Origin of the sequence: Nitrospirillum bahiense (genome assembly GCF_007828025.1) — a bacterium.
In the GTDB taxonomy this organism is placed as follows: Bacteria; Pseudomonadota; Alphaproteobacteria; order Azospirillales; family Azospirillaceae; genus Nitrospirillum; species Nitrospirillum amazonense.
In genome coordinates this window covers 33,633-88,697 of sequence record NZ_VITO01000013.1, presented here as the reverse complement: position 1 = coordinate 88,697, position 55,065 = coordinate 33,633, and the positions used below count along the sequence as shown (strand labels likewise).

Sequence of the window (55,065 nt, the reverse complement as noted above, 5' to 3'; positions counted from 1 at the left end):
GTGCCCTTCGTCCGCCAACGCCCCACGGCAGCCCGGGGCGTGGTCGGCCAGCCGCAACGAGACTACCCCCATAGCCTAGTTTCAGGTTCCCGGGAGGCGTGTGCCCCCGCATCTTGCCCGCATCTTCTTTTTCTTTTCCTGAGAGGCGTTTAGCCTAATTTCGCGACGCTGAAGCCTGTCAAGGTTGCCAAATCAACCCCAACCACAGGTTCGGATTATATGAATTAATCCGTTCATCATTTGGGTAATGAGCTACGATCTTAGGAAAGGATTTGAAAACGCGGCGTCGCGTAAAAGAATACATATCCTTTTGCTACCGGTTCATTGCTTGACATCTTTTACGCCATGAGCTTTAGGTAATGTGTCCTGTATCACAGAGCAGGACCCAACTGCCAAAACTCTCGGCCCGCCACTTCTTGAAGTGTGCGGGCCGTATTTTATCCAAAATACACTTCACCACCCCCGGTCGTTTCTGAACGGCACCGCAACCACGCCAGGTAAAGCGCGCGGTGACTTGGGCCGTTGCGCTCCCGGTCCGGCGACGGACGGCATGCGATCCGGCGCGCGCTTATGCCGCAGCCGTGTTATGAAGGGTCGATCCATGACCGGAACGGCTGCCTTCCCCCATGCTGCTCGCTGAACTGACCGCCCTGATCCAGGTGTTGCTGATCGACCTCGTCCTGGCGGGGGACAACGCCCTGGTGGTGGGCATGGCGGCCAGCGGCGTGCCGGTGGAGAAGCGCCGCAAGGTCATCTTCTGGGGCATCGGCGTGGCCGTGCTGATGCGCATCGGCTTCGCCCTGCTGGCCACCCGCCTGCTGGACATCATCGGGCTGACCCTGGCCGGCGGCATCCTGCTGCTGTGGGTGTGCTGGAAACTGTGGCGCGAGCTGCGCCAGCACGGCAAGGAGCAGGCGGAGGGGCATGAGGCCCATATGCCGTCCCTGGCAGGCAAAAGCGTGGGCACGGCCATCCGCCAGATCGCCCTGGCCGACGTCTCCATGTCGCTGGACAACGTGCTGGCCGTGGCAGGCGCCGCCGAGGACCACACCTGGGTCATGGTGCTGGGCCTGGTGCTGTCCGTTGCCCTGATGGGTGCGGCCGCCACCCTGATCGCCCGCCTGCTGTCCCGCTATTTCTGGATCTCCTACATCGGCCTGGCCATCATCGCCTATGTCGCGTGCCATATGATCTGGGACGGCGGCACGGAGGTGGCCCCCTTCGCCCAGCCCCTGATTGACCTGATCCGCCGCATTTGATGCCCGGCAGCAGGGGCCGCCCGGCGGCGGTAGCGGGCTTCCAGGTTGTTCCGTCAACATGGCCGGGGAATCTCGGCAGGGGAGGCATGCGATGTCGCCCCCGCCGCAACCGTCCGGGCATTTGATCGCAGGCGCAAAAAGCGGTAAACCTCGCGCGCGCGCCTTTCCGCGCAAACCTTCGATTACGCACGTCCCCAGCCCGGTATTCTTATTTCATAAGGGTTTCATAAGGGGGCGTCGCGAAGGGTGTCGGAATGGCCGTCCGCATCGTTGGCCATGACACCCGCTGAAGGGTGCCGGCGGCGCGGTACCATCCCCTTCCCCTAGGAGGCCACTCCTGTGTCCACGATCACCGGTCACGACACGCTGAAAACCCGCCGCAGCCTGAGCGTCGGCAGCAAGAGCTATGACTACTTCAGCCTCAAGGCGGCTGAGGAAGCCGGCCTGGGCGACCTGTCCCGCCTGCCCTACAGCCTGAAGGTGCTGCTGGAGAACCTGCTGCGCTTCGAGGACGGCCGCACCGTCAGCGTCGACGACGTGAAGGCCGCCGCCCAGTGGCTGGTCGACCGCCACAGCGACCGTGAGATCGCCTACCGCCCCGCCCGCGTGCTGATGCAGGACTTCACCGGCGTTCCCGCCGTGTGCGACCTGGCCGCGATGCGCGAGGCCATGGTTGGCCTGGGTGGCAAGCCGGAGCGCATCAACCCGCTGACCGCCGTCGACCTGGTCATCGACCACTCGGTGATGGTGGACTATTTCGGTGGCCCCGACGCCTTCCAGAAGAACGTCGATGTCGAATTCCAGCGCAACGGCGAACGCTACGCCTTCCTGCGCTGGGGCCAGAAGGCCTTCAACAACTTCCGCGTCGTGCCGCCCGGCACCGGCATCTGCCACCAGGTGAACGTTGAGTACCTGGCCCAGACCGTGTGGACCGACGGCGACCAGACCGGCGCCACCGTCGCCTACCCCGACACCCTGGTCGGCACCGACAGCCACACCACCATGGTGAACGGCCTGGGCGTGCTGGGCTGGGGCGTGGGCGGCATCGAGGCCGAGGCGGCCATGCTGGGCCAGCCCATCTCCATGCTGATCCCGGAGGTCATCGGCTTCCGCCTGACGGGCAAGCTGAAGGAAGGCGCCACGGCGACCGACCTGGTGCTGACCGTCACCCAGATGCTGCGCAAGAAGGGCGTGGTGGGCAAGTTCGTGGAGTTCTTCGGCCCCGGCCTGGACGCCCTGACCCTGGCCGACCGCGCGACGATCGCCAACATGGCCCCGGAATACGGCGCCACCTGCGGCATCTTCCCGATCGACGCCGAGACCATCCGCTTCCTGAACTTCACCGGCCGTGACGCCGACCGCGTCGCCCTGGTGGAGGCCTACGCCAAGGCCCAGGGCATGTGGCGCGACGCCAACAGCCCCGAGCCGGTGTTCACCGACACCCTGGAACTGGACCTGAACAGCGTCGAGTCCTCGCTGGCCGGCCCGAAGCGCCCACAGGACCGCGTGCTGCTGTCCAACGCCAAGACCGAGTTCGAGGGCGTGTTCGCCAAGGACTATGCCGGCAAGCCCGCCAGCAATCCGGCCAAGGTCGCCGGTGAGGACTTCACGGTCGACCACGGTGACGTGGTGATCGCGGCCATCACCAGCTGCACCAACACCTCCAACCCCAACGTGCTGGTCGCCGCCGGCCTGCTGGCCAAAAAGGCGGTCGAGGCCGGCCTGGCCACGAAGCCGTGGGTGAAGACCTCGCTGGCCCCCGGCAGCCAGGTCGTGACCGATTACCTGAACGCCGCCGGCCTGACCCCATTCCTGGACAAGCTGGGCTTCAACCTGGTCGGCTACGGCTGCACCACCTGCATCGGCAACTCCGGCCCGCTGCCCGACGCCATCGGCGCCGCGGTGGACGCCAACGATCTGCTGGCTTGCTCCGTCCTGTCGGGCAACCGCAACTTCGAAGGCCGGGTGAACCCGCAGGTGAAGGCCAACTACCTGGCCTCCCCGCCGCTGGTCGTGGCCTACGCTTTGGCCGGCACCCTGCGCAAGGACCTGACCACCGAGCCGCTGGGCAAGGGCAAGGACGGCAAGGACGTCTTCCTGAAGGACATCTGGCCGAGCAGCGCCGAAATCGAGGACGCCATCTCCAAGTCCCTGACGCCGGAGATGTATCGCTCGCGCTACGCCAACGTGTTCCTGGGCCCGCAGCAGTGGCAGTCCATCGAGACCGCCACCGGCCTGACCTACAAGTGGGAAGACGACAGCACCTATGTGAAGCTGCCGCCGATCTTCGAGGGCATGACCACCACCCCCGGTGCGGTGCATGACGTGAAGAAGGCCCGTCCGCTGGCCATCCTGGGCGACAGCATCACCACCGACCACATCTCCCCCGCCGGTTCGATCAAGAAGACCAGCCCCGCTGGCACCTACCTGATCGGCCACGGCGTGGAGCCGGTGGACTTCAACGGCTACGGCGCCCGCCGCGGCAACCACGAAGTCATGATGCGCGGCACCTTCGCCAACATCCGCATCAAGAACGAAATGGTGCCCGGCGTCGAAGGCGGCGTGACCAAGTACATCCCCACCGGCGACGTCATGTCGATCTACGACGCCGCCATGAAGTACCAGGCCGACGGCACGCCGTTGGTGGTCTTCGCCGGCCAGGAATACGGCACCGGCTCGTCCCGCGATTGGGCGGCCAAGGGCACCCGCCTGCTGGGCGTCCGCGCCGTGGTGGCCGAGAGCTTTGAGCGCATCCACCGGTCCAACCTGGTGGGCATGGGCGTTCTGCCCCTGCAGTTCAAGGACGGTGCCAGCCGCAAGACCCTGGGCCTGGACGGCACCGAGGTCATCGACATCACCGGCGTCGAGGCCGGCCTGAAGCCCCGCATGGACCTGACCCTGACCATCACCCGCGCGGATGGCAAGGTCGACACCGTGCCGGTGCTGTGCCGCATCGACACCCTGGACGAGGTCGATTACTTCAAGCACGGCGGCATCCTGCAGTACGTGCTGCGCAACATGCTGAACCAGCCGCAGGCCGCCGAGTAAGGCCCGCTGCGTAAGGCGTGATATCGGCCCCGGCGGTTCTTCGGAACGCCGGGGCCAAAAGGAAAAGGGGCGCCACCCGGCTGGGTAGCGCCCCTTTTTCTACGGCTGCGATCAGTGCGGCCGGCCTTTGAAAAACCTGTCCGCCGCGGCTTCCTCCGGCGTCTTGCCAGGTAGGGGAAACAAAGGCAGGAACCGGCTGATTGCCATCCCCAAAGCGGCGATACCAAGGACAAGCCAATAGATGAGGCGCATCGCGGGCCAGTCGCCGAACAGCGATTTCCATGCGATAGCAGCTCCCACCAGCAGGAGCGCCTCGATGCCTAGGAACGCAGCGATAGCTGCATAGGCCCGCCGCTTCTTATGTCGTCGACGTTGGTGAGCGAAAGACAGCCAGCCATCTTCGCCCATCCCGTCCCTCAATCAAACTGCAGGTCGCTGACGGCCCCCCCCACTTCGGATACGGGCAGCAGGCCGGCCGCCGTCAGGTCGCCCGCCGCCACCAGCAGGGTGCGACCGGCCGCGCCGGGGATGCCGGCGGCCTGGGCCAGGGTGGCCAGGGCGTCGCGCGTCGGCGCCTGGCTGATGACGCCGTTGCCGTAGATGAGGATGGAGACGGCCAGGGTGCCGGGCCGGCTTTTTTCCACCAGCGCGGCCGCGTTCATCAAACCGCGCAGGGTGGAGACGCGGGGGAAGCCGCTGTCGCTGAGGGTGTCGCCCTCGTCCCCCAACACCCAGTGGCGGCCCACCAGATCCTCAACCCCCACCAGGATGGCCAGCGGCATGCCCCGGTGCCGGCCCGTGGCTACCGCCACCAGGCCACCGTCCTGCGGCGTCCGCGGCAGTTGCACGGTGCCCCCCAGGATGTGCTTTACGCTATCCAGGACCGAGGCCACAGCCTGGGCCAGCGCCTCCGCCCCTGTGGGCCGCATCAGGCTGGGCCAGGCGCCGAACACCAGGGAGGCGAGGCCGGCGGTACCGCTGTCGGCCCGGTCCGCCGGGGCGGACGTGGGCGCACGGCGCAGCTTTTCCTCCACGGCGTCGAGTCGACCGGCCAAGGCCTGGACGGTGCCGGCGTCGCCGGCCGCCCTGGCGGTGTCCGAGGCCTTGGCCTCGCCAACGGTGGGCGGCGGCAGGGCGGGGAGGCCACCCCTCACCTGGTCGCGCAGGTCGCGCACGTCCAACTGGGTGGTGCGCACGGCGTTGACCACGCGCAGCAGCGATTCATGCAGGTGGTCGACCAGGCCGCTGAGCTGTTCCGGCAGAGGGCCGGGGGGGAGGTCGGGCAGGCGCACGCCGTTCACTGCTTTGGCGTGGCTGAGCCAATTTTCTAGGACGCCCACGCGCTGGGTCACATCATCCAGGGTGTGCTTCAGCTCGCCCATGCCCCGGGATAGGCGCTCCGCCTCTTCCGCCGGACGGCCGGCATGATGGCTGACCACCCCCGTCAGGTGCGCCACACGTTCACGCAGTTCCTGGATGGACTGCCCCAGGGCGTTGATGCACATCGTTTCCGGCAGCGAAACGACGGCGGAATGCATGGCCGTCAGATCGTTACGCAAATCGCGCAACCGGCTGCCGACGTGCAGCGCCAAGTCACGGACGATGGATTCCGCATAGTCGAAGGGGTCGACGCCCTCTTCGACCTCACCTTCCCGTGCGCCCCCTTCCTGCACAGCCGGCGTCACGACCTCGGCGTCCACGATGGGCGCATCGCCGGCCGGCGCATCAGCGGCGGGCGCACCGGGGGCCGGGCTATGGGTACCCGGACCGGCGTCGCCATCGGGGCCTGGGGCGTCACGGTGCTCGTCGGTCATGGCATCGCTCACGAGGGTCGGGGAAAAGGGATTGGCGTCTAGAGATCGCCGGCAATGGCTTCTAGCAGACGGGCACGGCGCTTGTCCGCCTGTTCGCGTGGTAGACGCGGCACGGCCGCGGCCGGGCGCCGCGACACCGGGGGCTGGGGCGGCGGCACCGGTGCATCGGAGGAGGCCTGGGGCGGAGTCTGCACCACCACCGGCGTCACCAGCGACGGCGCCTCGACCGTCTCCGCCACGGGGGACGGGGGCGGGGGCGCGGGCGGGACGGGTACCACCGGCGCCGGCTGGGCCGGCTTCGACGTGAACGAATGCAGCGTCACCCGGGCCGCTGTGGCCGGGGCGGATGCCATGCGGATCGCCCCTGGCACGGTGACAACAGGGGCTGCGACCCCGGGCGGCACCGGCTGGCTGGGCGTGGACAGGGGCCGGGCCGGCAGCGGCCCGGCGACGGCCGATGGGCGCACGGGCGTGGGCGGCGCGGCGCGGAGCGACATGGCACCCGGCACGCGGGGGGTGGGCGTGGGCACGGTCCGCATCTCGGCCTGGCCGGCCGAAGCGTCGCGACCCTTGGATGCCAGGCTGGTGAACAGCGGCCCGGCGCGTGAAGGCTGCGGCCCGGGCGCGTGTTGGGCCGCGACCGCAGCGGCCGGGGCCGGCTTGACGGGGACCGACAGGGGGGCGGTGCCCACGGTGGCACTGGGCGGCGCCGGCGGGGCGATGGGCGCCGGCGCTGGAGACATCTCCGCCTCCGTCCGGACGGCGGGGGCCGGTGCGGGCGCCGGGGAGACGGCCGGGGTTTCATTCGGCCCCCTGACGCCATCGCTGACATCGGTCAGCAGGCGGCGCAGCACGGTGGCGGCGGCGGAGCGCGGTTCCCCCACCCGGTCGAGCGCCTTGGCGGTGAGGGCTGGATCGATGCTGATCTGCAGGAAGCCGAATTGCTCGGTCGACAGCGACTGGAGCTTGCGGGTCAGGCCTTCGGCCTGCTCCTCGCCCGCGACATAGCGGCGGATGGTCTCAATGGCGGAGGTGACGACAGCGGCGTCACGCACGGCGCGGGAAGAGAAGACGGGGCTGCGGCCCCCATCGGATCGGCCCCCATCGGGTCGAGCAATGTCCATGCGCGCAGGCTCCGCCCCGGCGCCCGCTTGGCCGGGCGCCCCGGATCCATGCGATGCGTCCCGCCCGGACGTTTCCCCCTGGGGCCCGTTGCCGTCAGGCCCGTTGGTGGGAAGGAGAGCATCCGGCGAGGCGGACGCATCATCCCCCTTGCCGGCGATCCAGCCCATCACCTTCCGAAACATGCCACCCTGCCCCCTGCAAGAGACCGGATTATGACCCCGCGGGTCCCGGCACGGCAAACGGTTTGCACCGGCCGTAAGTTCTCAACGGACTAATGGTTACCACGGCCTGTCAGGCCGATTCAATTTTCCGTCCCCTGCGAATTCTTCGGGCTCTTGAGCCCTGTAATGCAAGAAAAAAGGCGTCTTCTGCCGAGCTTCATCCCATTTCTCCGCACCGGCGTGACAAGTGGGGGACAGCAATCGTGGATTGATCCATCCAATACCCGGGTTCCACTTATGCCCCGGGGCGCGGGCAGAATGGTACCGGACCGAATTGTAAAATTTTAGGAATTTTGTCTGTCCGATAATTGCGCGGCCCATTCGCAAATATGATTGGCCGATTCTCACCGCCGTCGTACAGTCCGCGCGGGGACAGGGTCCTGGTCGGCACCGGATCAGGAGCAAGTCGATACCCGCCCCCAGTTGGCAGTGGAATCGCCGGCGCCAAAGCCGGCGGATCGATCCGGATCGGACTACGGGGTAACCGGACGTGCGGCGCTTGAAACGGGGATTGCGGCGATGGGACCGCCCGCTGGTGGGGCGTCCGCCCTCTGGCGGCCACCGTGCCGACCCCTTGGAAGCCCTGGGCCGCCGCGCCGAATCCGTGCCGCGTGGGCAGCTGATCGAGCTGGGCCAGCTGATCCTGATGGCCCTGAATCATCGCGAGGACGCGTGGCTGGTGCCGGTGCTGACGGTGGTGGTGGCTGGCGGTGCCGCCACCTGGGCGCCCTGGCCCGCCGTCGCCGCCTGGGCCCTGCTGTCGGTCGCGACGGTAGGCGTGTCACAGCTGACCCTTCATCGTTTCCTGGCCCAGGCCGACCACGTGACCGATTCCCGCCCCTGGCTGCGGCTGCTGGCCACCGCCCGCCTGCTGCCCTCGGTGGTGTGGAGCTTGCTGCCCCTATTCGCCTGGCCGGGCGACCACATGGCCGGCCGCTTTTTCCTGATCCTGGTGCTGGGGGCGGCCATGGCCCTGCGCACCAGCGGCACCGCCCCGCATCCCCTGGTGCTGCGGCTGCAACTGGTGCCGCCCGCGCTGGCGCTGCTGGTCCTGACGGGCACCGCCCTGGCAGGCCCCCGCGCTGGCACCCAGGCGGACGCGCCGGGCCTGGCCCTGGTCCTGAGCAGCCTGCTCTATCCCGTGTTCCTCTACCGCATGGGGCGGCAGACCTGCCTGCGTATGCGGCACATGCTGGAACTGCAGCTGGACCTGACGGCGGCCAAGCGGGCCGCCGACCAGGCCAACGGCGCCAAGTCCGGCTTCCTGGCGACGCTGAGCCATGAAATCCGCACCCCGATGACCGGTATCCTGGGCCTGACCCAGCTGCTGCTGGAAACGGGCCTGTCGATGCGCCAGCGCGACTATGTCCGCACCGTGCATGAATCCGGCGAATCCCTGCTGGCCATCCTGAACGACGTGCTGGACCTGTCGAAGGTCGAGGCCGGCAAGCTGGAGATCGAGCGGACGGCCTTCGACACCGGTCCGCTGCTGGACGGCGTGCGCAACCTGATGGCCGGCCGCGCCGCGGAAAAGGGGCTGGACCTGCAAATCCGCAAGGGCCCCGGCTTCCCCGAACGCCTGATGGGCGACCCCTTGCGCCTGCGTCAGGTGCTGCTGAACCTGGTGGGCAACGCCATCAAGTTCACGGAGCGCGGTTGGGTGCGCATCAGCGCGTCGGCCGACCGCCTGGCCGACGGCCGGCTTCAGTTCGGCATCATCGTGTCCGACACCGGCGTCGGCGTGCCGGAGGCGGCGCAGGGCCGACTGTTCGAGACCTTCGGCCAGGCCAGCGCCGAGGTCACCCGCCGCTACGGCGGCAGCGGCCTGGGCCTGGCCATCGCCAAACAGCTGGTTCAAGCCATGGGCGGGGAGATCGGCTTCCACAGCCGGCCGGGGGATGGCAGCCATTTCTGGTTCACCATCCCCACGGCGGAACCGGAAGCGGGCACCGCCACCGGCGCGATGGCCCCCCAGGCCAACGCCATCGCCCTGCCGCCGCTGGCGGTGCTGGTGGTGGAGGATGTGACCGCCAACCAGGTGGTGCTGGACGCCCTGCTGCGGGCGCGGGGACACAAGGTCACCGTGGCCGCCGACGGCGCCGCCGCCGTCCGGCTGGTGGCCCGCGGCCGCTTCGACTTGGTGCTGATGGACATGCAGCTGCCCGGCATCGACGGGCTGGAGGCCGCGCGCCGCATCCGCGCCCTGCCCGACGCCACGCGCGCCCAGGTGCCGGTGGTGGCCACCACCGCCAACACCGACGCCGCCGACGGCGGCCGCTGCCTGGCGGCGGGCATGGACGGCTTCGTCACCAAGCCCCTGCGGCCGGAGGCGCTGGTCGAAGCCATGCACCAGGCGTGGGTGGCGCGTGGCGCGCGGGTCTGGCCGGAGGAGCCGGCGACGGAAGGCGCGGCCCAGCTGGACATGCGCCAGATGGACACCGTCGCCCAGGCCATCGGGCCTCATGACATGCCGGAATTCATCGCCATCACCGCCCGCACCCTGGTGGAGACGGCGGAACGCTTCCTGGAAAAGGTGTCGGGTGGCGACCTGCCAGGCGCGGGCCAGGCCGCCCACACCCTTTATGGCGTGGCCGCCAACGTGGGCCTGACGGGGCTGTCGGCCGACGCCCGCCGGGCGCAGCAGGCCCTGCGCGACGACCACCCCGAAATCCAGCGCGCCCTGGCCATCCGCCTGCGGGACAACGCGGAAGAGGCGGCGGAGATGCTGGACCGCTGGCTAGTCGAATGGCTGGGCGGCCAGCCGACCGCCACGCACAGCGCCGTCGCCTGACGAAAGCGGCCTTTGACCGCCGCGATCAAAGGCCGCGCCTGTCAGTGTGGGGTCACCGGGGTCGCGGTGGGCGCCCGCGGCGTCAGGGGAATGCCGCCGTCGTTGTGCGGCGTGGCCGCCGGATTCGCCGCCGGACTGCCGGCTGGGCCCGGCCCGTCCGACCCCTCATCGGGCGGCGGGGGCGGGCCGTCGGGGAAGGGTGGATGATCGAAGCGGCCGTCCGGCCATCCCGGCCCGCCCGGCCCCCGTCCATCGGGACCGTGTCCGTCAGGCCCACGCCCATCCGGCCCGCGCCCGTCCGGACGGGGGCCATGCATACCGCCCAGGATGAAGGGGGCCTTCATCTCCGACAGCTTCTTGCGGCCTTCGGGCGACATCCGGGACAGGGCATCGACCAGGGCCGACTGACGCGACGCCTCGAAGGCACGGCGGCTGTCCGCCACCTTGCGCAAGGCCGCGGCGAAGGCCTGGGTGTCGAAGGGCTCAGCCGCCAGCAAGGGCTGGATTTCGGCCCAGCTTTCCCGGGCCTGCTTCTCCAATGCCTGGAAGTCGGCGCGGTCGGGCGCCATGGCCTTCTGCAGCAGCTCGGCGTCCGCCGGCGGCAGGATGTCGGACAGCGGACGCGGCCGGTAGTTCAGGCCCGGCGCCGGCCCACGCTCCGGCCCCACCTCGTGGTGCCGTAGAAGATGGGGGACGAAGGTGCCGGCCAGGAACAGGTTCACACCGACCGACGCGATGAGCAGGGGCCCACGCCACCGGCTGGAAAACACACTCATTGGGCGTGGGTCTCCACGGTGTAGGAGGTGAACAGCAGGCTGGGCATGTCCGTGACGTCGGCCTGCGCCGTCTCCACCGTGGCGCCGGCCTGGGCCGTCGTGGTCTCCGTGGCGGGCAGCGTGGCGGACGGCATGGTCATGACGCCCACCAGGATACCCGCCGCCGTGGCGCCCGCCAACCACCCGGCCTGCGGCGCCCGCACGCTGAGCCACGACAAGGCCGTACGCACCAGGTCGAAAGGTGAGGGCAGGAAGGTGTCCAGCTTGCGCGGCGCGGCCTTGGCCGCCGCCGGCGCGGTCACCGCGTCCAGCCGCGCCAGGGCGCCGGCCACCACGCTGTCCACCCGGGCGCCGGAAATCTCCGGCTCCGCCACCATGGACAACAGGGCGTCCAGCCGCGCCTCGTTCACCACCAGCTCATGCGCGGCACCGTCCATGGCCAGCGCGCGCACCGCCGCGGCCCGGCGATCCGCCGGCCAGCGGGCAGGGTTGCCGCCGTACACGGCCGTCAATGCCGCGATATCTTCCACGTCGACCGTGGACCATTCCCTGTCAGCCATGACCAACCCCCTAGACCTCACCCGTATCCTGAACCACACCGGACAGGCGCGCCCGCAACGCGCGCCGGGCCCGGGCCAACAGCGACTCAACCGCCGAAACAGAGAGGGACAGGATTTGCGCGGCGTCGGCGGCGCTGCGCTCCTCGTAATAGCAGAGCGTGACGGCCAACCGCTGCCGTTCCGGCAGCTCCGCCAAGGCCTGCGACACCAATTTGGCCGTCTGTTGCCGCGCCATCACATTCACCGCGGATGGCGTCGGGTCGGGCGGCTCCGGTATTCCGTCCAAGCCGGCGAAGGCGGGACGCCGGCGCCGGTCCACACACAAGTTCACCACCACCCGATGCAACCAGGTGGAGAAGCGGGCGCGACCGTCGGGGATCCAGTTCTTGGCCCCCGTCCACACCCGCAGCATCGCCTCCTGCACCACCTCGTCGGCATCGGCCGCGTTGCCCAGGACGCGCTGGGCCAGTTTCATGGCCTTGGGCGCGTGGCGGGCGGCCAGCAGGGCGAAGGCCTGCCGGTCCCCCTGGGCGATGCGGGCCAGCAGGGCGTCGTCACCCGGCTCCGGCCCCAGCCCCCTCAAGGTGCCGGCCGGGTTGCCCCCGTATGGGGCGGTGGCGGAAGCCGAAGCCGTGCCCTCGCGCGGCTGCGGCTGGACAGATTCGTCCATCAGTTCCCCTGAAGAGTGAGCCGGGACGTCTATGTCGCGAAGAGCATACATGACCCCTTATACGGACCATGGGCAATGCCCTGTCGGCGAGGGTGCCGAATAAAATCTAGGCGGGCCGCAGACTGGATCCAAGGTTGGCGGCCGTAAAAGGTATGTCACGGGGGCGGTCCTGCCCCAAACCGCCGCCCCCGCGACGCCCGGCCCCGCCAGCCCCGATTGGGCGGGACCATGTGGATGCGCGCCCCCGCACGCATCCCGGCGCCGCCCCCGACCTGCCGCGATTGCAGCCCCGCCCGCGGAACAGAGGTCGGGGGCGGATTTGCCCGTGACCCCGCCCGGATCGCTCAGCTACCATCGCGCGCAATAATCACAAGGGCCGGCACCGACCGGCCCGGCAATCAAAGGGCCGGCGAAGACCAGCCCGTAAACGCGGTGGAGAGAGAACGTATGGCTGATACCGAGAAGCGCGTCACCGACGCCGAGGCCCTGCAACTGCACGCCAGCGGCCGCCCGGGCAAGCTGGAAGTCACGCCGACCAAGCCCTTGACGACCCAGCGCGACCTAGCGCTGGCCTATTCGCCGGGTGTGGCGGTGCCGTGCCTGCGCATCCATGAGGACCCGGCCACGGCCTACGATTACACCGCCAAGGGCAACCTGGTGGCCGTCATCTCCAACGGCACCGCCGTGCTGGGCCTGGGTGACCTGGGGGCGCTGGCCTCCAAGCCGGTCATGGAAGGCAAGGCCGTCCTGTTCAAGCGCTTCGCCGACGTCGATGGCATCGACCTGGAGGTCGACACCCGCGACGTGGATGAGTTCATCAATGCCGTGCGCTACCTGGGGCCCAGCTTCGGCGGCATCAACCTGGAAGACATCAAGGCGCCCGACTGCTTCATCATCGAGCAGCGCCTGCGCGAACTGATGGACATTCCCGTCTTCCACGACGACCAGCACGGCACCGCCATCATCGCCGCCGCCGGCCTGATCAACGCCCTGCACCTGACCGGCCGCGGCATGACCGACGCCCGCCTGGTGGTGAACGGCGCCGGTGCGGCCGCCATCGCCTGCGTGGAACTGATCAAGTCCATGGGCGTGCCGCATGAGAACGTGACCCTGTGCGACACCAAGGGCGTCGTCTACCAGGGCCGCACCAACGGCATGAACCAGTGGAAGTCGGCCCACGCCATCACCACCGACGCCCGCACCCTGGCCGAGGCGGTCAAGGGCGCCGACGTGTTCCTGGGCCTGTCGGTCAAGGGGGCGCTGACGGCCGAGATGGTGGCCACCATGGCGCCCAAGCCCATCATCTTCGCCATGGCCAACCCCGATCCGGAAATCACGCCGGAAGAGGTGAAGTCGGTGCGTGACGACGCCATCGTCGCCACCGGGCGGTCCGACTATCCCAACCAGGTGAACAACGTCCTGGGCTTCCCCTACATCTTCCGCGGCGCGCTGGACGTGCGGGCCAGCACCATCAACGACGCCATGAAGATCGCCGCCGTCAACGCGCTGGCCGAGCTGGCGCGCGAGGACGTGCCGGATGAGGTCGATGCCGCCTATTCCGGGCGGCGCCTGCGCTATGGCCCGGAATACATCATCCCCGTGCCCTTCGACCCGCGCCTGATCGTGAAGGTGCCGGCGGCCGTGGCCCAGGCGGCCATGGACACCGGCGTCGCCAAGCGCCCCATCACGGACATGGAGGCCTATGGCCGGGCCCTGCGCCTGCGCCTGGACCCCACCGCCGACAGCCTGCAGCAGATCTTCGACAAGGTGAAGGCCAACCCCCGCCGCGTCGTCTTCGCCGAGGGTGAGGAGGAGCGGACGATCCGCGCCGCCTTGGCCTTCCGCTCGGCCGGCTATGGCACGCCCATCCTGATCGGCCGTGAGAAGGTGGTGGCGGACCAGATGGCCGCCCTGGGCCTGCCCCAGGGCAGCGCGCCGCTGGAGGTGCGCAACGCCCGCCTGTACCAGTCCACGGAAAACCAGCGCTACACCGACTTCCTGTACGCGCGCCTGCAGCGCAAGGGCATGCTGCACCGGGACTGCCAGCGCCTGGTGAACCAGCACCGCAACGTCTTCGCCGCCTGCATGGTGGCGCTGGGCGACGCCGACGCCGTGGTCACCGGCCTGACCCGCGACTTCTTCACCTCGTACGAGGAGATCGGCCACGTCATCGACCCGCGCGAGGGCGCGCCCGCCTTCGGCCTGTCGGTGCTGGCGCTGCGCAAGCAGACGGTGTTCATCGCCGACACCACGGTGCATGAGCGCCCGACCGCCCAGCAGCTGGTCTGCATCGCCGAGGGGGCGGCCCGCATGGCCCGCCAGATGGGGCATGAGCCCCGCGTGGCCTTCCTGTCCTTCTCCAACTTCGGCCAGCCGATGCGGGAGCGGGCGCAGCATGTGCGCGACGCCGTGGCCCTGATGGACCAGCGGGGCGCCGACTTCGAGTATGAGGGCGAGATGTCGGTGGACGTGGCCCTGGACCACGACCTGATGAAGCGCCTGTACCCGTTCAGTCGCCTGTCCGGCCCGGCCAACGTGCTGATCATGCCGGCGCTGCACACCGCCAACATCGGCGCCAAGCTGCTGCAGAAGATGGGCGGCGGCACGCTGATCGGCCCGCTGCTGATCAACCTGGAGAAGCCGGCGCAGATCGTGCAGATGGGCGCCACGTCCAACGAACTGCTGACCGCCGCCGTCATGGCGGCCCACGACAGCCTGCACACCGCAGGCTGACCGGGGGCAGGCTGATTGCGGCTGGCGGACGGAAAAAGCGTATCCAGTATACATACGCCGCCGGCCATGGCCGGCGGCGGTGCTTAAGTAAAAGAAGGCCATGGCTGGCGGGGGAGTTCCCGATGGCCGTGGCCTTTTCTTATGAAGCGGGATAGCTCAACGGCGGGTCCCGGGATTAAACTTCCATGACGTGGGTTCCTGGCGCCATTCCTGCGCTATGTTCGGTGCAATGAACGGGAAGGCGCACTTTTGACCTGGCCTGTTTTGGCCGTGTCACGGGAATCAGCATGGGTGGGTTTGGGAGATGAGTCGTTTGGAAACGCGCCCCGATCGTTTTGTCGCCATCGCCGTGCTGATGCTGGCGCCGACGGCGGCGCTGCTGGGCGCGCTGGTGATCGCCGGGCGGCTCAACATCCTGCTGGCGCTGGCGGCCTTCGCCCTGGTGGCCGCCGTGACCGCCGTCGCGCGCCACCTGGTGCTGCGCGACAGCCGGCTGATCGCCGCCTACCTGGACCAGGTGCGCGAACGGCGCACACCCCTGCCCCCGCCTCAGGCCCGCACCCTGACCGGCGCCGCCCTGCTGGAGGACATCGCCCAGCTGCACCAGAACTGGCTGCGCCACCGGGAGGAGATCGAGCATCGCCTGGCCGCCGACGAGGCGGTGGTGGAGGCCCTGCACGACCCCCTGATGCTGGTGGACGACAAGCGCAAGGTGGGCCGCGCCAACAGCGCCGCCCGCGCCCTGTTTGGCGACCGCATGCTGAACCGCGACCTGGCGGTCAGCGTGCGCAACCCCGACGTCCTGGCCGCGGTGGACGCCGTGCTGGCCGGCGGCGACAGCCGGCGGGTTGAATTCACCCTGCCCCTGCCGGTGGAGCGCGTGCTGGAGGTGCGGGTGACGCCCTTCCGCCCGGCGGCGGAGGACGGCGTGCCGGAGCATGAGATCACCGCCATCGTCACCCTGCACGACATCACCGCCATCAAGCGGTCGGAACAGATGCGGGCCGACTTCGTGGCCAACGCCAGCCATGAGCTGCGCACGCCCCTATCCACCCTGGTGGGCTTCATCGAGACGCTGCGCGGCCCCGCCCGCGACGATGCCGACGCGCGCGACCGCTTCCTGGCCATCATGCAGGAACAGGCCGGCCGCATGTCGCGCCTGGTGATGGACCTCCTGTCCCTGTCGCGCATCGAGCTGGATGAACACACCCACCCGACCGGCGAGACCAATGTCGCCCAGCTGGTGCACAGCGTGGTCGCCATGCTGGAGCTGAAGGCGGCGGCGCGCAAGATCACCATCCGCGTTCAGGGCGGCGAAGACCTGCCGCGCGTGCAGGGGGACGAGGACCAGCTGACCCAGGTGTTCCAGAACCTGATCGACAACGCCATCAAGTACGGGCGCGAGCAGACCGACGTGGTGGTGTCGCTCGAACGCGCGGAGGCGCCGCCGGCACCGGGCGCCACCGGCATCCGCGCCCGCCAGGCGCCGCAAAAGGTGGCCGGCATCAAGGTGTCGGTGACCGACAAGGGCGAGGGCATCGCCCGCACCCATCTGCCCCGCCTGACCGAACGCTTCTACCGCGTAGACGCCGCCCGCAGCCGCGCCTTGGGCGGCACCGGCCTGGGCCTGGCCATCGTGAAGCACATCGTGAACCGCCACCGCGGCCGGTTGACCATCGACAGCGAGGTGGGCAAGGGCAGCACCTTCACCGTGCACCTGCCCGGCGTGGAAAAGGCGGCGGAGAAACCGGAAAAGCCCGTACCCCAATCTGCCCCGAATCTGTCACAGGAAGGCGGCCGGGGCGCCGCCTGAGGGTGGGCCGGCGCCGGCCATGCCCGTGGTAGCGCTACCCCCGTATGAGATAAGCCACTGAGGCAGCATGGGTTTCAGGGAGCGACCTGTCCGGATGCGCCGTCACAAAACTGTCGTTTATCTGTAGCAATTCCATAGCGACCTGCCGCTATGGTCCACCTGCCCGACCGGCGATGTGTCCCGCCGGCCGCCGTTTTTCATGCCCCGGCCGGGACCGCCGGGGGTGGGGTGGTAAGAAAATGCCGGCCGAGCATACGGTTAAGTCGTTCGAGCAGCAGCTGCAGCGCCTGTCCAACCTGATCACCCAGATGGGTGGCGTGGCCGAGGCCCAGGTGGATGGCGCCGTCCAGGCGGTGGTGCGCCGCGACGTGGACCTGGCCGCCCGGGTGATGCAGGCCGACCATCAGCTGGACGACTACGAACGCGGCATCGAGCAGGAGGCCGTGCGCATGCTGGCCCTGCGCCAGCCCGTGGGCAGCGACCTGCGCGAAATCCTGGCCGCCCTGAAGATTTCCGCCGACCTGGAACGCACCGGCGATTATGCCGCCAACATCGCCAAGCGCAGCATGGCGCTGGCCAAGCTTCCCGCCGTCCGGCCCGTCAGCGCCATCCCGCGCATGGGCAAGCTGGTGGAAAGCATGCTGAAGGACGTGCTGGACGCCTATATCGATCGCGACGTGGGCAAGGCCATCGACGCCTGGAACCGGGATGAAGAGCTGGACGACCTGTACACCAGCCTGTTCCGCGAGGTCCTGACCTATATGATGGAAGACCCGCGCAACATCACCCCTTGCACCCACCTGCTGTTCATCGCCAAGAATCTGGAGCGGGCGGGCGACCACGCGACCAACATCGCGGAGACCATCCACTTCCTGGTGCTGGGCCAGACGCTGACCTCCGTCCGGCCCAAGCATGACCAGTCCAGCTTCGTCGTCGGCCCCACGGCCGATGTCGACCTGCACGGCAGCGGTCTGCACGGCGCCGACGCCGTGGACGATCTGTGAGCCTTTCCCCGGGCCCCTCCACGCCCGGGCCTGCAAACGATTAGATTGACCGCCGCTTACCCCGACCCCGGACAGCCAGTTTTAGGGACACCCCATGAACGCCTCGTTGAAGCCCTTGGTTCTGATCGTCGAGGACGAAGCCGACCTTGTCACGCTGCTGAGCTACAACCTGGAGAAGGAAGGCTTCCGCGTGCTGACCGCCGGCGACGGCGAGGAAGCGCTGCTACTGGCCGACGAGCAGGCGCCGCACCTGGTGCTGCTGGACTGGATGCTGCCGCTGATGAGTGGGCTGGAGGTCTGCCGCCAGATGCGCCGCAACCCCAAGACCCGCGAAATCCCCATCATCATGCTGACCGCCCGGGGTGAGGAGGCGGACAAGGTGCGCGGCCTGAACTCCGGCGCCGACGACTATATTTCCAAGCCCTTCAGCCCGACCGAGCTGGTGGCCCGCATCCGCGCCGTGCTGCGCCGGGCCGTGCCCTCGCTGGCCGAGGAATTGCTGCGCTACGGCGACATCAGCATGGACCTGGCGGCCCACCGCGTGCGCCGCAACAGCCGCGACATCCACCTGGGCCCGACCGAGTTCCGCCTGCTGCGCCACTTTATGCAGCACCCGGGCCGTGTGTTCTCGCGGGAGCAGTTGCTGGACATCGTCTGGGGCCACGATGTCTATGTCGAACCGCGCACCGTTGACGTGCACATCCGCCGCCTGCGCAAGGCCCTGAACGAGGACACCGAGTTGGACATGATCCGCACCGTGCGCTCGGCCGGCTACGCCCTGGACATGAAGTCGGCTTGATATTTCCATATCAGCGGCACGAGGGGAAACCGCGTGCCGCTGCTTGGCCCCCGCATCAGGCGGTGAGAGCGGCCGTCGCCAGGTTCGCAGCCTCATCCGCCGTGGCGGCCACCTCCATCGCCACGCCGAAGGCCTTGACCGCCATGACGGCCTGGGCCTTGAAGGCGGCACGACGCACCGCGTTCGGCTCCACCGTGATCACCGCGCGGCATAACGCCGCCAGGGCGTCGCGGTTGCGCTTCAACCACAGGCCGCGCAGGCGCCGGTCTTCATGCGCCTCCGCCTCCGGGGGATCACGCATGATGATGACGAAGGGCAGGCCCCGTTCCAGCAGGGCGTCCATCTCCCGTTCCCACTGCGGCGCGTAGCCAGGCCGGGTGGTACCGGGGCGGGTCGTTACCACGGGAAAGCGGCTGAGATCGTGTATCTCGAACAGGCTCATTCTCAATCTCCTTAAAACACGTCCGCAAATAAAGCCGCGGCGCCCACTTCCGAGAGGTGGATGGCGCGGGCGGCACGGGTGCGCATTTCCGCCTCATACTCCCGCGCTGCCGCCGAGGCCGATGGAATGCGGGACAGGCTGGCCGCCAGCACGGCGGCGTCGCGCAGCGTGACGTTGGCGCCCAGGCCACCGGCGGGGCTCATGGCATGGATGGCATCGCCCAAGAAGGTGACGGGCCGCGGCGCCCAACACGGCCAGGTGCGGGCCAGCCGCGCGCTGCGCACCGGCAGCAGCGCCATGTCCCGGGGATCGGCATGCCGGAACAGGCCGCACAGCTGGGGATGCCAGTCGCGCGCCAGATGATCCGCCACCACCGCCGGCGCGGCACCGGGGAAGCGCCCCATCAACCGGGTCCTGGGGCCGATCAGCGCCCAGTACAGATAGTCGTCCACGAGGCTGAGCCCGCCCCGGTCGCCCTCCGTGGGGTCGAACAGCATGGGTTCGACGATGCCGGCATAGCCGTCGGCGAAGACCACGCTGGTACCGGCACAGAGGTCGTCGCCCACCGCCGCCCGCACCTGGGGTGTCAGGGTGGTGCGGCCATAAAGGCAGACGGCGCCCACGTCCAGCGGCTCCGCCTGAGGCATCAGCTGGCGGCGGACGGCGGAATTGATGCCATCGGCCGCCACCACCAAGTCGGCCCGCACCGACGTGCCGTCGGCGAAGGCGACATGAACCCGGCCGTCGGCGCCCTCGGCCAGGGCCTGGAAGGCGGCGCCGAACCGCACCCGGTCTGCCACGCCGGTCAACAGGATTTCCCGCAGGGTCTGGCGGTGGGCGCAAAGGTCGCCCGCCGCTTCCCGGTGGGGGGCGCCGTCATCAGCCGCGCTCCATACCGCCGGCGCCCGGCCGGTCACCGGCGCCAGCTGACCGTCCAGGAAGCGGGTGCGTGGGGCGGGCACGGCGCAGGTGCGCCGGAACAGGTCATATAGGGTGGGGGAAAGGCAGCGGGCCAGGGCATCGGCACCGTCCGCGTCGATGCGCAGACGATAGCCCTGGGAACGGCTGTCCACGCCCGCGTCCCGCTCATACACCACGCAGTCGATACCGGCGCGCGTCAGCGCCTGCGCCAGGCACAGGCCACCCAGGCCCGCGCCAATGATCGCCACCTGCGTCCCGTCCATCTCGTCACCATCCGCCAAAACTCCGCACTGGGGATTCGGTACCGTGAAACAGGACAAGCTTGATAACGACAGTCGGACGAAAAATAATGCGGAACGGCCAAACCGATCGCCAGCCGCCCGCCCAGCCATCCGCCCTTTGGAACGCCCATGCGCCACGCCCACGACACCGCCCCCATGACCAAGGAAGCCTTCCTGGAGATGTGCGAGCGGACAGACGGCCCACCCGTCGTGACCTTCTGGGGCAGCCATTCCGCGGAGGACCGGACCCGCATCGGCACGCGGGAGATCGACTGGCACACCCATCGGCGGGGGCAGCTGTTCTGCATCGCCAACGGTCTGATCCATATCCGCACCGCCCATGGGTCCTGGATGCTGCCACCGCTGCGGGCCGGGTGGATACCGCCCGGCATGATGCACAAGTTGACCATCAGCGGCGCGCTGTTCGGCTGGGGTATATTGCTGACGCCGGAGGCCAGCGCCGGCCTGCCCGATCGTCCCTGCGTCATGGGCATCAGCGACCTGTTGCAGTCCCTGGTGCGGCGGGTGGCGGAATGGCCGCTGGAGGCGACGCTGACGCCGGAGCAGGAGCGGCTGCTGGCCGTGCTGCTGGACGAGGTCCGCCTGGCCCCGGATGAACCGCTGCACCTGCCCATGCCCACCGACCCCCGGCTGTTGCGCTTGGCCCTGCGCCTGCTGGAGACGCCGGACGACGACCGCACGCTGGACGTGCTGACGCGCGACGCCGGCCTGTCGGAACGCACCGCCCGCCGCCTATTCGCGGCGGAAACCGGCCTGAGCGTGACCCAGTGGCGCCAGCAGGCCCGGCTGACCCTGGCCCTGGAACGCCTGGCGAAGGGGGAGGCGGTAGCCGAGGTGGCGGACGCCCTGGGCTATGCCACGCCCAGCAACTTCATCGCCATGTTCCGCCGTGCCTTCGGCGAGCCCCCCGCCCGCTATTTCGCCCGAAGGGGGGTGGCGGCTTGACCTTCCGCCTAGGGCGGCCAAACAGATAAGCCACTTATCCTGCCCCGTTTTCCCTACCGTTTTTTAGGGGCAGGCCTGCCCACCAAGCCCGCTACCCAAGCGCCCGTCCCGACGCTATGGTGCCGCCATGGTCGATCATCCCACGCCCCCGCCCTTCACCGCCGACACCACCGCCACCGACGCCCTGACGGCGCAGGAGCGCGAGGCGCGATCCTTCGGTTTCCGCGCCATCAATCCGGCGGAGAAGGCGCCGCTGGTGCAGGGCGTGTTCTCCAGCGTCGCCAGCCGTTATGACATCATGAACGACCTGATGTCGGTGGGCATCCACCGGCTGTGGAAGGCGGATTTCGTCAGCCTGGTGAACCCGCGCGCGGGCGAGACCATCCTGGACGTGGCCGGCGGCACGGGCGACATCGCCTTCCGCATGGCGGCCAAGGCACCCGCCGCCCGGATCATGATCTGCGACCTGACGGAGGCCATGGTGCGGGTGGGCCGCGACCGCGGCATCGACAAGGGGTCCATGCCAGGCTGGGACCAGGCACCGGAAACGCGCGGCGGCCTGCCCACTGGAGGGTTACAGTGGACTGTGGGCAATGCCGAGTCGCTGCCCCTGCCTAACCGCTCGGTCGACGCCTACACCATCGCCTTCGGCCTGCGCAACGTCACCCACATCGACAAGGCCCTGGCCGAGGCGTATCGGGTGCTGAAGCCCGGTGGGCGCTTCTACTGCCTGGAATTCAGCCAGGTGAACCTGCCCATCCTGCGGGAACTGTACGACCGCTATTCCTTCGAGGTGCTGCCCCGCATCGGCCAGGTGGTGGCGGGCGACCGCGACAGCTATCAGTACCTGGTGGAAAGCATCCGCCGCTTCCCTGAGCGGGAGGCGCTGTGCCGCCGGCTGGAGGCCGTGGGCTTCGCCCAGGCCAAGGCCCGGCCGCTGACGGGTGGCGTGGCCGCCATCCATTCCGCCTGGCGCGTCTGACCATGCTCCGCATCCTGCGCAACCTGCGCCGCCTGTACATCATCGGGCGTACGCTGGGCCGGCATGGCGCCCTGTTCCCGGAGGAATTCCGCGACGTGGCGCCGGGCGTGGCCCTGGTGCTGCGCCTGATGAACAACAACCGGGCGCCCGGCCGCAAGGGCCAGCGCCTGGCCGCCGCCATCCAGGAGCTGGGCCCCAGCTTCATCAAGCTGGGCCAGGCCCTGTCCACCCGGTCCGACCTGGTGGGCGACGCCGTCGCCGAAGACCTGGCCCTGCTGCGCGACCGGCTGCCCCCCTTCCCCACGCCCCAGGCCGTGGCCATCATCGAGGAGCAGCTGGGCCGCCCGCTGGGCGAGATTTTCCAGAGCTTCGAGCCCGAGTCGGTGGCCGCCGCCAGCATTGCCCAGGTGCACTTCGCCGTGACGGCGGAGGGCAAGGAGGTGGCGGTGAAGGTGCTGCGCCCCGGCGTGGAACTGGCCTTCCGCCGCGACATCGACCTGATGTTCTGGCTGGCCGGCCTGGCCGTGCGCGTCCTGCCCCGCCTGAAGCGGCTGAAGCCGGTGGAGGTGGTGGAAACCTTCGCCGAGACCGTACGCATGGAGATGGACCTGCGCATGGAGGCCAGCGCCGCCTCGGAACTGGCCGACAATTTCAAGGGCGACGTCACCTTCAACATCCCCAGGGTGGATTGGGACCGCACCAGCCAGCGGGTGCTGACCATCGACCGCATCCACGGCATTCCCGTGGACCAGGTGGACGCCATCCGCGCCGCCGGCTTCGACCCCGACGACGTGCTGCGCCAAGCGGCCAATTCCTTTTTCAACCAGGTGTTCCGCGACGGCTTCTTCCATGCCGACCTGCACCCCGGGAACATGTTCGTGAACATGTCCGGCCACCTGGCGCCCGTGGATTTCGGCATCATGGGCCGGCTGGACCGGCAGACGCGGCTCTACCTGGCCGACATGCTGCTGGGCTTCCTGAACCGCGACTATCGTCTGGTGGCCGATGTGCATTTCGATGCCGGCTACGTCCCCGCCCACCAGTCGCGCGAACTGTTCATGCAGGCCGCCCGCGCCATCGGCGAACAGGTGCACAACAAGCCGCTGCACGACATCTCCGTCGGCCGGCTGCTGGCCCAGCTGTTCGCCGTGACCGAGCAGTTCGAGATGGAGACCCAGCCCCAGCTGCTGCTGCTGCAGAAAAGCATGCTGACGGCGGAGGGGGTGGGCCGGGCCCTGAACCCCAAGCTGAACATGTGGGAGGTGGCCCGCCCCCTGATCGAGGAGTGGATGCGGGAAAACCGGGGGCCGGAGGCGCGCCTGGCGGAGGCCGTGCGCAACCTGAGCGCCACCGCCCACAAGCTGCCCCTGCTGCTGCGTCATGCCGACCGCCTGGCGGAGCATCTCGACAACGGCGGCGTGCCCATAGATCCGCGCAGCATCGACGACCTGGCCACCCGCCTCAAAAGCGGACGGGGCGGCTGGCAATGGGCCGCCATCCTCGCGCTGACGATCGCTGTCACCATCCTGGCGATGCGTTAAAGTCGTCCGTCAAACGCTGGGCGCCGCCATCCGGCGGCTTGGCTTCCTCACCTTTTAGTCCGCCTTCGGCTTCCCAAAAGGTTCCGGCGGACGCAGTCGCGTCCTACCGGCGTAAAACGAGCTCGGCGCCCAAGGGACGACATACACAAATCCTAACCAAAACTTGCGCGGCGCGGCCTTGGCCACAAGGCAGCCCTGCGAGTCGTCCGCTTGACGCAGGTACGAAACGAACAAGAGGATGGCGCCTCTCGTTCCATATGTTTCACCCTTCCGTCGTTGAGGAATTAAGGTCATGGCCTTGCCCGTCGTTGCCATCGTCGGCGCCACCGGTGCCGTTGGCGTCGAGCTGCTTGAGTGCCTGGAGCAGCGTGATTTCCCCCTGTCCGAGCTGCGCCTGCTGGCGTCGGCCCGGTCGGCCGGCAAGACCATGACCTTCAAAGGCAAAGAGATCACCATCCGGGCCCTGGATGAGAACAGCTTCGACGGTGTCGACATCGCCCTGTTCTCCGCCGGCGGTTCCATCTCCAAGGTCTACGGCCCCATCGCGGTCAAGGCCGGTGCCGTCGTCGTCGACAATTCCAGCGCCTTCCGCCAGGACCCCAACGTCCCCCTGGTGGTGCCGGAAGTGAACCCGGAGGCGGTGAAGCAGCACCAGGGCATCATCGCCAACCCCAACTGCTCCACCATCATCGCGCTGGTCCCGCTGTGGCCGCTGCACGTGAAGAACCGCATCACCCGCTTCATCGCCGCCACCTACCAGGCGGCGTCGGGTGCCGGTGCCGCCGCCATGGAAGAGCTGCGCGAGGGCACGCGCGCCTATCTGGAGGGCAGGCCCTTCACCCCCACCGTGCTGCCCCACCCATACGCCTTCAACCTCTTCAGCCACAACGCCAAGGTCGACCCGGCCAACGGCTATAATGAGGAGGAGATGAAGATGGTGAAGGAGACGTGGAAGATCTTCGGCGACGCCGACATCCGCATCTCCGCCACCTGCGTGCGCGTGCCCGTGCTGCGCGCCCATTCCGAGGCACTGACCGTGGAGTTCGAGCGGCCCATCACCCCGGCCGAGGTCAAGGACATCCTGGCCACCGCCCCGGGCGTGCGCATCGTCGATGACGTGGAGAAGAACTACTTCCCCATGCCGGTGGACGCCTCGGGCCAGGGCGACATCCTGGTGGGCCGCATCCGCCAGGACATCAGCGACCCCAGCGGCCGCTCCATCCAGCTGTTCGTCGCCGGCGACCAGCTGCTGAAGGGTGCCGCACTCAACGCCGTGCAGATCGCCGAGCTGCTGTAAGAAGAACCTGCCTAGACCATTCCGGGACCCGCGAGGCGACGAGCTTCGCGGGTCTTCTTCATGGGGAAAGTCCAAACGTCAGAGACAGTTGCCCCGTCCACATTCGATCGCCAGCATCACGGTGCCAATAACGGGGAAAAGAACGATCGGCGCGGTCGCCAGTAACCACCAGCGCCGTCGCCAGCGGATGACATTGATCACCGATATGGCCCAACCCAAGACCGTCCCCCAGAATAGGGCGGGGTGGCGGACAACCCCTTCAAGCCATCCGTATTGGGCCACCGCCATCCAGACAGCCATCGCCACGGCAATGGCGACCGCGACCACGGTCATGGCGTTCTGCGCGGAAGGTGAATTGATGTCGATCACAGCAATGGTGCACCGCAGGTAATTGACACCATTGCAAAATATCAGTTCCTACGAAGCGGATTACAACCCGCCATCTTATTCCTTTTGAATTAGGCCCAGATGGGCCGGCCGGCCCACACCCCCATCCTCATGGGAAAAATCGGCCGCAGGCCCAACTTTACGGTCGCGGAAAAGCCTCAATTGGTCGCAATATCCTGGTTGTCCGGGGTCGTTCCCGGGCGAACCCCAACCAGGGACCTCGCATGCATCCGCATGAGGCGACCGGAGCCCCCAATCCGGAACCCGGCATGGCCGCCGCCGTGATGGCCGCCACCCCCAGCACCTTCGACATTCCGCCGCCCCAGTCCCGTTCCTCCGCCGCCCCTGCCCGCCAAATCCTGGACGCGGTCACGCGCTTCCGGAAGATGGGGTGCCGCAACGTCAGCCTGACCCTGACCCGGTCCACGGACACCATCCTGGACGTGCAGGCCATGCTGACCCTGGCGGGCCTGGCCAGCGACGTGCAGCCGGCCGGCGGCGGCTGCTCCCGCCTGGTGCTGCGCAGCTAGTTAGGGTTCCTCCCTAACCTCTTTCGATCCGCCGGCCTCTGCGGCCCGCGCCCCTGTCCCCGGCGACAGCGCCGGGGATAAGTCTTGGTTTTTTGCCCGCTGACCGGCAGATCCTGCGCATGGAAAAAGGGCGCCTCCCCTGCGGGAAGCGCCCTTCTCGTTCGTGTCAGCGCCCAGCCTCAGCCCAGAGGCCTTCCGGGGTCTTACCCCAGGCCCTTCTGGCCCATGCTCAGGTACTTCTCGCGGCGGCGGGCGATCAGGGTGCCGCCGTCCTGGCCGCGCATGGAGTCCAGGCTGTCGTCGATGGCGTTGCCCAGCGCCAGGATGGTTTCCTCGCGTCGGCGGTGCGCGCCGCCGATGGGCTCCATGACGATGCGGTCGATGACGCCCAGTTCCTTCAGGTCCTGGGCGGTCAGGCGCAGGGCCGCGGCTGCGTCGGCGGCGTTGGTGTTGCTGCGCCACAGAATGCCCGAGCAGCCTTCCGGCGAGATGACGGAGTAGATCGAGTGCTCCAGCATCAGCACCCGGTCGGCCGTGGCGATGGCGATGGCACCGCCCGAGCCGCCTTCACCGATGACGGCGGAGACGATGGGAACGCGGGCGCGCAGGCAGGTCTCGATGGACTTGGCGATGGCTTCCGCCTGGCCGCGCTCTTCCGCACCCACGCCGGGATAGGCGCCGGCCGTGTCTACCAGGGTGATGACCGGCAGATTGAAGCGGCTGGCCAGTTCCAGCAGGCGCTGCGACTTGCGGTAGCCTTCCGGCTTGGCCGAACCGAAATTGTGGCGGATGCGCGTGTCGGTGTCGTGGCCCTTTTCCTGGCCGATGACCACCACCGACCGGCCGCGGAAACGGCCCAGGCCGCCGACGATGGCGCGGTCCTCGCCAAACACCCGGTCCCCCGCCAGCGGCGTGAAATCGGTGATCAGGGCGTTGATGTAATCCAGGCAATGCGGCCGGTTGGGATGGCGCGCCACCTGGACCTTCTGGGCCGGCGTCAGCTTGGCGTAGGTCGAGCGCAGCAGCTTGTCGACCTTGTCCTCAAGCTTGCGGACCTCGTCGGCGATGTTGAGACCGCCGCCATCGGACAGGTGGCGGAGTTCGTCGATCTTGCCTTCGAGTTCGGCGATCGGCTTTTCAAATTCAAGGAAATGCATGGGTTCGGCTTACAACTGCTTGTAAGGGGTGCGGCACCGAGGGGCGGGCCGCACAAAGGTCGAAGGCGGCTGATTACCATGAGCGCGGGCCAGGGGCCAGCGCTATCGAAACCCACCTCTTGCGACTACCCCTTGCGTGGGCCACGAACGCCAGGGTTTCCCTTGGCCCCCGGATTTTCTTTGGCCAGCGGGTGGTGGTCCTCCACCGTGCGGCGCAGGCGTTCGCCCACCACATGGGTGTAGATCTGGGTGGTGCCGATATCGGCATGGCCCAGCATCTTCTGGACCGAGCGCAAATCGGCGCCGTGGTCCAGCAGGTGGGTGGCGAAGGCGTGGCGCAGCACGTGGGGGCTGACCTTGGCCGGGTCCAGGCCGGCGGCCAGCGCCAGATCCTTCAGCAGCTGGCCGAAGCGCTGCCGGGTCAGCGTGCCGCCGGAACTGCGCGAGGGGAACAGCAGGCTGGCCTGCTTGGCCTCGCGCCCCGGCGAGAAGAAGGCGGCGCGGTGGGGCAGATAGGCCGCCAGCGCGTCCCGGGCGGGGGGGGACAGGGGCACCATGCGTTCCTTCCCGCCCTTGCCCTTGACCACCAGCACCCGGCCGTCGCGGCTGAAGGCCGACAGCGGCAGTCCGACCAGTTCGGAAACGCGCAGGCCCGTGGCGTAGAGCAGTTCCAGCAGGGCCGCCAGGCGCAACCCCTCCGCCCCGCCCTGGGCCGCCGCCGTATCCAGCATGCGGCCGACATCGTCCTCGGACAAAATCTTGGGCAGGGGGCGGCCCAGGCGCGGGCCATCCAGCACGGCGGCCGGGTCGATGTCGCGCCGGCCTTCAGACACCAGGAACTTGTAGTACTGGCGCAGGGCCGACAGGCGGCGGGCCACGGTGCGCACCGCCGCCTGGGTGCCGTCGCGGCCCAGATGGTCCAGGTAGGCGCGCAGGTCGTCGGTGCCCGCCTGGTCCAAGGCGGGTCCCTTGCCGCCTTTCTGGCCCGCGATGAAGCGGGCGGCGTCCACCAGGTCGCGGCGGTAGGCGTCGCGGGTGTTGGCCGCCGCCCCCCGTTCCGCCACGGCCATGTCCAGGAAGGCGTCCACCCCCGGCGGCAAGGCCAGGGTGGCGCCGCGCGGCCGGCCGGGGGAGCGCTTCTTGGGAGCGGCTCCCCCGGTCGCGGCCTCACCCTTCGGGATGCGCGGCGCCATGACCGTTACGGCCCGGCCAGGACGGCCACCGCCTCCAGCGCCAGGCGCCGGGCGTCGTCCTTCAGGCCGACGGCGGTCAGGGCCGACAGGGCGTGCGCCGTCACCGTGGGCGCGGTGGCGGCGGGACCGGCATCCGCCAGTTCCGCCAGGGCCAGCACCGCCACCTCACCCCGCCGGGGCACGGTGATCGACTGATCCAGGCGCAGCCAGGACGCGGCGTCGGGAATCACCCCAGGCGCCTCGACCACCGGCGCCGCGCGGGCCAGCAGCAGCGGATCCACCTTTTCTCCTGCCGCGGTCAGCAAGGCGAGGATGGAGGCGGCACGCAGACGGGACGGGGCGTCGGCATCGGCCTTCACCGCGTCCAGCCATTGGGCCCAGTTGGCGCCATCGCTGGGCAGCAGGCCGCCCAGCACGGCCAAGGGCACCAGGCGCAAGTAGGCCTGCAAGGCCTTGCCCTCTTTAGCGTCCTGCGCCGACTGGCGGGCCAGCTCGAACCACGGCTGGGCCAGGTCGCGCCGGTTCTGCAGCAGCAGCAGACGGGTGGCGGCTGGGGCCAAATCCTTCAGCGCCGGCCCGGGGGCCAGCCCTTCCAGTTCCTGGGCCAGAAGATCGCCCCAGGCGCCGGCCAGCAGGGCCGGATCGCTGATGTCCACCGCCTTGGCCAGGACGGCGCCCTTCAGCGACGGGATCGTCTCCCCCGTCAGGGCCTGGTAGAGGATGGCGCGCTGGTCGGCGCCCTGGCGCTTGTCCGCGACGCCCACGGCATTCTTCAGATCGTTCGGGCTGACCTTGGCCGCCTTGTAGAGCGGTGCCAGCGCCGCCGACGGCAGGGTGCCATAGCTGGCGGCACGGTCGCCCGCCGCCAGCTTCAGCGCCGCCGCCGTGTCGGGCAAGTCGGCCACCGCCGCGGCCGCCGCCGGGTTCAGCGCCAGGATCTGCGCCGCCGGCACCTCCGCCGGCAGGCCGCGGTTCATGGCGCGGGCCAGCGCCACCGCCTCGGCCGACACGGCGGTGAAGCCCTTGAGGGCGCCCTTCTGCCCGCCGGCCGCCACTTCGGCGAGGCGGGAGAAGCCGTCGTCCTTCACACCCTGTTCCCGCATGATGTCCAGCGAGAGCATGATGTTGTCGGTGGACCCGCCGCGCACCTGGCAGACGACGCCCAGCATCTGGATCTCGCCATCGTTGAAGCGCTTCTGCAGGTCGGCCATCTGGTCGCAGGCCGCCCCGTCGCCGGTCAGCAGCGACAGGCGGGCCCAGGCTTCCGCCCCGCCGGCATCGTCCAGCGCCGTGGGCAGGGTGGCCATGGCGTCGGCATGCTTGCCATCGCCCAGCAAGGCCAAGCGTTCCAGCCGGAGGCCCAGGAAATTGCGCGCGTCCTTACCCGCCTGAGGCGCGGTGCCGGAGGACATCAGCACCCGGCCCAGCAGGGCGCGCACGGCCGGCGAGGGGCTGGACTGCGGCAGCGAGGCCAGCGCCCGATCGAGCAGGCCGCGCGGACTGTCCGCCCACAGCGCCTGGCCCAGGCCGCCCTGGCCCGCGTCCAGCAGACCGCCCCCGTCCGGCGTGACCGCCGCCAGGGTCTTGACCTCGAAGGAGGAGGCGCGTGGCGGGGGCGGCGTGTAGGCCCCCAGGGGAGTAGGACCGGGCGTGGGGCCGGGCGCGGCCGTGTCGGTTCCGGCCGGGGGCGCGACCGTGGGGGAGGTCGCCGGTCCCTGCGGCCAAAGCGGCGTCGGCCCGCTGGAGGTTTGCGCGAACGCCACCGGCGCCGTCATCAGGCCAGTGATGAGCGCCAGGCCCCAAAACGCCTTACTGCGGGAAGCGGTCATTGGAGATCACCCGTTCGGTGGGCGCGGACGGCGCCGGGGAGGTGGTGGCGGCCACGACCAGGGCGGCACCGGCACCGCCGAGGACAACCAGGGCGATCAGGATCAGGAGGAGCTTTTTCATCGTGGGATCGGCATCAATCGCTGATAGGGAAGGGCGAATTCAGAAAGAAAGTTGCGAGACCATGTCGGCTCAAGCAAGGCCGCAGTGCGCGAGCCTCCGGTGGAGTTAAGGGACAGGCGGGGTCGACTGTGTTATGCAGTCCCCCCGAACCGTTTCCCCCTGTGGTGGCGCCCACCAGACTGGCACGGGAAAACGGGGGCCTGACAGTCCGCCTGAAGCCGCAGGGCCAGGGGGGACGGCCGGGTCTAGGGATGAAGAACAACCCCCGGAACGGGGCACGGCTTTCAGGTCTCGGCTGGAATGGATGACACGGCAAACATGGTGTTAGCGCTCGGCACTGTAGCGTCCGCCCCCCCGGCGCGCAACGCCACCCCGACCCGCCGGGTGCCCGCCCCCGCATTGCGGGGGGGCCGGTGATGCGTCCCATGCTGCGCCAGCGCCCGCCCCGCACCCTGGTCCTGGTGGGCCTGATGGGGGCCGGAAAAACCAGCATCGGCCGCCGCCTGGCCGCCCGCCTGGGCCTGCCCTTCGTCGATGCGGACCAGGAGATCGAGCGCGCCGCCGGCTGCAGCATCCCCGAATTCTTCGAGCGCTATGGCGAGCCCGCCTTCCGCGAGGGGGAACGCCGGGTGATCGCCCGCCTGCTGGACCAGCCGCTGCAGGTACTGTCCACCGGCGGCGGCGCCTTCATGGACGCCGACACCCGCGCCCTGGTGCGCCAGCGCGCCCATTCCATCTGGCTGCGGGCCGAGCTGGACCTGCTGGTGCAGCGGACGGCGCGGCGCGGCAACCGCCCCCTGCTGAAGGACAGCGACCCGCGCGAAACCTTGCGCAAGCTGATGGAGCTGCGCCACCCCTACTACGCCCAGGCCGACATCACCGTGGACAGCGGCGACCGCCCGGCAGAGGACACCGTGGACCGGGTGGTGGAATGCCTGCAGGCCTATCTGGACGCCCATAACGACAGCGCCGAGGAGACGCGGGCCCAGCCGGCCGCGGTGCAATCATGAGCAAGACCCTGTCCGCCAGCCCCGTCCACGTGAACCTGGCCGATCGGTCCTATGACGTGCTGGTCGGGTCCGGCCTGATCGAGGGCGCGGGGTCGCTGGTGGCGCCCATCGCGGGCAAGCGGCCGCTGATCATCCTCAGCGACGAGACGGTGGCGCCCCTGTACCTGGGCACCCTGACCCGCTCGCTGGAGGCCGCCGGCGCCCGCGTGCTGGACCCCATCGTGGTGCCGGCGGGCGAGGCGACCAAAAGCTTCCACCATCTGGAAGCCGTCCTTGAAATCCTGCTGTCGCGCGGCATCGAGCGGGGCGCCATGCTGGTGGCCCTGGGCGGCGGCGTCATCGGCGACCTGGGCGGCTTCGCGGCCGCCATCGCCCTGCGCGGACTGGACTTCATCCAGGTGCCCACCACGCTGCTGTCGCAGGTGGACAGCAGCGTGGGCGGCAAGACGGGCATCAACAGCCGCCAGGGCAAGAACCTCATCGGCGCCTTTCACCAGCCGCGCCTGGTGCTGGCCGATATCGGCGCACTGGACAGCCTGCCCCGGCGCGAAGTGCTGGCGGGTTATGCCGAGGTGGTGAAGTACGGCCTGATCGACCGTCCGGACTTTTTCACCTGGCTGGAGGGAAACGGCCCGGCCCTGGTGGCAGGCGACGCCGCCCTGCGCACGGCCGCCGTGAAGGAAAGCGTGGCCGCCAAGGCCGCCATCGTCGCCCAGGATGAGCGCGAGGGCGGCGTGCGCGCCCTGCTGAACCTGGGCCACACCTTTGGCCATGCCCTGGAGGCGGAGATGGGCTATGGCGGCGAGCTGCTGCATGGCGAGGCCGTGGGCATCGGCATGGTCATGGCGTTCGACCTGTCGGTGCGCCTGGGCCTCTGTCCGCCCGACGACCTGGCCCGCATGCGCCACCACCTCACGACCGTGGGCCTGCCCACGGGTGCCGCGTACCTGGCCAAGGGCCGCTGGACCGTGGACGCGCTGATGGCCCACATGGCCAAGGACAAGAAGGTGAAGGACGGCGGCATCACCTTCATCCTGGCGCGCGGCATCGGCCAGGCCTTCGCCGCCCGGGGCATCGATCCCGAGCCGGTGCGGGCCGTGGTGGCGGCGGCGCTGGCGGCGTAAGACGCGGGTTTCTTGACCGGGGTGAGGACTGGCGCCCATGATGCGCCCGCGTCCGTGACCTCGCTTTAAAAGTACCCTTGCCCCATGCCCCTACCCCCCGCCGCTGAGCGCAAGCCGCTGCACACCCGCCGCGTCACGTGCCAGGGATACGAACGCGCTGACGGCCTTTGGGATATCGAAGGCCACATCACGGACGAGAAGCACTACGCCTTCGACAACGAATGGCGCGGCATGATCCAGCCCGGCCAATTCCTGCATGAGATGTGGGTCCGCCTGACGGTGGACGACACGTTGACCGTGCGCGCGGTGGAGGTGTCGACCGACAACTCCCCCTTCCCGCATTGCCCCGCCATCCTGCCCAATTTCCAGCGCCTGGTGGGCCTCAGCATCGCGTCCGGCTGGACCAACGCGGTCAAGCAGCGCCTGGGCCGGACGGAGGGCTGCACCCACCTGGTGGAATTGCTGGGCCCCGTGGCCACCACCGCCTTCCAGACCCTGGCGCCGGTGCTGAGCGCGCGGCGCAACGGCGGCAAAGGCGGCCCGCCACCCGTGCTGAACACCTGCCACGTCATGGCCAGCGACGGCCCGGTGGTGAAGCGCTGGTTCCCGGAGCATTACACCGGGGTGCACGACACCGGCCCGGAAGAACCGGACGGGGCCTAAGCCGCCTCTTCCGGCGTCAGGGTCTTGACCGACAGGGCGTGGACGCGCTCGGCCAACTCATCCTTCAGGATGTCGTAGACCAGGCGCTGGCGCGCCACACGCGACTTGCCGGCGAAGGCGGCCGAAACCACCGTGACCTCGAAATGGGTCTCGCCACCCGGGGCGGCACCGCTGTGCCCGGCATGGGCGGCGGACTGGTCGTCGACGATCAGCGTCACGGGCGCCAGCGCCTGGGTCAGCTTGGTGTGGATGCGGTCGGCGTAGCGCATGGAAAATGCCCGGAATGGAGGGAACGTCCTATCCCCCTGAGGTGCGACGCCGGGGCGGCGCTGTCAATGGCTGGAAGGTGATTTCCAGCACCCGGGACAGCAGCCCAGCTTTGCCGCCGCAATGGTGGCGCGGGCGACCCGCCGCGCTTGTCACGGCCGGGGCCTGACCCCATACTTTCGCGATGCAGAAACAGCGCCCCGGATTCTCTTTCTCGTTCGACGATCCGCCGCAGGTCCAGGTCAGGGCCTGCGACCATCCCGGCTGCGCCGAGGTGGGGGAGTACCGCGCGCCCAAGAATCGCAGCCAACTGAACGATTATTACTGGTTCTGCCTGGACCATGTGCGGGCCTACAACAAGGCCTGGGACTATTACCAGGGCATGAGCACGGAAGAGATCGAGCGCGCCATGCGCTACGACACCACCTGGCAGCGCCCCACCTGGCCCATGGGCGACTGGCGCACCCGGGAACGGAATCTGCGCGACAGCATGAGCCGGGGCCATAGCTTCGGCGCCGACTGGGAAGCCGGTACGTCGCATCGTCCGCCCCCGCCCTCCCCCCGCACACCGGAGGATGACGCGCTGGACGTGCTGGGCCTGAAGGCGCCCATCGGATTCGCCGAGGTCAAGCAGCGCTATCGCGAGCTGGCCAAGCAGAACCACCCCGACACCCACGGCGGCGACAAGGACGCGGAGGAGCGCCTGAAGCGCATCAACCAAGCCTACAACGTGCTGAAAGCCGCCTATGCCGACCACGGCTGAGGCCGCACCGTTAACGCCAAGCCATTGAAACAATAACCAAGACCAACCGTTCTGTTCGATCTCGCAGGAAAGCCGACCGTCCCATGTCCCAGGAACCGACACCGATGAACGCCGCCTCGCTGCCCGACATCAAGATCTCCGTCCGCCAGACCTTCGGGATCGACAGCGATATGCAGGTGCCGGCGTTCAGCTCCCCCACGGAACATGTGCCGGAGATCGACAGCACCTATCGTTTCGATCGCGAAACGACCATGGCCATCCTTGCCGGCTTCGCCTACAACCGCCGCGTCATGGTCCAGGGCTATCACGGCACGGGCAAGTCCACCCATATCGAGCAGGTGGCCGCGCGCCTGAACTGGCCCTGCCTGCGCGTCAACCTGGACAGCCATATCAGCCGCATCGACCTGATCGGCAAGGACGCCATCGTCCTGCGCGAGGGCGTGCAGGTGACGGAGTATCGCGAGGGCATCCTGCCCTGGGCCCTGCAGCACCCCTGCGCCATCGTGTTCGACGAGTACGACGCTGGCCGCCCGGACGTGATGTTCGTCATCCAGCGCGTGCTGGAGGTCGAGGGCAAGCTGACCCTGCTGGACCAGAACAAGGTCATCCGCCCCCACCCGGCCTTCCGCCTGTTCGCCACGGCCAACACCATCGGCCTGGGCGACACCACGGGCCTCTATCACGGCACCCAGCAGATCAACCAGGGCCAGATGGACCGGTGGAACATCGTCTCCACCCTGAACTACCTGCCCCATGACGCCGAGGTGAAGATCGTCCTGGCCAAGGTGCCGACCTACGACACCGATGACCGCCGCGTGCTGGTCAACGCCATGGTGCGCCTGGCGGACCTGACCCGCGCCGGCTTCATCGCCGGCGACATCTCCACCGTCATGAGCCCGCGCACGGTCATCACCTGGGCGCAGAACGCCGACATCTTCGGCGATGTCGGCTTCGCCTTCCGCGTCACCTTCCTGAACAAGTGCGATGAGGTGGAGCGCGCGGCGGTGGCCGAATACTACCAGCGCTGCTTCGGCACCGAACTGCCCGAGAGCGGCGTGCGCGCCACCCTCGCCTGACGCGGGGGAACGAGCCCATGTCTTCCGACCGGGAATCGCCGCTGGAGGCGTTCAAGCGGGCCACCGGCGCCGCCGTCCGGGCCATCGCGGAGCGCGGTGACCTGACGGTGGGGTTTTCCGCCGAGCCGCCGGGCTACTCCGGCACGCGGGTGCGGGTGCCCCTGCCCACGCGTGACCTGAACGTGCGCGACGTGGCGCCGGTGCGCGGCGCCGCCGATGCCGCCGCCCTGCGCCTGCGCCACCATGACGCCGCCGCCCACGCCCGCCTGTTGCCCACGGGCGACACCGCCCGCTTGGCCTTCGACGCGCTGGAACAGGCGCGGTGCGAGGCCCTGGGCGCCAACGCCATGGCCGGCGTGGCCGACAATCTGACGGCGGCGCTGGAGGAACGGTTCCGCCGCCAGGGCCTGGACCGGGCCACGGCGCGGGACCAGGTATCGCTGGCCGACGCGCTGCGCCTGATCGCGCGCGAGGCCCTGACCGGCGCCCCCGTCGCCCCTGCCACCCAGGCGGCGCTGGACCTGTGGCGGCCCTTCATCGAGGAGAAGGCGGGCGCCGACCTGGCCCAGCTGAAGGCCGTCATGGCCGACCAGCAGGCCTATGCCCGCGAGGCCCGCCGCATCCTGACCGACCTGGACCTGGAGGTGGGCGGCGATCCTGAGAAGTCGGAAGAGGAGGAGACCGCCGAGTCCGGCGACGCCCAGAGCCCCGAAGGCGCCGACAATGACGAGGCCGGCGGCGGCCAGTCCGACGATGCCGAGCCGGAAGCGACGGGCGAGCAGCAGCAGGCCGGCGGCCAGACGGAGGAGACCGGCGCCGCCGAAAGCAGCGAGGGCGAGCAGCAGGAGGTGGAAGGCGCCGGGGCCGAGCAGTCGGGCGAGCCCGGCGAGCCGTCCCGCCCCGATTTCGGCCGCAACAGCCTGGACAGTGGCAACTACCGCGCCTTCACCACCGAATTCGACGAGGTGGTGGGGGCCGCCGACCTGTGCGACGCGGATGAACTGGCCCGCCTGCGCATGATGCTGGACCAGCAGTTGCAGCACCTGCAGGGCGTTATCGCCAAGCTGGCCAACCGCCTGCAGCGCCGGCTGATGGCCAAGCAGACGCGCGCCTGGGTGTTCGACCTGGAGGAAGGCATCCTGGACGCGGCCCGCCTGGCCCGCGTGGTGGCCAACCCGGTGCTGCCCCTGTCGTTCAAGCAGGAGAACGACACCAACTTCCGCGACACCGTCGTAACCCTGCTGATCGACAATTCCGGGTCCATGCGCGGCCGGCCCATCACCATCGCCGCCATGAGCGCCGACATCCTGGCGCGCACCTTGGAACGCTGCGGCGTCAAGGTGGAGATCCTGGGCTTCACCACCCGGGCATGGAAGGGCGGGCAGAGCCGCGAGCGCTGGCTGGCCAGCGGCAAGCCCGCCGCCCCCGGCCGCCTGAACGACCTGCGCCACATCGTCTACAAGGAGGCCGACGCCCCCTGGCGGCGCGCCCGGCGCAACCTGGGCCTGATGCTGCGCGAAGGCATCCTGAAGGAGAACATCGACGGCGAGGCCCTGCTGTGGGCCCACACCCGCCTGATCGCCCGGCCAGAGCAGCGGCGCATCCTGATGGTCATTTCCGACGGCGCGCCGGTGGACGACAGCACCCTGTCGGTCAACAGCGGCAGCTACCTGGAAAAGCATCTGCGCAGCGTTATCGAGTACATCGAGACCCGCAGCCCGGTGGAGCTGATCGCCATCGGCATCGGCCACGACGTCACGCGCTATTACCGGCGCGCCGTCACCATCGTGGATGTGGAGCAGCTGGGCGGCACGGTCATGGAAAAGCTGGCCGAGCTGTTCGACGAGGACGACCGCCGTCCCGGGTCCGCCCGGCGCCAGGCGCGGGGCGGCCGCCGTTAGGCCTGCCCGCGCAGACGAAATAAGGGCCGCCTGGCGGGTGCCGGGCGGCCCTTTTGCTTACACCACGGGCTTACTTGCCAGCGGGCTTGGCCGCCGGCGCCGGGGCGGCGGGTGCCGGCGCGCCACCGGTGCGCGCCTTGTACACATGCAGCTGCTCGTTAAAGCGGGCCGCCAGGATCTGCATGTTGCTGACCACCGCGTCCTGCACGCTGGTCAGCTGCAGGAACTTCGCCACCGTCACCTTATCCGGATGCTGGGCCACCAACTGGTCGACGCAGGAGATGAAGCCCTGGCCGCTGTTGACGTAGGACTGCATCTCTTCATGCGCCTTGCGCATGTCGGCCTCGGGCGCGGTCTTGCCGTCGGGAATGGTCGGCACTTTCTTGGGGAAGGGGCAGGTCCAACCATCGTCGTCATCCGCCTTGGCGCCGGCGGCGGGGGCCGCGGCGGCGGGCGCGGTGGGCTTCGCGGCGGACGGCATGATGGGCGCGGAACCGGCCGTAGGCGCCGCCGGCTTCGCCGCCTGGGCCCAGGCGGGGGTGGAACCGGCGAACGCAAGGGTTGTTGCCGAGGCGAGGACGGGCAGGATCAACAGGGACCGGCGGACGGCGACACGCAGGCTCACGGGCAAGGTTTCCTCAAGACGAAGGGCAAGGGCGCCAGCATAATGGACTGGCGCACTAAGGCATAGCCGACATGCAATGGCAAGCAGGGGGCAAGAAGGGCGGCAACCGGCCGCAACGCCATTGCCGCCGCCCCGGCCGATCGTGCTAAACCGGTGATGACGGGTGCGCCTGCGCACCCCTAGGCGAACGGTGCGGTTGCGAGCGATGATCGGCGTTTTCGATTCAGGCCACGGCGGATTGACGGTGTTGCGCGCCCTGGCCGACCAAATGCCCGACCGCCGTTTCGTCTACCTGGGCGACCACGCCAACGCCCCCTATGGCAACCGCACGCCGGAGGAAATCTACCGCTACACCGTGGCGGGGGTGGAACGCCTGTTCGGCCTGGGCTGCCCCCTGGTCATCCTGGCCTGCAACACTGCCTCGGCCCAGGCCCTGCGCCGCTTGCAGCAGACCTGGCTGCCCGCCGCCTACCCGGACCGCCGGGTGCTGGGCGTGCTGGTGCCGATGGTGGAGGCCATCACCGGCGTGCCGTGGATGGCCGACGTGGCGGCCGGGTCGCGCGCGGGCGAGCCGCGCACCGTCGCCATCTTCGCCACCCATCACACGGTCAGCAGCGGGGCCTACCCCACGGAGATCGCCAAACGCGCGCCGGAGGTGCGGGTGGTGCAGCAGGCCTGCCCCGACCTGGTGCGCCTGATCGAAGCCGACGCCCCGGTTGAGACCATTCGCGCCGCCATCGAGGATTATGCCGGTCAGTTGATGGCCCAATTGGACGGCGTGCCGCCGGACGCGGTCGTGCTGGGCTGCACCCACTATCCCCTGGTGGCAGACCTGTTCGCCCAGGCCCTGCCCCCCGGCGTGGAAATCCTGGACCAGCCCAACCTGACGGTCAGCAGCCTGCGCGCCTATCTGGAACGCCACCCGGAATATGAGCTGCCCAGCCGGGCGAAGGAGCAGGGCGGCGTGGAGGCTTTCCACACCACCGGCCCGGCGGAACCCATCACCCGCCTGGCCAGCCGTTTCTTCGGCGGTGAAGCATGCTTCCACAGCATGGGGCCTGACCCCATCCCGGCCAGCCTTGAAGGTTAGCGAGGGAACTCCAGCTGTATGGCCGGGAATTCGCACCAGATTTGGACCGCCTGCGGGCGGATGAACAGATGCCAGCTGGACAGCCGCTTAGGCTTCCGGTTCTTGAAGCCCTTGGGCGTCAGCAAGGCCACGTTGGCCCCGCCCGCCGGGTCGCGTACCGATTGATAGCGGATGAGCTGGACCCCCGCTTGGCGGGCAGTATCGGCCACATCCTGGCAGGGGGCATAATTAGCCCCGTCCGTCCATAACGCCTCGTCCCGATTCAAGGGAGGAGCCGTCAGGTCCAGCGCCCGGTCCACAGCGCAGGCCACCTCTATGCCCGTCCGTTCCATGGGGCGGGCGGGAAGCTGGGTTCCAGGGGATTCCAGGAAGAACAGCAGGGCGTAGTGCGCCGCTTCCGCCGCCGCAGTTTCCGGCCGTTCGGCGGCGTAGTACACGCCATCAGCCTGATGGGCGCGACGGAAGCGTGAGCCATGGGGATAGGGTGAATAGCGGAAAGGGGTCGCCAGCAGGAAATGCAGCCCGTCGCACTCCGGCGGCATCGGCGGCTTGGTCTCCTCCAGCATGTCCTCCAGCAAGGCTTGGTCGGCCAGCGTGCCCACCAACCGGATGGTGGAAGCACGCGCCTGGTTTTCCACCAGGCGCCACAGATCATGTCCGTAAGGCCGCGCCTCAGACGCGAGCGCGGCGGGCGTCCACATAGCTCACAACCGAGGCCAGGCCGACGATGCTTTGGACGAGGTCAATAGGGCGGCCGCGCAGCGCCAGATTCTCCGTCCGCAACCACGAACGGGAACTGGCATCGTCACCGCCGGTGATGGCATCCAGGCCCCGGAACATACGAATGAACAGCAGGCCCAGTTCGAAGGCCTTGTCCTTGCGCGTCAGCTTGAAGGCGCCCGCGCGCAAGCGACTGACAGAGGCGGGCGACACGCCGATGGTGCGGGCCAGAATGGCGTCCGGCACTTGCAGGATGTCCGCCGCGCGGCACAGCGCCTGGGCAAGCACGGCGCTTTCATGCTCGGGCGAGCGATCCCGCGCACCGTCCAAGTGGGACATCACCACCTCCATAGAAAGATTTTTATTTCAATCTTTCTATGGAAAGATAGGACGGCCGCCGCGAGTGGTCAATGGCTTCCCCTTATAGGCTTTCGAAATCCAGACCGATGTCGAAGTTGGTGACGGAGTGGGTGAGCCAGCCCAGGGAGATCAGGGTCACGCCCGTCTCCGCTACCGCCCGCACCGTCTCCGGCGTGATGCCGCCGGAGGCCTCGGTGATCAGGCGACCGGCCACCATGTCCACCGCCTGGCGCAGGGTGGCCGGGGTCATGTTGTCCAGCAGGACGGCATCCACCGGCAGGGTCAGCAGCTCCTCCAGCTGAGCCAGGGTGTCGACCTCCACCTCGATCTTCACCATGTGACCGACATGGGCGCGGGCGCGCTCCACCGCGGCACGCAGGCCGCCGGCCGCCACCAGGTGGTTGTCCTTGATCAGGACGGCGTCATCGAGGCCGAAGCGGTGGTTGCTGCCACCGCCCACGCGCACGGCGTATTTCTCCAGCGCGCGCAGGCCGGGCGTGGTCTTGCGGGTGCAAACGATATGGGCGCCCGTGCCCTCGATGGCCCGTACCAGTTCCGCCGTCTTGGAGGCGATACCGCAGAGGCGGCCTAGCAGGTTCAGGGCCGTGCGCTCCCCCGACAGGATGGGGCGGGCCGCCCCCTCCACCACCGCCACCGCCTGGCCCGGGGCCACGCGGGCGCCGTCGGCCACCAGGGTACGCACCGACAGGCTGGGGTCCAGCAGGGAGAAGGCGGACAGCGCCGGGGCCAGGCCGGCGATGACGCCGGCGTGGCGGGCCTGGAACAGGGCGCGGGCCTGGGTTTCCACCGGGATGCAGGCGTCGGCCGTGACGTCGCCCGCCCGGCCCAGGTCCTCCAGCAACGCGGCGCGGACCAAGCCTTCGTACATCACGGGATAAAGCGGGGCGACAGGCGTGCTCATGAACGGGTTTCCCGGGTGGTGGCGGGCTCAACCTCGGCCACGCGGCCGAGGTCGGAATAGGTCAGGATCTGGTGATGGCGCCAGGCGTCGCGGGTTTCCGGATGATCCGCCCGGGTATGGGCGCCCCGGCTTTCCTCCCGCCGCTTGGCGGCTTCCACCACCAGGCGGGACAGCAGCAGACGGTTGCGCAGTTCCAGGCCGGCGCGGATGCCGTCATAGTCGCGGGCCGGCACCAGGCGCTCGGCCGCCAGGGTAAGGCCCTGCAGGCGCGCCGCAGCCTCGGCCAAGCCCAGGCCGTCGCGCACCAGGCCCACCTTTTCCGCCATCAGCAGCTGGGCCTCGGCCGCCAAATCGGCGGCGGCGGCCCCGCCGGGCACCACAGGAGCGTCGGGTACCGCCACCGGCTGGGGGGCGGCCGGTTCGGCCATCAGCGCCGCCGCCACGCGGCCGGCGAACACCACCGCCTCCAGCAGCGAGTTGCTGGCCAGGCGGTTGGCGCCGTGGACATGGGTGCAGGCGACCTCACCCGCCGCCCACAATCCTGGGATGGAGGTGCGGCCATCGGCATCCGTCAGCACGCCGCCCATGTGGTAGTGCGCGGCGGGCGCCACGGGTACGGGGGCGGCGGCGGGGTCCAGGCCGGCCTCGGCGCAGATGCCGGCCACGGTGGGGAATTTTTCCGACTTTCCAGCCGCCCATAAGGGCCGCAGGTCCAGGAACACCTTCTCGCCCCGCGCCACGCGGCGGCCGATGGCGCGGGCCACCACGTCGCGGGGCGCCAGTTCGGCATCGGGATGCTCATCGGCCATGAAGGCGTGGCCGCTGGCGTCCAGCACCTTGGCGCCGGCGCCACGCAACGCCTCGGTCAGCAGGGGCCGGCGGCCGGGCGGGCCGGCGACGGCCAGGGCGGTGGGATGGAACTGCACGAATTCCAGGTCGGCCAAATGGGCGCCGGCGCGGGCGGCCAGGGCCATTCCGTCGCCCGTGGCCTCCGGCGGGTTGGTGGTCACGGCCCACAACTGGCCGGTGCCGCCGGTGGCCAACACCACGTGCGGGGCGACGTGCAGCACCCAGCCAGTGCAATCCTCATAGGCCAGAACGCCCTGCACCCGTCGCCCGCGCCCGGTCTCACGCACGACCAGGTCGGCGGCGGCGGCGCGGGTGTGGATGCTGATGCCCGGGGTGGCGCGCACGCGGTCGGCCAGGAAGGTGACCAGGGTGCGGCCGGTGGCGTCGCCCCCGGCATGCAGGATGCGGTGGCGGCCGTGCGCCGCCTCACGCCCCAGCAGGGGCTTGCCATCCGCCCCGCGGTCGGCGGGCAGGCCGGCCTTCAGCAAAGCCGACATCTCGACGATACCGGCCTCGGCCAGCAGGCGGGCCATGCCGGGGTCGGTCAGTCCCGCCCCGGCGGCCACCGTGTCGGCGGCATGGTCGGCGGCGCTGTCGCCGGCGCCCAGCGCCACGGCCACGCCGCCCTGGGCCCACAGGCTGGATCCGCCGGGCAGGTCATCCGTCTTGGTCAGCAGGCGGACCTTACGCCCGGCCTGGGCGAGGGCCAGCGAGGCCGCCATGCCGGCGGTGCCGGACCCGACCACCACGACGTCGCTGTGGACAACCTGCACAGGCGATACCGGATAAGACGCGCCATCCATGGCATCAAGCTCCGTCACCAGGGGAACGGGAAGGAAGGCCGGCCCAATGCCGGCCTAGCAGGAAAAGACGCGGGCGATCAGCGGCCCACGGCCAGCATGCGCTCCACCGCCAGGCGGGCGCGGTCGGCCACGGTGGGATCGATCTCCACCTTGGGTTCCATGGTCCGCAGCGACTCCAGGATGTTGGAGAGGCTGACCCGCTTCATGTGGGGGCACAGGTTGCAGGGGCGGATGAATTCCACGTCCGGATACTCGGTCGCGACGTTGTCGCTCATGGAGCATTCGGTGACCATCAGCACCCGGTTCGGCCGCGCCTCGCCCACATACTCCACCATGCGGGCGGTGCTGCCGACGAAGTCGGCCTCGGCCAGCACCTCGGGCGGGCATTCGGGATGGGCGATGATGGTCAGATCCTTGAAGCGGGTGCGGTAGTCGCGCAGTTCCGCCCCCGTGAAGCGCTCATGCACCTCGCAGTGGCCCTTCCACTTGATGATCTTCTTCTTGGTCTGGGTGGCGACCCAGCTGGCCAGGTATTCGTCGGGCAGGAACAGCACGCTGTCGCTGTCCAGCGATTCCACGATCTCCACCGCGTTGCCGGAGGTGCAGCAGATGTCGCTTTCCGCCTTCACCTCGGCCGAGGTGTTCACATAAGTGACCACCGGCACGCCGGGGTGCGCCTCGCGCAGCAGGCGGATGTCGGCGGCGGTGATGCTGTCGGCCAGCGAGCAGCCGGCGCGCATGTCGGGCATCAGCACCGTCTTGGACGGGTTCAGGATCTTGGCCGTCTCGGCCATGAAGTGCACGCCGGCCATGACGATGACGTCGGCGTCCGTCTGCGCCGCCTTGCGCGCCAGCGCCAGGCTGTCGCCCACGATGTCGGAAACGCAGTGGAAGATTTCCGGCGTCTGGTAGTTGTGCGCCAGGATGACGGCGTTGCGTTCCTTCTTCAGCGTGTTGATGGCGTGCACCAGTGGCGCATGGAAGGGCCACTCCACCTCCGGGATCACCTTGGCCACCCGCTCATACAGGGGGCGGGTCGCGGCGGCGACGGCGGGGGTGTATTCGAGATCGAGCTCGGCAACGGACATCGGGACACCTGGCAAGCGAACGCGCCCACGAACGACATCGGCCGGCATGGCCGGCCCCCGCGGCGCGACAAGCGGGGGCGTCTTCCCTGTAATCTCACCCTTATGCTCTATTTGAGCATTAGGGTGACTAATGCTCGCTCGGAGCATAAGGGGTGTCAAGCCCGCTTTAAGGGCTCATTCATGTAACTGTCACAGGGGTGCCCCGGGTCCACCGCATCGCTGCACCTGCGAGGAACAAGACCTCAAAAATGGAAAAAGCGGCTGAAACCAGCCGCTTATCCATCAACATTCCTGCCGCGCCCACACGCCGGGCGCCCACTAAAACGAAGCGCTGACTTAATCCAGGGCGAACACTTCCGCCTTGAGGTAGGCGCTTTCCGGCAGCAGGGGGTGCACCGGATGGTCCGGGCCGGCACCGGAAAAGCGCAGGATGCGTCCCTGGCGGCGGGCATCGCCCAGGCCCTTGGCCACCAGCTCGGCAAACAGCTCGGGCGGCATGTTGTGGCTGCAGCTCGCCACCAGCAGGATGCCCCCGGGGGCGGTGATCTGGGCGCCCAGCTTGGCCAGCTTGCGATAAGCGCGGCTGCCGTTGGCCAAGTCCTTCTTGGACTTCACGAAGGCCGGCGGATCGCAAATCACCACCTCGAAGGTTTCGCCGGCCTCGGCCAGGCGCTCCAGCTCGGCGAAGGCGTCGGCCTTGCGCAGTTCCACCGTGTCGGCGACGCCGTTGGCCGCCGCCGCCTTGCCCGCCAGTTCCAGGGCGCCGGCCGAGCGGTCGACCAGCACGGTGCGCGCGGCACCACGCGTGGCGGCCAGCACGCCGAACCCGCCGCAATAGCTATAGAAGTCGATGACCGAGCGGCCCTGCGCCAAGCTGGCGACAAAGGCGCGGTGGTCGCGCTGGTCATAGAACCAGCCCGTCTTCTGACCGCCCGCCGGGTCGGCGAAGAAGGTGGCGCCGTTTTCTTCCACCTTGATGGGGCCATCGACCGCGCCCACGGCCACGCGCACCTCTTCTTCCACACCCTCCAGGGTGCGGGCGGCGCTGTCGTTGCGCAGGATGACGGAAGCGCCGGGGAACACCGCGGCAAGGCCGTCCAGGATCTGGGGCAGCAGGCGGTCCATGCCGGCGGAGTTGGCCTGCACCACCAGCACGTCGCCATAGCGGTCGACGATCAGCGCCGGCAGGCCGTCGGCCTCCGCGTGCACCAGTCGATAGTAGGGCCGCCCGATCATCCGATCGCGCAGCGCCGCCGCCGTGCGGAAACGCTCGGCGAAAAAGCCGGCGTCGATGGTCACCGACAGGTCGCGGGTCAGCACACGCGCCGCGATCAGGGTGTGGGGGTTGAAGGTGGCGATGCCCAGCACGCCGCCGCCGGCGTCGGCCAGCCGCACCAGTCCGCCCTTGGGCAGGGCCTTGGCGGCGGCGTCCATCTGGATCTCGTTGGAATAGGCCCAGGGGTGGCCACCGGCCACGCGCTTGTGCCGGCCCGCCTGGAACAGCAGGGTGGGAAGCTTTTCAGTCATGGGGCGGAGCATAGCGTGCGGCCCCGAAGGCACAACGGCAAAGGGCGCAAGGGATCCCGTCGCCGGAAACGCATCTCGCCATCAGGCCGGCGCGGCCACGGGCTCGGCCAGCAGGTGCTTGCACAGGCGGCGCCCCTCGGGCAGATGGCCCAGGGCGCGGAAGCGCGCCAGCGACGGATGGGCTTTCGCCTGGCTGTCCGGCAGGGTGATGTGGATGGCGTCGCAGCCATACCGCCGGGCGATCCGATCCATTTCCGCCAGCAGGGCGTCCCCCGCCCCTTCCGGATCGAAAAGGTCCAGCGCCACGAACACGTCCACCTGCAATCCCAGGCGATGGCCCAGGTCTGGCAGCAGCAGGTATGAGAACAGGCCATGCATGTAGCGGTGGTCCAGTTGCACCGTGACGATGCCGCCGCGGCTGCCGGGCGCCAGCAGGGCCTGGGCATGGTCGCGCCAGCGCTCCACCGTCAAGTCCGGATAGAACGGGCGCATCAGCGCGTAAGCCTGATCGATCTGTCGGGCGTCCAGCGGACGGGTCACGAAGGTGGGCATGAAGGCGCAAATCCGAGACTGAGGGATAGCCATCCTGATGCCAGGATCCGAACCGTCGCCATGACATGGATCAAAGAATAAACGCGGGGATGGAGTAAGCCAGTCATCGCCATGTCTAGGCTTTTCCTCAGTCGTTTCCTGGCTATATGCTGATCCCGCGGCACTGATTGGGGAACGAAAGACCGGCCGCATCCCTCCGACCGCGATCCGCGCGGGCTCCGGGGGTGACGGCTGACAGCGGAGTGCGGCGATGACCCACATCGATTTTGCCTATCCCAGGGATTCGAATACCCAAACCAACGGGAAGACCGACCCGGCGGGCGAAATCCACCCCTGCAGCGCCTGCACCGTCCGTACCCTGACCGTCTGCGCCGCCCTGGAGGCGGAGGAACTGCGCCGCCTGGCCGAGATCCTGCAGACCACCCGTTTCGACGCCGGCCACACCGTGTTCGGCGAGGGCGACCCGGCGGAAACGCTGTACAACGTCACCTCCGGCACGGTGAAGGTCTACAAGCTGCTGCCCGACGGGCGGCGGCAGATCACCGGCTTCCTGCTGCCGGGCGACTTCTTCGGCCTGTCGGTCAACGACAGCTACGCCTACACCGCCGAGACGGTGACGCCCGTGTCGCTGTGCCGGTTCCCCCGGCGCCGCATGGAGGCGCTGCTGGATGAATTCCCCAAGATGCAGCGCCGTCTGTTCTCCATGGCGTCGAACGAGCTGGCGGCGGCGCAGGACCAGATGCTGCTGCTGGGCCGCAAGACGGCCAAGGAGAAGATCTGCTCCTTCCTGCTGCTGCTGTCACAGCGGGCCAGCCGGCGCGGCCACAAGACCAACCCGGTGCACGTCCCCATGAGCCGCGCCGATATCGCCGACTATCTGGGTCTGACCACAGAAACCGTCAGCCGCACCTTCACCCAGCTGAAGACCAGCCGGGTCATCAGCCTGCTGGAAGGCAACAAGGTGCAAATCCAGGACATGGACGACCTGCTGGATCTGGCCGAGGGGGCTTAGTTTTATATTTTCCCCTCAGGCGGCGGGCGGCCACATCCGTGGCCTTGCCTTGTCCTCGATTTCCAGTCCACTGCGTTCCCCGGAAATCTCCGGCGCCCGCCGTCGCGGGCTAATGGAAATGGAATATATATGTGTGGGGCTTAAACCCCGCGCGCGAACGCCGCCACGTCGGCGTCGAAGCGCCGGGGCGTTTCCATGAACGGGGCGTGCCCGACGCCGTCGTATAGATGCACCAGCGCCTGCGGCAGGGTTTCCGCCAGCCAGTCGGCCATGGTGGGCAGGATCACCGGATCCGCCCGGCCATGGACCACAAGGGCTGGACGGTCGAACGCCGCCAGGGCGGCGCCATCCATCTGGCGGCGCATCATCGCCCGTCGCGCCGCCAGCGGTACCGACAGGGTATCGGCCACCGCCGCATCTGCCTCATTCCGCTCACCAAGCGCCTCAGCCAGCGCGCGGGCACCGGCCTCTTGTGCTGCCAGGTCGTCGGAGAGGATGGGCGGGAAATGGGCCTTGGCGGCGGGCCCCAGATAAGGGGCGGCCGCCTTGCCCAAGCGCGGGCAGGCCCCGGCGAAAACCGCGCCGGCGATCCCCTCCGTCCCATACGCCGCCACATGGTCGGCCAGCACGGCACCGCCGTAGGACCAGCCCACCAGGATCACATCCGCCAAGCCCAGGGCGTGGCGTACAGCCATGACATCGCCGCCCCAGTGGGGGCCGTCGCCGTAGGCGGCCGGATCCTGTGGCCGGTCGGACCGGCCATGCCCCCGCAGGTCCAGCGCCAGGAGGCGGAACTCCGCTGCCAGGGAACCGTCGAACTGGGCGCGGAAGGCGCGATGGCTCTGGCCGAAACCATGCAGGAACAGAATGGGCCTGCCCCCGGGCACGCCGCCCTCCGCCACCGCCAGCAGGGTCCCGTCCACCGCCGTCACCTGATGCAGGATCATGGCCTTTGCCTCCCAGATCTTATGTTCCCCACCCGCGATAGCGGCGTCTGACCCCGCACGCAACCCCGCCCCGCGCATTTTTCCCGAGTCCCCCCTTTGACTCGGGGGCCGATCTGCCCCATCTATCGCCGCCATGGGCGTGGAAAATCACATGAAGGAATTCGCCCCGCCGCCTCCTCGGGCGGACGGGCGGGTGAACCTGGTCGGCCTCTCGCGGGACGATCTGGAAGCTGAGGTCGCGAAGGCCGGGCTGGAGCGCTTTCGCGCGCGCCAGCTGTGGCACTGGATCTATCATCGCGGCGCCACCGATTTCGCGGTGATGAGCACGCTGGCCAAGCCGGTGCGCGAGAAGCTGGCCGACCTTTACGTCATCGACCGGCCCACGGCGGTGAAGGACCTGAAGAGCGAGGACGGCACGCGCAAGTGGCTGGCCCGCATGCCCGACGGCCAGGAGATCGAGACCGTCCACATCCCTGAGGAAGACCGCGGCACGCTCTGTGTCTCCTCCCAGGTGGGCTGCACCCTGACCTGCCGCTTCTGCCACACCGGCACCCAGCGCCTGGTGCGCAACCTGGACGCCACCGAGATCGTGGGCCAGGTCATGCTGGCGCGCGACCACCTGGACGAATGGCCGGCCCCGCCCGACGGGCGCATGCTGAGCAACATCGTCATGATGGGCATGGGCGAGCCGCTGTTCAATTACGCCAACGTCGCCAAGGCGCTGAAGATCGTCATGGATGGCGAGGGCATCGCCATTTCCAAGCGGCGCATCACCCTGTCCACCTCCGGCGTCGTGCCCATGATGCGCCAGTGCGGTGATGAGCTGGGCGTGAACCTGGCCGTCAGCCTGCACGCCGTGAATGATGAGCTGCGCGACCGCATCGTGCCGCTGAACCGCAAGTACCCCATCAAGGAACTGATGCAGGCCTGCCGGGACTATCCGGGCCTCAGCAACGCGCGCCGCATCACCTTCGAATACGTCATGCTGAAGGGCGTGAACGACAGCCTGGCCGACGCGCGCGAGCTGGTGCGCCTGCTGCGCGGCATCCCGGCCAAGATCAACCTGATCCCCTTCAACTATTGGCCGGGCGCACCGTTCGAGTGCTCGACCGACGAGCAGATCACCAAGTTCGCGAACTTCGTGAACAACGCCGGCTACGCCTCGCCCGTGCGCACTCCGCGCGGCCGCGACATCCTGGCCGCCTGCGGCCAGCTGAAGAGCGAGAGCACCAAGCCCACCGCCCAGGCTCGCATCGCGGCGCTGGAGGCGCACAAGGCCCTGCAGGCCGAGTACGCCGCCCAAGTGGCGGAAAAGGAAGCCGTGCTGGCCGCGACGGGGACTCTTTAAGGGTTCCCAAACGCCGGGCGCGGCCATCCGGCCGCTTGGCTCATCCTCCCTTTTCAGTCCGCTGCCGCTTCCCGAAAAGGTCCGGCCACCGCAGTCGCGGTCTACAGCGCATGAAGGGTCATGCCGCTGGTGCGCTTTCCATCCCGGCGCCTGAGCCATCTCAAGGCGGGGCTGACGCCAGCCCTGTAATCCCTGCCGCGCTTTGCTATCATCCGGTCCATAAGGACCGTGGGGGACGCGCGCTTTGGATCTGGGTACCGATCTCGTCAACAGCCTGATGATCCACCTCGGCATCACGGCCCTGCTGCTGTGGCCGGCCCATCGGCTGGTCATCCGCGCCGGCCTGCCCCGCCGCTGGCCCCTGTGGCTGGCTCTGCCGCTGCTGGGCCCCGTCATCTTCCTGGTGCTGCTGGCCAGGACGCCCTGGCCCGTCCTGCCCGCCCGCCCACCCAAGATGCACCCGCGCGAACGCCTGAAGCGCGAGCGGGCGGCCGCCCAGGCCGCCGCGTCGGAGTAAGCGCCCATGCTGCCGCTCGCCTACGCCCCCGCCCTCGGCCTGCTGCTGCCCAACTGGGCCGCCCTGCTGATCGTCGTCATCCTGGCCACCATCGCCGTCTGTGCCGCCGGCCTGGTGCTGGCCAAGGTGGGCCGCAACCCCTACTGGGCGCTGCTGCTGTACTTCCCCATCCTGGGCGTGCCCGCGCTTTGGTACCTGGCCTATACGCGCTGGCCTCGGCAGAGGGGAAATGGCTAAGCCCCCACGCCCATGAAGGCTGGGGATGCGGTCGCGGCAGGCGCACTAATCTTGCCAGGCGGGCGGCCGGGGGATAACGTCCGGACGCATTCCACCCTGACCTTTAGCGGGCGTACAGTCATGAGCGTCAAGAAAGTTGTCCTCGCCTACTCCGGCGGTCTCGACACCTCCGTCATCCTGAAATACCTGCAGGAGACGTATAAGTGCGAGATCGTGACCTTCACCGCCGACCTGGGCCAGGGTGAAGAGCTGGAGCCCGCCCGCAAGAAGGCCGAGCTGCTGGGCGTGAAGCCCGAGAACATCTACATCGACGACCTGCGTGACGAGTTCGTGCGCGACTTCGTGTTCCCCATGTTCCGGGCCAACACGCTGTATGAGGGCGTCTACCTGCTGGGCACCTCCATCGCCCGGCCGCTGATCGCCAAGCGCCAGATCGAGATCGCCAAGGCCGTCGGCGCCGACGCCGTGGCCCACGGCGCCACCGGCAAGGGCAACGACCAGGTGCGGTTCGAGCTGGGCTATTACGCCCTGAAGCCGGACATCAAGGTCATCGCCCCCTGGCGCGAATGGACCCTGAACAGCCGCACCGCCCTGCTGGAGTTCGCCGAGAAGCACCAGATTCCGATCGCCAAGGACAAGCGCGGTGAGGCGCCGTACAGCACGGACGCCAACCTGCTGCACATCTCCTACGAGGGCAAGGCGCTGGAGAACCCGTGGGAAGAGCCCGACGAGGACATGTACACCCGCACCGTCGCCCCGGAAAAGGCGCCGGACACCCCCACCTATGTCGAGATCGAGTTCGAGGGCGGCGACCCGGTGGCCGTAGACGGCCAGAAGCTGGGCCCGGCGGCCCTGCTGACCCGCCTGAACGAACTGGCCGGCGCCAACGGCATCGGCCGCCTGGACCTGGTGGAGAACCGCTATGTCGGCATGAAGAGCCGCGGCGTGTACGAGACCCCCGGCGGCACCCTGCTGTCGGTGGCCCACCGCGCCATCGAGAGCCTGACGCTGGACCGCGGCGCCATGCACCTGAAGGACGAGGTCATGCCGCGCTATGCCGAGCTGATCTACAACGGCTTCTGGTTCAGCCCGGAGCGTGAGGCCCTGCAGGCCCTGATCGACCAGACGCAGAAGCGCGTCACCGGTGTCGTGCGCCTGAAGCTGTACAAGGGCTCCGCCCGCGTGGTCGGTCGCCAGAGCCCGAACTCGCTGTACCGCCTGGACTACGTCACCTTCGAGGCCGACAGCGTCTACAACCAGAAGGACGCCGAAGGCTTCATCAAGCTGAACGCCCTGCGCCTGCGCCTGGGCGCCATGGCCGGCAAGCAGTAAGCCCTACCGCTCCAAGGAAGCCCCGTTCGGGAAACCGGGCGGGGCTTTTTTGTTGGGCGCTGTCCGAGCGTCCGGCATCAGCATATCCTTCTCATCCCCTGAGCCAGACATAAGAGGCTTTCCGTCATGACGGACCGGACCCTGTCGCCATCGGACATAACCCCGGTGTCCCCACCCGGGCCGCACAGCGCGGATGACCAGCCAACGGACGCCCCTGTCCGAAACGCCTACGCTTATGCCATAGCGGCCCTTCCTCCGATTGCCGCACTGATCGAGTACGCCCTTCTCCAGATTCACAGCGCACCGCGCCATGATGCCGAGATGGTCGGCAGCGTTATTGCGGGCATCGCGTATTTGGTAATGGCTGGACTGGACAGGGGAGCCATCCGTCCAGCGTTAAACCGGTTGGGCCGGGACTTCTCTTTCTTCTGGGTGCTTTTCATACCCGCCTATCTGTGGCAGCGAACTACCTGCCTAAACCAGTCGCGCCGGATATTCTGGATCTGGTGGCTTGGTTTCGGCATCAGCGTGGTACTGGACGCACTGCTGAATAATAGCTAAGGGCCGCGATTGGCCTCTAATCCCTGGCCGTCGCGCGCACCACCGCTAGCAGCGCCTCCGCCTCGCCCGCCACCTCCACGACCTTGCTGCGGTCGGTCTGGCCGGCGACGATGGTCAGGCTGGATTTGGGCACGCGCCAGGTCTTGGACAGCAGCTTCAGCACGGCCTCGTTGGCCTTGCCGTCCTCGGGCACGGTCGTGACGGCCACCTTCAGCAGCTGGCGGCCCTCCGGCCCCTCCATGAGGCCCTGGATGGCGGTGCGGGAGGCGCGGGGGGTGACGCGCAAGTACACGCGCACCCCGTCCGGCACCCCCTCGACGAAAGGCTTCGCATCCACCGCCTTAGCGGAACATCAGGGAACTGAACATGTAGTTCTGGATCAGCCGTTCCAGCGCCCAGATGATCAGCATCAGCACGATGAAGGAGATGTCCACGCCACCCAGGTTGGGCACGACGTTGCGGATGGGACGCAGCAGCGGTTCCGTCAGGCGGTAGGTGATGTCCATCAGGGTGGCGACGAAGCGGTTGCGGGTGTTGATCACCCCGAAGAACACCAGCCAGCTCAGGATGGCGCTGATCATCAGCACCCACCAGGCCAGGTTCAGAACCACGAGCAGCAGTTCCAGGATGGTGCGGATCAAAGGATCCATAGCAGGTCCGTCCCCAATGGTTTCAACGGCATGGGCGCCACCCTACGGGCGGGGCGCCCCCTTGTCCAGCGCGGGCCCGCACTGGACAGGGGCGCCGACGCCGAAGCGGCCCCACCACCGGAAGCACCCCGGCCCCCGCATGCCCAGCATTCCGTTCTTTTCGCGGAATGGCCGCTTGACATGCCCGGTCGCCCTGAGCATTATCCCGCCCACTTCAGGCGCCCGGGACTATGCCCGCCGCCGGATTTGAGTGTGGGGCCGTAGCTCAGCTGGGAGAGCGACGCGTTCGCAATGCGTAGGTCGGGAGTTCGATCCTCCTCGGCTCCACCAAATCCCCCCCTTCCAAGACATTAATGACGAGATGTTGGGCGGACCGGCCGGCGCCGGCCTCTTGCCGCGCCTTGAAGCATCCCAAAGGGAAGCGGCGCGGAAGTGCCCCTTCCGCGCCGCACCCCTCACCACCCATTGATCAGGATCAGAGGGCGAAGCTGTAGTAGGCCACCAGATTGTTGGCGCCAGGGTTGACCGTGCGGGTGCGCGGGGTGCCGGGGATGGTGACGGTCTTGCCCAGCTCGGCGTTGGAGATGTGGCTGAGGGCGATGGAGAAGCGATCGCCGTTGCCGAAGCGGTAGCCAGTCTCGATCTGGGTGCGGAATTCCAGGGGGTAGCCCATGTCCTTGCCGTCGCCATGGGCGTAATAGCCGGCGGCGGCGCTGGGGGTGATGAAGAAGGGACCCCAGGTGAAGTCGGCCTGCAGGCCGCCATAGCCGTAGAAGCTGCCCTTGAAGGTCTGGATCACGCCCACCAGCGGCTTGATGGCGAACCAGTCCTCCACCTTCACCAGCGACCAGCCGAAGCGGTATTCGGCGGTGACGAACTGGGTCCGGTCGTGGGGGGTGTCGGCGTCCACCTGGAAGAAAGCGGGCGGGTCGATCCAGGACTGGTCATAGATGCCGACGCCCAGGGCCAGCAGGTCGGGATCCCGGTCGGCGGCCAGGGCCGGGGCGGCGATACCCGCCAAGGCGCTGGTCAATATGGACGTGGCCAACAGGGAAGTGGCGGCGCGCAAACCACGGCCGCGCAGGGCCTTGCGATGAGTCTTCGTCATGATCCTGCTTGGGAGAGTAAAGGCGGAGAGGTTTCCGCCTTTATGCAGAGCAATCCCGCGCCAACTCAAGGGGAAATGGACAACATTGCCCAAGGTGCGACGGCATAGACCTGACGCTTCGCGTTCCTATTACCTTTTTACCGGGGTCAGCCGCCGCTCCGCCAATTGAACGCCCCGGGTGATGAGGAAACTCATCCCGAGGTAGACGGCGCCGGCCAGGCAGAACACCTCGATGGGCTGGAAGGTGCGGGCGGCGATGGCCTTGGCCACACCCGTCAGTTCCATCAGCGTGATGGTGCTGGCGAGCGCGCTGCCCTGCAGCATCAGGATGATCTCATTGCCGTAGGCCGGCAGCGCCAAGCGGAAGGCCTGGGGCAGGATGATGCGGCGGAACAGCAGGCCGCCTCCCATGCCGCAGGCGCGCGCCGCCTCCACCTGGCCATGGGGCACGGCCTCGATGCCGCCGCGCATGATCTCCGCCGTGTAGGCGCCGGTGTTCAGCACGAAGGCGATGATGGCGCACCAGTACGGTTCCCGCAGCAGGGGCCACAGCACGCTCTGGCGCACCGCGTCGAACTGGCCCAGGCCGTAATAGATCAGGAAGATCTGCACCAGCAGGGGGGTGGAGCGGAAGACGTGGATGTAGCCGCGCGCCACCCACGACAGGGGCGCCATGTGCGACAGGCGCATCACGGCCACCAGCGTGGCCAGCACCAGCCCCACCAGCAGCGACAGGGCCACCAGTTGCACTGTCAGCCAGGTGCCGGTGACGAACTGGGGCAGGGCCGCCATCAGGGCGGTGACGAGGGGGGAGTTCATCGGGCGGCCCTCCGCACGCCACGCCCGGCCCACCCCTCCGCCCGGGCGAACAGGCGGCCGGACAAGCCGGCCAAGGCCAGATACAGCAGGCCGGCGGTGGTGAAGAACAGGAAGGGCTGGCGGGTGGCGCCCTGGGCCAGATAGGCCACGCGCATCAGTTCCACCAGAGCCACCACGGAAACCAGCGAGGTGTCCTTCAGGGTCAGCTGCCAGACGTTGCCCAGGCCGGGCAGGGCATAGCGCAGGGTCTGGGGCAGCATGACGCGGCGGAAGGTCAGCCAGCGGTTCATGCCCAAGGCCTTGGCGGCCTCGACCTGGCCATGGGGCACCGCCAGGGCGCCACCGCGCAGCACCTCGGCGGAATAGGCGCCGGACACCGTCCCCACCGCCAGGATACCCACGGGCAAGGCCGACAGTTCCACCGGCCCGTTGAAGCCCAGCAGGCTGACGACCCAGGTGGCCGCGCTGTTGCCGCCGAAGAACAGCAGGTAGATGACCAGCAATGAGGGCACACCGCGCACGATGGTGGTGTAGACATCCGCCGCGACCCGGCCACCCCGATGGCCGGACAGCTTCAAGGCCGCCGCCGCTCCGCCCAGGGCCAGGCCCCACAGATAGGCCGACACCGCCACCAGCAGGGTCATCCCCATGCCCTGCAGCAGTTGCAAGCCCCAGCCCCGCGCACCGAAACCCAATAGGTCGATCATTACCTTGCCAATTCCTCAGACGCCGGCGGGCCATCCGGCCCTTGGCTGGTCCTCGATTTCCAGTCCACTGCGTTCCCCGGAAATCTCCGGCGGCCCCGGTCGGGGCCTAGTCGCTACGCTTGCCTCTCATGCCTCAGACGCCGGCGGGCCATCCGGCCCTTGGCTGGTCCTCGATTTCCAGTCCACTGCGTTCCCCGGAAATCTCCGGCGGCCCCGGTCGGGGCCTA

At 68.8% G+C, this 55,065-nt stretch carries 53 protein-coding genes and 1 tRNA gene; 26 read left to right on the top strand and 28 right to left on the bottom strand.

Annotated features, from left to right (window positions below):
- Positions 1–626 precede the first annotated feature (626 nt).
- Together FBZ88_RS18925 and acnA are read left to right on the top strand one after the other, a co-directional pair.
- Complete coding sequence (locus tag FBZ88_RS18925) at positions 627–1,259, top strand: TerC family protein (RefSeq protein WP_145618740.1); 633 nt, start codon at positions 627–629, stop codon at positions 1,257–1,259.
- 339 nt (positions 1,260–1,598) lie between these two features.
- On the top strand, positions 1,599–4,307 hold the full coding sequence (gene acnA, locus FBZ88_RS18920; RefSeq protein ID WP_145618739.1) for an aconitate hydratase AcnA: 2,709 nt from the start codon (positions 1,599–1,601) through the stop codon (positions 4,305–4,307).
- 111 nt (positions 4,308–4,418) lie between these two features.
- On the opposite strand, the gene FBZ88_RS18915 is transcribed toward acnA, so the two are convergent.
- From FBZ88_RS18915 to FBZ88_RS18905, 3 genes are read right to left on the bottom strand one after another with little or no spacing between them, the layout of a single operon-like run.
- Positions 4,419–4,715 carry a hypothetical protein gene (locus FBZ88_RS18915; protein ID WP_145618738.1) on the bottom strand — a complete coding sequence of 99 codons (297 nt, stop codon included), beginning with the start codon at positions 4,713–4,715 and terminating at the stop codon, positions 4,419–4,421.
- An 8-nt stretch (positions 4,716–4,723) separates the two neighbouring features.
- Entirely contained in the window at positions 4,724–6,121 is a 1,398-nt protein-coding gene (locus FBZ88_RS18910; protein WP_145618737.1) for a hypothetical protein, read from the bottom strand.
- 38 nt (positions 6,122–6,159) lie between these two features.
- A complete protein-coding gene (locus FBZ88_RS18905; RefSeq protein ID WP_145618736.1) occupies positions 6,160–7,245 on the bottom strand; it encodes a hypothetical protein in 1,086 nt (361 codons plus the stop codon).
- Positions 7,246–7,978: 733 nt separating this feature from the next.
- Here FBZ88_RS18905 and FBZ88_RS18900 point away from each other — a divergent pair.
- A complete protein-coding gene (locus tag FBZ88_RS18900; protein ID WP_145618735.1) occupies positions 7,979–10,258 on the top strand; it encodes an ATP-binding protein in 2,280 nt (759 codons plus the stop codon).
- Positions 10,259–10,299: 41 nt separating this feature from the next.
- Here the strand turns inward: FBZ88_RS18900 and FBZ88_RS18895 are convergent, their stop codons facing one another.
- The 3 genes from FBZ88_RS18895 to FBZ88_RS18885 are packed head-to-tail and all read right to left on the bottom strand — an operon-like array spanning position 10,300 to position 12,264.
- Positions 10,300–11,034: a periplasmic heavy metal sensor gene (locus FBZ88_RS18895; RefSeq protein ID WP_145618734.1), complete on the bottom strand. Its 735-nt coding sequence runs from the start codon at positions 11,032–11,034 to the stop codon at positions 10,300–10,302.
- Complete coding sequence (locus FBZ88_RS18890) at positions 11,031–11,594, bottom strand: hypothetical protein (RefSeq protein ID WP_145618733.1); 564 nt, start codon at positions 11,592–11,594, stop codon at positions 11,031–11,033. The genes FBZ88_RS18895 and FBZ88_RS18890 overlap by 4 nt, the downstream gene beginning before the upstream one ends.
- 10 nt (positions 11,595–11,604) lie before the next feature.
- Positions 11,605–12,264: an RNA polymerase sigma factor gene (locus FBZ88_RS18885; RefSeq protein WP_145618732.1), complete on the bottom strand. Its 660-nt coding sequence runs from the start codon at positions 12,262–12,264 to the stop codon at positions 11,605–11,607.
- A gap of 447 nt (positions 12,265–12,711) precedes the next feature.
- Here FBZ88_RS18885 and FBZ88_RS18880 point away from each other — a divergent pair, with 447 nt between their 5' ends.
- The 4 genes from FBZ88_RS18880 to phoB all read left to right on the top strand — a co-directional run bounded on the left by FBZ88_RS18880 (position 12,712) and on the right by phoB (position 18,613).
- Complete coding sequence (locus FBZ88_RS18880) at positions 12,712–14,997, top strand: NADP-dependent malic enzyme (RefSeq protein ID WP_145618731.1); 2,286 nt, start codon at positions 12,712–12,714, stop codon at positions 14,995–14,997.
- Positions 14,998–15,301: 304 nt separating this feature from the next.
- Positions 15,302–16,810: an ATP-binding protein gene (locus FBZ88_RS18875; RefSeq protein ID WP_145618730.1), complete on the top strand. Its 1,509-nt coding sequence runs from the start codon at positions 15,302–15,304 to the stop codon at positions 16,808–16,810.
- A 239-nt stretch (positions 16,811–17,049) separates the two neighbouring features.
- Complete coding sequence (gene phoU, locus FBZ88_RS18870; protein ID WP_145618729.1) at positions 17,050–17,814, top strand: phosphate signaling complex protein PhoU; 765 nt, start codon at positions 17,050–17,052, stop codon at positions 17,812–17,814.
- 94 nt (positions 17,815–17,908) lie between these two features.
- Entirely contained in the window at positions 17,909–18,613 is a 705-nt protein-coding gene (gene phoB / locus FBZ88_RS18865) for a phosphate regulon transcriptional regulator PhoB (RefSeq protein WP_004272237.1), read from the top strand.
- Positions 18,614–18,668: 55 nt separating this feature from the next.
- Here the strand turns inward: phoB and FBZ88_RS18860 are convergent, their stop codons facing one another.
- Together FBZ88_RS18860 and FBZ88_RS18855 are read right to left on the bottom strand one after the other, a co-directional pair.
- Entirely contained in the window at positions 18,669–19,055 is a 387-nt protein-coding gene (locus FBZ88_RS18860) for a hypothetical protein (protein WP_145618728.1), read from the bottom strand.
- 11 nt (positions 19,056–19,066) lie between these two features.
- Positions 19,067–20,239 carry an FAD-dependent oxidoreductase gene (locus FBZ88_RS18855; RefSeq protein ID WP_145618727.1) on the bottom strand — a complete coding sequence of 391 codons (1,173 nt, stop codon included), beginning with the start codon at positions 20,237–20,239 and terminating at the stop codon, positions 19,067–19,069.
- A gap of 147 nt (positions 20,240–20,386) precedes the next feature.
- Here FBZ88_RS18855 and FBZ88_RS18850 point away from each other — a divergent pair, with 147 nt between their 5' ends.
- The 4 genes from FBZ88_RS18850 (at position 20,387) to FBZ88_RS18835 (ending at position 25,043) form a co-directional block, all read left to right on the top strand.
- Positions 20,387–21,223, top strand: coding sequence for an AraC family transcriptional regulator (locus FBZ88_RS18850; protein WP_145618726.1), 837 nt, complete (start codon positions 20,387–20,389; stop codon positions 21,221–21,223).
- 127 nt (positions 21,224–21,350) lie between these two features.
- Entirely contained in the window at positions 21,351–22,205 is an 855-nt protein-coding gene (locus tag FBZ88_RS18845) for a class I SAM-dependent methyltransferase (protein ID WP_246138743.1), read from the top strand.
- Positions 22,206–22,207: 2 nt separating this feature from the next.
- Complete coding sequence (gene ubiB, locus FBZ88_RS18840) at positions 22,208–23,746, top strand: 2-polyprenylphenol 6-hydroxylase (RefSeq protein WP_145618725.1); 1,539 nt, start codon at positions 22,208–22,210, stop codon at positions 23,744–23,746.
- A 292-nt stretch (positions 23,747–24,038) separates the two neighbouring features.
- The gene (locus FBZ88_RS18835) at positions 24,039–25,043 is read left to right on the top strand and encodes an aspartate-semialdehyde dehydrogenase (protein WP_145618724.1); all 1,005 of its coding nucleotides are present in this window, start codon (positions 24,039–24,041) and stop codon (positions 25,041–25,043) included.
- A 78-nt stretch (positions 25,044–25,121) separates the two neighbouring features.
- On the opposite strand, the gene FBZ88_RS18830 is transcribed toward FBZ88_RS18835, so the two are convergent.
- On the bottom strand, positions 25,122–25,412 hold the full coding sequence (locus FBZ88_RS18830) for a hypothetical protein (RefSeq protein ID WP_145618723.1): 291 nt from the start codon (positions 25,410–25,412) through the stop codon (positions 25,122–25,124).
- Positions 25,413–25,699: 287 nt separating this feature from the next.
- On the opposite strand from FBZ88_RS18830, the gene FBZ88_RS18825 reads away from it, so the two are divergent.
- A complete protein-coding gene (locus FBZ88_RS18825; protein WP_138918637.1) occupies positions 25,700–25,960 on the top strand; it encodes a hypothetical protein in 261 nt (86 codons plus the stop codon).
- 203 nt (positions 25,961–26,163) lie between these two features.
- Here FBZ88_RS18825 and FBZ88_RS18820 read toward each other — a convergent pair whose 3' ends face one another.
- From FBZ88_RS18820 to FBZ88_RS30340, 4 genes are all read right to left on the bottom strand, one after another.
- Positions 26,164–27,117, bottom strand: coding sequence for an acetyl-CoA carboxylase carboxyltransferase subunit alpha (locus FBZ88_RS18820; RefSeq protein ID WP_004272721.1), 954 nt, complete (start codon positions 27,115–27,117; stop codon positions 26,164–26,166).
- Between the two features lie 125 nt (positions 27,118–27,242).
- Positions 27,243–28,310, bottom strand: a complete 1,068-nt coding sequence (locus tag FBZ88_RS18815; protein ID WP_145618722.1) for a site-specific tyrosine recombinase XerD — start codon at positions 28,308–28,310, stop codon at positions 27,243–27,245.
- Between the two features lie 5 nt (positions 28,311–28,315).
- Positions 28,316–30,139 (bottom strand): hypothetical protein, encoded by a 1,824-nt coding sequence (locus FBZ88_RS18810; protein WP_145618721.1) that lies wholly within the window; start codon positions 30,137–30,139, stop codon positions 28,316–28,318.
- Positions 30,120–30,260: a hypothetical protein gene (locus FBZ88_RS30340; RefSeq protein ID WP_157999514.1), complete on the bottom strand. Its 141-nt coding sequence runs from the start codon at positions 30,258–30,260 to the stop codon at positions 30,120–30,122. The genes FBZ88_RS18810 and FBZ88_RS30340 overlap by 20 nt, the downstream gene beginning before the upstream one ends.
- Before the next feature lie 416 nt (positions 30,261–30,676).
- On the opposite strand from FBZ88_RS30340, the gene FBZ88_RS18805 reads away from it, so the two are divergent.
- The 3 genes from FBZ88_RS18805 to FBZ88_RS18795 all read left to right on the top strand — a co-directional run bounded on the left by FBZ88_RS18805 (position 30,677) and on the right by FBZ88_RS18795 (position 33,057).
- Entirely contained in the window at positions 30,677–31,270 is a 594-nt protein-coding gene (locus FBZ88_RS18805) for a shikimate kinase (protein WP_145618720.1), read from the top strand.
- A complete protein-coding gene (gene aroB, locus FBZ88_RS18800) occupies positions 31,267–32,394 on the top strand; it encodes a 3-dehydroquinate synthase (protein ID WP_145618719.1) in 1,128 nt (375 codons plus the stop codon). Before FBZ88_RS18805 ends, aroB begins: the two co-directional genes overlap by 4 nt.
- 84 nt (positions 32,395–32,478) lie before the next feature.
- Positions 32,479–33,057, top strand: a complete 579-nt coding sequence (locus FBZ88_RS18795; protein WP_145618718.1) for a DUF2889 domain-containing protein — start codon at positions 32,479–32,481, stop codon at positions 33,055–33,057.
- Here FBZ88_RS18795 and FBZ88_RS18790 read toward each other — a convergent pair.
- A complete protein-coding gene (locus tag FBZ88_RS18790; protein ID WP_145618717.1) occupies positions 33,054–33,326 on the bottom strand; it encodes a BolA family protein in 273 nt (90 codons plus the stop codon). The two genes, FBZ88_RS18795 and FBZ88_RS18790, sit on opposite strands and share 4 nt — an antisense overlap.
- Before the next feature lie 182 nt (positions 33,327–33,508).
- Here FBZ88_RS18790 and FBZ88_RS18785 point away from each other — a divergent pair, with 182 nt between their 5' ends.
- The 3 genes from FBZ88_RS18785 to cobT all read left to right on the top strand — a co-directional run bounded on the left by FBZ88_RS18785 (position 33,509) and on the right by cobT (position 37,064).
- Positions 33,509–34,087 (top strand): J domain-containing protein, encoded by a 579-nt coding sequence (locus FBZ88_RS18785; protein ID WP_145618716.1) that lies wholly within the window; start codon positions 33,509–33,511, stop codon positions 34,085–34,087.
- Positions 34,088–34,170: 83 nt separating this feature from the next.
- Positions 34,171–35,163: a cobaltochelatase subunit CobS gene (gene cobS / locus FBZ88_RS18780; RefSeq protein ID WP_050898122.1), complete on the top strand. Its 993-nt coding sequence runs from the start codon at positions 34,171–34,173 to the stop codon at positions 35,161–35,163.
- 17 nt (positions 35,164–35,180) lie between these two features.
- Complete coding sequence (cobT, locus tag FBZ88_RS18775; RefSeq protein ID WP_145618715.1) at positions 35,181–37,064, top strand: cobaltochelatase subunit CobT; 1,884 nt, start codon at positions 35,181–35,183, stop codon at positions 37,062–37,064.
- A 70-nt stretch (positions 37,065–37,134) separates the two neighbouring features.
- Here cobT and FBZ88_RS18770 read toward each other — a convergent pair whose 3' ends face one another.
- Entirely contained in the window at positions 37,135–37,689 is a 555-nt protein-coding gene (locus FBZ88_RS18770; protein ID WP_145618714.1) for a hypothetical protein, read from the bottom strand.
- 205 nt (positions 37,690–37,894) lie between these two features.
- On the opposite strand from FBZ88_RS18770, the gene murI reads away from it, so the two are divergent.
- Entirely contained in the window at positions 37,895–38,779 is an 885-nt protein-coding gene (murI, locus tag FBZ88_RS18765; RefSeq protein WP_145618713.1) for a glutamate racemase, read from the top strand.
- On the opposite strand, the gene FBZ88_RS18760 is transcribed toward murI, so the two are convergent.
- The 7 genes from FBZ88_RS18760 to FBZ88_RS18730 all read right to left on the bottom strand — a co-directional run bounded on the left by FBZ88_RS18760 (position 38,776) and on the right by FBZ88_RS18730 (position 45,600).
- Positions 38,776–39,480 (bottom strand): RES family NAD+ phosphorylase, encoded by a 705-nt coding sequence (locus FBZ88_RS18760; RefSeq protein ID WP_145618712.1) that lies wholly within the window; start codon positions 39,478–39,480, stop codon positions 38,776–38,778. The two genes, murI and FBZ88_RS18760, sit on opposite strands and share 4 nt — an antisense overlap.
- A complete protein-coding gene (locus FBZ88_RS18755; RefSeq protein WP_088872407.1) occupies positions 39,452–39,838 on the bottom strand; it encodes an MbcA/ParS/Xre antitoxin family protein in 387 nt (128 codons plus the stop codon). The genes FBZ88_RS18760 and FBZ88_RS18755 overlap by 29 nt, the downstream gene beginning before the upstream one ends.
- A gap of 82 nt (positions 39,839–39,920) precedes the next feature.
- Positions 39,921–40,781, bottom strand: a complete 861-nt coding sequence (nadC, locus tag FBZ88_RS18750; protein ID WP_145618711.1) for a carboxylating nicotinate-nucleotide diphosphorylase — start codon at positions 40,779–40,781, stop codon at positions 39,921–39,923.
- Positions 40,778–42,433: an L-aspartate oxidase gene (locus tag FBZ88_RS18745; protein ID WP_145618710.1), complete on the bottom strand. Its 1,656-nt coding sequence runs from the start codon at positions 42,431–42,433 to the stop codon at positions 40,778–40,780. The genes nadC and FBZ88_RS18745 overlap by 4 nt, the downstream gene beginning before the upstream one ends.
- 77 nt (positions 42,434–42,510) lie before the next feature.
- Positions 42,511–43,521: a quinolinate synthase NadA gene (gene nadA, locus FBZ88_RS18740; protein WP_145618709.1), complete on the bottom strand. Its 1,011-nt coding sequence runs from the start codon at positions 43,519–43,521 to the stop codon at positions 42,511–42,513.
- A gap of 336 nt (positions 43,522–43,857) precedes the next feature.
- The gene (locus FBZ88_RS18735; protein ID WP_145618708.1) at positions 43,858–45,048 is read right to left on the bottom strand and encodes a class I SAM-dependent rRNA methyltransferase; all 1,191 of its coding nucleotides are present in this window, start codon (positions 45,046–45,048) and stop codon (positions 43,858–43,860) included.
- A gap of 81 nt (positions 45,049–45,129) precedes the next feature.
- Complete coding sequence (locus FBZ88_RS18730; RefSeq protein ID WP_145618707.1) at positions 45,130–45,600, bottom strand: hypothetical protein; 471 nt, start codon at positions 45,598–45,600, stop codon at positions 45,130–45,132.
- Between the two features lie 325 nt (positions 45,601–45,925).
- On the opposite strand from FBZ88_RS18730, the gene FBZ88_RS18725 reads away from it, so the two are divergent.
- Positions 45,926–46,612 carry a Crp/Fnr family transcriptional regulator gene (locus tag FBZ88_RS18725; protein ID WP_088872405.1) on the top strand — a complete coding sequence of 229 codons (687 nt, stop codon included), beginning with the start codon at positions 45,926–45,928 and terminating at the stop codon, positions 46,610–46,612.
- A gap of 140 nt (positions 46,613–46,752) precedes the next feature.
- On the opposite strand, the gene FBZ88_RS18720 is transcribed toward FBZ88_RS18725, so the two are convergent.
- The gene (locus FBZ88_RS18720; protein ID WP_246138742.1) at positions 46,753–47,559 is read right to left on the bottom strand and encodes an alpha/beta fold hydrolase; all 807 of its coding nucleotides are present in this window, start codon (positions 47,557–47,559) and stop codon (positions 46,753–46,755) included.
- A 133-nt stretch (positions 47,560–47,692) separates the two neighbouring features.
- On the opposite strand from FBZ88_RS18720, the gene rlmN reads away from it, so the two are divergent.
- The 5 genes from rlmN (at position 47,693) to FBZ88_RS18695 (ending at position 51,554) form a co-directional block, all read left to right on the top strand.
- Positions 47,693–48,907 (top strand): dual-specificity RNA methyltransferase RlmN, encoded by a 1,215-nt coding sequence (rlmN, locus tag FBZ88_RS18715; RefSeq protein WP_145618705.1) that lies wholly within the window; start codon positions 47,693–47,695, stop codon positions 48,905–48,907.
- 244 nt (positions 48,908–49,151) lie between these two features.
- The gene (locus tag FBZ88_RS18710) at positions 49,152–49,424 is read left to right on the top strand and encodes a hypothetical protein (protein ID WP_145618704.1); all 273 of its coding nucleotides are present in this window, start codon (positions 49,152–49,154) and stop codon (positions 49,422–49,424) included.
- 6 nt (positions 49,425–49,430) lie between these two features.
- Positions 49,431–49,661 (top strand): hypothetical protein, encoded by a 231-nt coding sequence (locus FBZ88_RS18705; protein ID WP_145618703.1) that lies wholly within the window; start codon positions 49,431–49,433, stop codon positions 49,659–49,661.
- A gap of 120 nt (positions 49,662–49,781) precedes the next feature.
- Positions 49,782–50,993 (top strand): argininosuccinate synthase, encoded by a 1,212-nt coding sequence (locus FBZ88_RS18700; protein ID WP_145618702.1) that lies wholly within the window; start codon positions 49,782–49,784, stop codon positions 50,991–50,993.
- A gap of 126 nt (positions 50,994–51,119) precedes the next feature.
- Positions 51,120–51,554, top strand: a complete 435-nt coding sequence (locus FBZ88_RS18695; protein WP_145618701.1) for a hypothetical protein — start codon at positions 51,120–51,122, stop codon at positions 51,552–51,554.
- 16 nt (positions 51,555–51,570) lie between these two features.
- Here FBZ88_RS18695 and FBZ88_RS18690 read toward each other — a convergent pair whose 3' ends face one another.
- Positions 51,571–51,891, bottom strand: coding sequence for a DUF167 domain-containing protein (locus FBZ88_RS18690; protein WP_246138740.1), 321 nt, complete (start codon positions 51,889–51,891; stop codon positions 51,571–51,573).
- A 4-nt stretch (positions 51,892–51,895) separates the two neighbouring features.
- Positions 51,896–52,204 (bottom strand): YggT family protein, encoded by a 309-nt coding sequence (locus FBZ88_RS18685; RefSeq protein ID WP_211098507.1) that lies wholly within the window; start codon positions 52,202–52,204, stop codon positions 51,896–51,898.
- Between the two features lie 254 nt (positions 52,205–52,458).
- On the opposite strand from FBZ88_RS18685, the gene FBZ88_RS18680 reads away from it, so the two are divergent.
- Positions 52,459–52,534: transfer RNA gene (locus tag FBZ88_RS18680), tRNA-Ala, on the top strand.
- A 145-nt stretch (positions 52,535–52,679) separates the two neighbouring features.
- Here the strand turns inward: FBZ88_RS18680 and FBZ88_RS18675 are convergent.
- The 3 genes from FBZ88_RS18675 to FBZ88_RS18665 form a co-directional block, all read right to left on the bottom strand.
- Positions 52,680–53,312, bottom strand: coding sequence for an acyloxyacyl hydrolase (locus FBZ88_RS18675; protein WP_145618700.1), 633 nt, complete (start codon positions 53,310–53,312; stop codon positions 52,680–52,682).
- Between the two features lie 129 nt (positions 53,313–53,441).
- Positions 53,442–54,131, bottom strand: a complete 690-nt coding sequence (locus FBZ88_RS18670) for an ABC transporter permease (RefSeq protein WP_145618699.1) — start codon at positions 54,129–54,131, stop codon at positions 53,442–53,444.
- A complete protein-coding gene (locus tag FBZ88_RS18665; protein WP_145618698.1) occupies positions 54,128–54,838 on the bottom strand; it encodes an ABC transporter permease in 711 nt (236 codons plus the stop codon). The genes FBZ88_RS18670 and FBZ88_RS18665 overlap by 4 nt, the downstream gene beginning before the upstream one ends.
- Between the last annotated feature and the right edge of the window lie 227 nt (positions 54,839–55,065).

What these genes read in the sequence shown, in the direction of transcription:
- nadC (WP_145618711.1), bottom strand. Translation starts at nt 40,781, where the DNA reads ATGAGCACGCCTGTCGCCCCGCTTTATCCCGTGATGTACGAAGGCTTG.
- FBZ88_RS18745 (WP_145618710.1), bottom strand. Translation starts at nt 42,433, where the DNA reads ATGGATGGCGCGTCTTATCCGGTATCGCCTGTGCAGGTTGTCCACAGC.
- nadA (WP_145618709.1), bottom strand. Translation starts at nt 43,521, where the DNA reads ATGTCCGTTGCCGAGCTCGATCTCGAATACACCCCCGCCGTCGCCGCC.
- FBZ88_RS18665 (WP_145618698.1), bottom strand. Translation starts at nt 54,838, where the DNA reads ATGATCGACCTATTGGGTTTCGGTGCGCGGGGCTGGGGCTTGCAACTG.
- FBZ88_RS18810 (WP_145618721.1), bottom strand. Translation starts at nt 30,139, where the DNA reads ATGACCGCTTCCCGCAGTAAGGCGTTTTGGGGCCTGGCGCTCATCACT.
- FBZ88_RS18845 (WP_246138743.1), top strand. Translation starts at nt 21,351, where the DNA reads ATGGTCGATCATCCCACGCCCCCGCCCTTCACCGCCGACACCACCGCC.
- FBZ88_RS18820 (WP_004272721.1), bottom strand. Translation starts at nt 27,117, where the DNA reads ATGCATTTCCTTGAATTTGAAAAGCCGATCGCCGAACTCGAAGGCAAG.
- FBZ88_RS18850 (WP_145618726.1), top strand. Translation starts at nt 20,387, where the DNA reads ATGCGCCACGCCCACGACACCGCCCCCATGACCAAGGAAGCCTTCCTG.
- ubiB (WP_145618725.1), top strand. Translation starts at nt 22,208, where the DNA reads ATGCTCCGCATCCTGCGCAACCTGCGCCGCCTGTACATCATCGGGCGT.
- FBZ88_RS18705 (WP_145618703.1), top strand. Translation starts at nt 49,431, where the DNA reads ATGCTGCCGCTCGCCTACGCCCCCGCCCTCGGCCTGCTGCTGCCCAAC.
- FBZ88_RS18890 (WP_145618733.1), bottom strand. Translation starts at nt 11,594, where the DNA reads ATGGCTGACAGGGAATGGTCCACGGTCGACGTGGAAGATATCGCGGCA.
- FBZ88_RS18860 (WP_145618728.1), bottom strand. Translation starts at nt 19,055, where the DNA reads ATGAGCCTGTTCGAGATACACGATCTCAGCCGCTTTCCCGTGGTAACG.
- FBZ88_RS18895 (WP_145618734.1), bottom strand. Translation starts at nt 11,034, where the DNA reads ATGAGTGTGTTTTCCAGCCGGTGGCGTGGGCCCCTGCTCATCGCGTCG.
- FBZ88_RS18755 (WP_088872407.1), bottom strand. Translation starts at nt 39,838, where the DNA reads ATGTCCCACTTGGACGGTGCGCGGGATCGCTCGCCCGAGCATGAAAGC.
- FBZ88_RS18855 (WP_145618727.1), bottom strand. Translation starts at nt 20,239, where the DNA reads ATGGACGGGACGCAGGTGGCGATCATTGGCGCGGGCCTGGGTGGCCTG.
- FBZ88_RS18815 (WP_145618722.1), bottom strand. Translation starts at nt 28,310, where the DNA reads ATGGCGCCGCGCATCCCGAAGGGTGAGGCCGCGACCGGGGGAGCCGCT.
- cobT (WP_145618715.1), top strand. Translation starts at nt 35,181, where the DNA reads ATGTCTTCCGACCGGGAATCGCCGCTGGAGGCGTTCAAGCGGGCCACC.
- FBZ88_RS18720 (WP_246138742.1), bottom strand. Translation starts at nt 47,559, where the DNA reads ATGATCCTGCATCAGGTGACGGCGGTGGACGGGACCCTGCTGGCGGTG.
- FBZ88_RS18805 (WP_145618720.1), top strand. Translation starts at nt 30,677, where the DNA reads ATGCGTCCCATGCTGCGCCAGCGCCCGCCCCGCACCCTGGTCCTGGTG.
- FBZ88_RS18735 (WP_145618708.1), bottom strand. Translation starts at nt 45,048, where the DNA reads ATGACTGAAAAGCTTCCCACCCTGCTGTTCCAGGCGGGCCGGCACAAG.
- FBZ88_RS18685 (WP_211098507.1), bottom strand. Translation starts at nt 52,204, where the DNA reads ATGGATCCTTTGATCCGCACCATCCTGGAACTGCTGCTCGTGGTTCTG.
- aroB (WP_145618719.1), top strand. Translation starts at nt 31,267, where the DNA reads ATGAGCAAGACCCTGTCCGCCAGCCCCGTCCACGTGAACCTGGCCGAT.
- FBZ88_RS18825 (WP_138918637.1), top strand. Translation starts at nt 25,700, where the DNA reads ATGGCCGCCGCCGTGATGGCCGCCACCCCCAGCACCTTCGACATTCCG.
- cobS (WP_050898122.1), top strand. Translation starts at nt 34,171, where the DNA reads ATGTCCCAGGAACCGACACCGATGAACGCCGCCTCGCTGCCCGACATC.
- FBZ88_RS18785 (WP_145618716.1), top strand. Translation starts at nt 33,509, where the DNA reads ATGCAGAAACAGCGCCCCGGATTCTCTTTCTCGTTCGACGATCCGCCG.
- FBZ88_RS18700 (WP_145618702.1), top strand. Translation starts at nt 49,782, where the DNA reads ATGAGCGTCAAGAAAGTTGTCCTCGCCTACTCCGGCGGTCTCGACACC.
- FBZ88_RS18880 (WP_145618731.1), top strand. Translation starts at nt 12,712, where the DNA reads ATGGCTGATACCGAGAAGCGCGTCACCGACGCCGAGGCCCTGCAACTG.
- FBZ88_RS18670 (WP_145618699.1), bottom strand. Translation starts at nt 54,131, where the DNA reads ATGAACTCCCCCCTCGTCACCGCCCTGATGGCGGCCCTGCCCCAGTTC.
- FBZ88_RS18675 (WP_145618700.1), bottom strand. Translation starts at nt 53,312, where the DNA reads ATGACGAAGACTCATCGCAAGGCCCTGCGCGGCCGTGGTTTGCGCGCC.
- FBZ88_RS18885 (WP_145618732.1), bottom strand. Translation starts at nt 12,264, where the DNA reads ATGGACGAATCTGTCCAGCCGCAGCCGCGCGAGGGCACGGCTTCGGCT.
- murI (WP_145618713.1), top strand. Translation starts at nt 37,895, where the DNA reads ATGATCGGCGTTTTCGATTCAGGCCACGGCGGATTGACGGTGTTGCGC.
- FBZ88_RS18835 (WP_145618724.1), top strand. Translation starts at nt 24,039, where the DNA reads ATGGCCTTGCCCGTCGTTGCCATCGTCGGCGCCACCGGTGCCGTTGGC.
- FBZ88_RS18915 (WP_145618738.1), bottom strand. Translation starts at nt 4,715, where the DNA reads ATGGGCGAAGATGGCTGGCTGTCTTTCGCTCACCAACGTCGACGACAT.
- FBZ88_RS18910 (WP_145618737.1), bottom strand. Translation starts at nt 6,121, where the DNA reads ATGACCGACGAGCACCGTGACGCCCCAGGCCCCGATGGCGACGCCGGT.
- FBZ88_RS18905 (WP_145618736.1), bottom strand. Translation starts at nt 7,245, where the DNA reads ATGGACATTGCTCGACCCGATGGGGGCCGATCCGATGGGGGCCGCAGC.
- FBZ88_RS18730 (WP_145618707.1), bottom strand. Translation starts at nt 45,600, where the DNA reads ATGCCCACCTTCGTGACCCGTCCGCTGGACGCCCGACAGATCGATCAG.
- phoB (WP_004272237.1), top strand. Translation starts at nt 17,909, where the DNA reads ATGAACGCCTCGTTGAAGCCCTTGGTTCTGATCGTCGAGGACGAAGCC.
- FBZ88_RS18925 (WP_145618740.1), top strand. Translation starts at nt 627, where the DNA reads ATGCTGCTCGCTGAACTGACCGCCCTGATCCAGGTGTTGCTGATCGAC.
- FBZ88_RS18695 (WP_145618701.1), top strand. Translation starts at nt 51,120, where the DNA reads ATGACGGACCGGACCCTGTCGCCATCGGACATAACCCCGGTGTCCCCA.
- FBZ88_RS30340 (WP_157999514.1), bottom strand. Translation starts at nt 30,260, where the DNA reads ATGAAAAAGCTCCTCCTGATCCTGATCGCCCTGGTTGTCCTCGGCGGT.
- FBZ88_RS18790 (WP_145618717.1), bottom strand. Translation starts at nt 33,326, where the DNA reads ATGCGCTACGCCGACCGCATCCACACCAAGCTGACCCAGGCGCTGGCG.
- FBZ88_RS18760 (WP_145618712.1), bottom strand. Translation starts at nt 39,480, where the DNA reads ATGTGGACGCCCGCCGCGCTCGCGTCTGAGGCGCGGCCTTACGGACAT.
- FBZ88_RS18795 (WP_145618718.1), top strand. Translation starts at nt 32,479, where the DNA reads ATGCCCCTACCCCCCGCCGCTGAGCGCAAGCCGCTGCACACCCGCCGC.
- phoU (WP_145618729.1), top strand. Translation starts at nt 17,050, where the DNA reads ATGCCGGCCGAGCATACGGTTAAGTCGTTCGAGCAGCAGCTGCAGCGC.
- rlmN (WP_145618705.1), top strand. Translation starts at nt 47,693, where the DNA reads ATGGGCGTGGAAAATCACATGAAGGAATTCGCCCCGCCGCCTCCTCGG.
- FBZ88_RS18875 (WP_145618730.1), top strand. Translation starts at nt 15,302, where the DNA reads ATGAGTCGTTTGGAAACGCGCCCCGATCGTTTTGTCGCCATCGCCGTG.